The sequence below is a fragment of the Streptomyces sp. NPDC050085 genome (assembly GCF_044460595.1).
Classification (GTDB): Bacteria; Actinomycetota; Actinomycetes; order Streptomycetales; family Streptomycetaceae; genus Streptomyces.
Genome location: NZ_JBITJZ010000006.1, coordinates 227,242 through 282,562, shown reverse-complemented (window position 1 = coordinate 282,562; position 55,321 = coordinate 227,242). Strand labels below are relative to the sequence as shown.

Here is a 55,321-nt window from a genome sequence, read left to right as displayed (position 1 = left end):
CGCGGCGGAGGTCAACGCCCCCGTACCGGCGGCGAGTTCCAGGACGTCACGAGGGTGCAGCAGGGCTGCTCTGGCCGCCAGGTCGGCGGCGAAGGGCCGGAAGAAGACGGGTACCAGGTGGCGCTCGTAGGTCTCGGGCATGGACCCGGTCCACCGCCGATTCGCATCGTGTCCGCTCACCCGGCCGACGGTACTCCCGACTCCCGGGTTCCGCGGCCCGGGTTCCGCCGCTCGTACGCGTACCTCGACCGGGGCCTAGGTCCCGGGTCCTCCGTCCGCCGCGGCTCATGATCATCCGTAGGCCCGATGCTGCTCGGGGGCCGCAGAGGCCACTGTGGGGGAGACCTACCAAGGAGCACACCATGTCGTTCCCGGAAGACCTCGAGTACCCGGAGCCCCGCTACCACGGCGACAAGGGCGAAGTGAACGCCACCTTCCGGTTGGCGAGCACCCCGCCGGACGTCTCCTCGCCCGGCGGTGCCACCCACTTCATCGCCACCCATGAGTCGACCGGCGGTGAATTCGGGCTGTTCAAGGCGGAGTTGGGCGCCCGGTCCGCCGGAGCCAAGCCGCACTTCCACAAGGCGATGTCGGAGTCCTTCTACATCCTCTCCGGTGAACTGGAGCTCTACGACGGCGACAAGTGGGTCACGGGCCGGGAGGGCGACTTCCTGTACGTCCCGGTCGGCGGCCTGCACGGCTTCAGGAACGTCACGGACGAGCCGATGTCCATGCTCATGCTCTTCTCCCCGGGCGGCCCCCGCGAGGAGTACTTCGAGCGCGTCGCGGAGGTGGCGCAGCGCGGCCGCGAGGAACTCAAGGAGTTCCGCATCCGGCACGACAGCTACTTCGTCGAGGACTTCGAGTGAGCGGACCGGGGGCCTCCCAAGTCAGCGCCCTGACCTGCGCGTTCATCATTTGTTGATCTCCCGGGCGCAGCCTTGCGGGGCCAGCTGCGCACAGCCTCTGCGTGAGGAAGTGCGTGACCTCTCGACCGGGAAAGGGGGTGCAGTGATGAAGCTTCTCTTCGCCCTTCGCAACAAGGTGTCCGCGAACAAGAGCCTGAAGGCCAGCGCTTGGTACTTCTGGTACTAGGCCGAGAGGTCGTCCCCGCCGCACGGCGGGGACGACGCCGCCCGTCGCCAGCCCTCTCGGCCCGCTCTGCCTTCCCGGAGACCCTCATGCGCGCCACCGTGTTCCACCCCCGACTCGCGGCCCTGCTGCGGGACCACCTCGGACAGGACCTCTTCCGGCTCGAACCCGACACGATCGGGATCGCCGGCCCCGAGGTCGCCGACCGGATCCTCGCGGCCCGCCGCGCCACCGAGACGGAACGGCCCACGTTCAAGCCGCTGCACGGGCGCTCGATCACGCGCGGCGAGGCCTCCTCGGTGATGCGGACCATCGGCAGTGACGTGCGCGAGGCACTGAACGGGACCCGGCCCCGCCCCGAGGACGTCGACCTGTCCGGCGTGTGGCCGCTCAGGGGTCATCTGTTCCTGCGCGATCTGATCCTCGGTCAGGATCCTTACCGGCTGCGGATCCTGATGAGCCGCAACCTCGAACTGACCCCCAAACTCACCTGGGCCGTGATCGCCGCGGGCGCCGCGCTCCCGGGCCGCATCGGTCGCAACGGCCGCAAGGGCGCCCCGACGACCGCGATCGCGGGCCTGACCGCAGACGCCACCGGCTACCACGAGCGCCGCTACGCCATGGGCATGTACCGCCGTGCCGCGGCCCCGGTGTGCTTCACGGTCTCCACGCTCGTCGCGAACGCGCTGTGGCTCGGAGCGCCCTTCGACCCCGACGTGCCGAACCGGAACATCCTCCACGAGGCCATGAGGCTGCTGCCCCCGTCGTGGAACATCCTGCGCAACGCCTGCCCCGAGTACCCCGGGATCGACGCGCGCATAGGACCGGACGACGACGTCCTGCTGCTGCCGCTCCTCTCGCACCGGGACCCGGCCCTGTGGAAGGACCCCGACGCGTTCCGCCCCGAGCGCTGGGACTCCCTCGACCCCGACACGACCCCCGGCTACCTTCCGTTCGGGCACTCCTCCGAGCGGTGCTGGGGCCGGCACATGGTGATGCCCCTCGCCGAACTCCTCCTGGACCTCGTCCGTGCGTCGGACCTGACGGTCGACCCCGGGCAGACGTCCGCCAAGGTGCCCCTGGTCGGGCTCCTCGGCGTGGAGGACGTACGGGTGAGGAAGGCGCCGCGCCGTGCCGTCGCCGCCTGAGCCGCCCGACGCGGCCGAGACGGTCGACGGGTCCTTCGCCCGCGCCCCGCACGCCACTTATCGGTACTGGCGCGAGAAGGGCGGCGCCCACCCGGTCCGCTTCGAAGGTCCCGTACCGCTGGCCGGCTGGGTCGTCACCGGGCACGCCGCCTGCCGGGCGGCCCTCACCGACCCGCGGCTGAGCAAGGACGGCGCCACCGAGGCGTTCGCCCGTCACGCGGGTCTGCCCACGCACGGGCCCGGCGGCGCGCTCACCACCCACATGCTCAACTCCGATCCGCCGCGCCACACCCGGCTGCGCCGCCTCGTGCAGCAGGCGTTCACGCAGCGCAGGGTGGCGGCGCTGCGCCCCCGGATCGAGGCCCGGGTCACCGCACTGCTCGACGCCCTGGAGGGGACGGACGAGGCCGAGCTGATCGGCAGATTCGCCCTTCCGCTGCCGCTGGCGGTGATCTTCGACCTGCTCGGCGCGGACCCGGACGGGCCGGGGATCCTCCAGGTCCGCGGGCACACGGTGTCCGGGGACGGGGGCGACGGCGAGGTGTCCGTCCCCACGGCCGAGGCGATGCTCGACCGGCTGCGCGCGCTGATCGACCAGAAGCGGGCCCGGCCGGGCGACGACCTCCTGTCCGCTCTCGTCGCAGCGCGCGACGACGGCGACCGCCTCACCGACGAGGAAGTCACCTCGATGGCGTTCCTGCTGGTGGTCGCGGGCCACCAGACCACCGCCAACCTCCTCGCGAACGGCCTGTACGCCCTGCTCGCTCATCCCGGTCAACTCGCCGCCGTACGCGAGGACTTCACGTTGCTCCCCGGGTTGATCGAGGAAGTCCTGCGCCACGAGAGCCCGTTCGCCCTCGCGAGCCTGCGATACACCACGCAGCCGGTCACGATCGGGGACACCACGATCCCGGCCGGGGAGTTCGTCCAGATCGCGCTACTGGCCGCGAACCGCGACCCGGACGTCTTCGAGGACCCCGACCGCTTCGACTTCACCCGCGACACCACGGGGCACCTCGCGTTCGGCCACGGCATTCACCACTGCCTGGGTGCCCCGCTCGCCCGCCTCCAGGCCGAGGTCGCCCTCACGCACGTACTGCGCCGCTTTCCCGCACTGCGCCTGGCGGACCCGGACGGTGCCCCGGCATGGCAGGACAACCCGCGCCACCGAGGTCTGCTCGGCCTGCCGGTCCTGCTGCGCTGACGGGGCGTGCCCGGCGTCAGCCGGTGGCGGAGCTGATCCGGTCCAACCACTCGCGCAGCATGGCCCGTTCGGCCGCGGACAGGCCGTGTGCGTGCGGAAGCGCGGCGCGCAGGGCGATGGCCGCGGCGGCGGGCCCGGGCTGCTGCGTCGCGGGCGCGTCGGTGGTGATGGCCGCGATCACCGCCTCCCGGGCCAGCACGGACAGCTCCGGGTCGCGGCGGTCCTCGGGCTGACCGATCAGGGTGACGGCGGTCCCGTCGCCGGCCGCGTGCACCAACTGCGCCGCGCGTTCCTCGGGCACGCGCAGGCGCCCCGCCTCGGCGACCCGCCGGATGCGCTCGGCCAGCACCTCGAACCCGGCGACGGCGGCCGGGGGAGGCGTCGCACCCGGCCGCAGTCCGCCGGCCATCACCAGATACAGGGCCGGATTGGCGAGAGCGAAGCCGATGTGCAGGTCCCAGCCGGCGCGCAGGTCCGCGAGCGGGTCGCCGGTCGGTTCCAATTCGGCCTTGTCCCGCAGGTACGCCGCGTAGCCCTCGGCCGCCACCGCGTCGAGCAGGCCCTGCTTGTCGCCGAAGAGGCGGTAGATGGTGGGCGCCTGCACCCCCGCGGCCGCACCGACCGCACGGGTCGAGACGGCCTCCTGTCCCCCCTCGGCGAGCAGCTTGGCGGTGGCCGTGAGGATGCGCTCCCGGGAACCGCCCTGAGCAGCGGCGTCAGCACTCATGTGACAACGGTAACAGTAGTCCGTTAGCGTCGATACGTTATCGCTGCTAACGTGAATTCTGTTAGCGCAGCTTTCGTTTCTTGCTGGAGGTCATCATGATCATCGTCACCGGAGCCACCGGGCAGCTCGGCCGCGACGTCGTGGAGCGGCTGCTCGCACGCGTCCCGGCCGACCGGATCGGCGTCAGCGTCCGCAATCCCGAGAAGGCGGACGCCCTGCGGGCGCGTGGAGTGCGGGTCCGCCGCGGCGACTTCACCGACCCCGCGAGCCTCGCCCATGCCTTCGAAGGGGTCGAGCAGCTCCTGCTCGTGTCGACCGACACCACCGGAGCCCCCGCCGTCTCGGCGCACCGTGCCGCGATCGACGCGGCCGTCGCGGCAGGTGCACGACGCGTCGTCTACACCAGCCACATGGGCGTGAACCCCGACTCGCCGTTCGTCCCCATGCCCGACCACGCGGCCACCGAGCAGGCCCTGCAGGAGTCCGGCATCGCCTGCACGTCACTGCGCAACGGCTTCTACGCGGCGTCGGCCGTCATGATGCTCGGCAACGCGCTCGAGACCGGCCGCCTGGTGGCTCCCGAGGACGGCCCCGTGTCCTGGACCGCCCACGCCGACCTGGCCGAGGCCGCCGCGATCGTCCTCGCCGACGCGGGACGCTTCGAGGGGCCGACCCCGGCGCTCACCGGGGAGCGGGCCCTCGACCTCGCCGACGTCGCCGCGCTCGCCTCCCGCTTGACCGGGCGGCGCATCGAGCGCGTCGTCGTCGGGGACGAGGAGTTCCGGGACGCGCTCGTCGCGCAGGGTGCACCCGAGCACCAGGCCGATCTCCTGCTGGGCCTCCACCGGGCAAGCCGCAAGGGCGAGTTCGCGGCCGTCGACCCCACGCTCGGCTCGCTGCTCGGGCATGCGCCGACGCCCTTGGAGGACGTCCTGCGCGCTGCCGTCGGCCAGGAGGCGCCGCCCGTCAGGTGACCCTGGCGGCGGGCAGGGCGGTGAGGATCGCCGAGACCGTCCGGTCCGGTGTTTGGTCCGAGGTGTCCAGCCACAGCCCCATGCGCGGAGTCTCCTCGCGCAGGACGCGGTCGAGGGCCTCGACGGTCCAGGGGCCGTACCCCGTCTTCGGCCGGCCGGCCTCCCTGGCGCGCACCGCAGCGGCCGAGGGTGCGAGCACGACGACGTACAACGGGCGTGTCCGTACGCGGGCGGCGAACTCGGCCAGGTCCTTCCCGAGGACGATGTCCTGGACGATCGCGGTCCACCCGTGGCGCGCGTACTCGTCGGCCACGAGGGCCGACAGGCCCTGGCGCAGCTCGAGTTGAGCCCTGGCCTCGGCGGTCTCCTCGGGCAGCAGGTCCTCCCGGCCGGAGACCAGCATCCGCCGGAAGACGTCACCCCGCACATGTGCGGCCCGCGGCAGCCGTGCGGCCAGGAGCTCGGCCACGGTGGACTTGCCGGACGCCATGACGCCGGTGATCAGGACGACGGCCGAACCCGGTTCGGAGTCCACGGGGGCCCACCTTCCCTCTGCTGAACCGGTGGCTGCACGCGGCTCGCCCATGGTGCCATCCGCCGCTACGGCCGCGGACGTCCGCCCAGTTCGTCGTAGAGCAGCGCGCACTCGCCGGTCTGGCCCGTGCGGTACGCGGCCCGCGCGACCAGATGCGCGGCGACGGCGCTGGTCAGGAGCTGGAAGAACGCGACCAGGGCGAGCGTGCCGAGGTCGACCCCCGAGCGCAGGCGCAGGGCCACCCCGGTCAGGAGCAGCAGCATGCCGAACGTCTGCGGATTGGTCGCGGTGGCGCTGCGGGTCAGCACGTCCGGCAGCCGCAGCATGCCGATGACACCGGCCAGACAGACCGCGGCGCCGAGGAAGAGGAGGACGGAACCGGCCAGGTCGGCCGCCTGCTGCCAGGTGTTCACGGGCGCTCCTTGACCGCGGCGCGGTCGCGTACGGCGATGAACCGGGCGATGCCCACCGAGCTCGTGAAGCCCAGGAAGGCGAGGACCAGCATGATCGACAGGTAGTAGCGGGTCCGGGTGATCGCTGCGTCCACGCCGATCCCGGCGATGATGAGGACGGCCGCCACGTCCACGGCGACGGCCCGGTCCAGCATCGAGGGGCCGCGCCAGATGCGGATGAGCAGCAGCACGCCGGCGAGCAGGATCAGCACCAGCGCGGCGTCGAGCAGGATGTCGTTGGCCAGGGTCACGGGCCGGTCGCCTTTCCGGGAGGGGGAGTCGGGCTCGGTGAGGGGTCGGCCGCGATCCGGGCGATCTCCTCGCGGGTGCCGAACGCCCGGACGACGAGCGCCTCCAGACGCCATGCGTCGTGGCGTGCGCGGTCCGCGGCCGAAGGCACGTCGGCGTCGCTGACGTGCAGGAACAGCGTGGCCGTCGTCGCGTTGACCTCGACGAGCGCACCACCGGGCACGCTGGAGACGGCGACGGCGGTCGCCGCGATCATCAGGTCGGTGCGGCAGCGCAGCGGCACCTGCACCACGGCGGCCGGCCTGTGCCGTCCGGCCAGGGCGTGCCGCGTCACGGTGACGCTGGAGGCCACCATGTCGTAGAGCAGATAACCGGCGAGCCGCAGGATGCCGCGCGGCCGCAGGCGCAGCTCCAGGTCGACGGCCGGGAGCGGGAAGACGAGACACAGGATCACCGCGACGACGACGCCGCTGATCAGGTTGCCCCAGGTCAGACCCGACCACAGCAGCATCCAGATGACGGTCAGCCAGGCGGTCAGCGGCAGGTCGAAGCGGCGCCGGCGCGGGGTGGGAGTGGGGGAGTTCACGGTCCGAGCACCGCCTGGACGTAGGGGGTACGGGCGAGGAGTTCGGCGGCGGAGCGGTCCGCCAGGCCGGCGAGCGGCGTGGCCAGGACGGTGTAGGCGAGGCCGAGGGCGACCGCGGCGGTGGTCGCCGCGGTCATGACCCGGGGGACCCGGGCGGTGGTGCGCACGCACACAGCAGTGGCCGTGGCCACCCCCGCACCCTCGTCCGGCGCCGAGTCGGGATCGTCGCTCTCCTCCAACACGTCGCCGTCCGGCGTGAGTTCACGTACCGGTGCGGCGCGCCAGAAGGCCAGGTTCCACACCTTCACCACCACGTAGAGCGTCAGCAGGCTCGTCACGGCGGCCGCGCCGAGCAGGACGTACGCCCACCCGCCGCCGTCCGCCGCACCCGCCCGCATCAGCCCCAGCTTCCCGATGAACCCCGACAGCGGCGGGATCCCGGCGAGGCTCATGGCGGGCACGAACCACAGGGCCGCGAGCAGCGGAGCCGTCCGGGCGGCGCCCCCGAGCCGCGTCAACTCCGTTGTCCCGTACCGCTTTTCGAGCAGGCCCGCGGCCAGGAACAGCGTCGTCTGTACGGTGATGTGGTGCGCGGTGTAGACGATCGCGCCGCCGATGCCGCCCCGGCTGCCGAGCGCGAGCCCGTACAGCATGAAGCCGATGTGGCTGACGAGCGTGAACGACAGCAGCCGCTTCAGGTCCGTCTGGGCGACCGCCCCGAGGATCCCGATGAGCATTGACGCACAGGCCACCGCCATCAGGACGCCCGAGAGCCGGTTGCCGGGGAACAGCAGGGTCTCGGTGCGGATCATCGAGTACACGCCGACCTTGGTGAGCAGCCCCGCGAAGACCGCGGTCACCGGCGCCGGCGCCGTCGGATAGGAGTCGGGCAGCCACGCGGCCACGGGGAACGCGGCCGCCTTCACCGCGAACACGGTGAGCAGCAGTACCTCCGCCATCGTCCTTACGCCGAGGGGGAGTTCGGGCACGCGCACGGCGAGCTGCGCGAAGTTCACGGTGCCCGCCGCCGCGTACGTGACGGCCACGCCGGACAGGAACACCAGGGAGGAGACGAGCGAGACGACGACGTACGTGGAACCGGCGCGCACGCGCGGCTCGGTGGCGCCGATCGTCAGCAGCACGAAGCTGGCCATCAGCATGATCTCGAAACCGACGTACAGGTTGACGAGGTCACCCGCGAGGAACGTCAGCGACACCCCGGCGACCAGGACCAGGTACGCGGGGTGGAAGACGGCGATCGGCGCGCTGTCCTCGCGGTCGGCCATGTCCTGGCCCAGCGCGTAAATGAGGACGATGAGGGTCACGGCGCCGGACACGGTCAGCATCAGCGCACCGAGCCGGTCGGCGACCAGCGTCACGCCGAGCGGCGGCCCGAAGTCGCCGAGGTGGACGGCGAGCGGCCCGGTGCGGTCGGCCTCGACGAGCAGCACCAGGTCGACGGCGACGACCGCGGCGAGCACGCCGATGGTGATGATCCGGTGCAGCCAGCGCAGCCGCGGCCCGATGAACAGGCTCAGGCCGCACACCGTGAGCGGCAGTACGACGGGCAGCGGAACGAGAGTGTTCACCGGGTGTCCTTGGGGTCCGTGCCGAGTACGTCGTCCCACAGGTCGCCGGAGGAGTCCCGGGCCCGTGCCTGCAGGGCGCGGTCCGTGCGGATCCGGTGGCGCTGCTCCCGGCGCTCGTCGCGCCAGGCCCGCGGACCCTCGCCCTGGTGCTGGGCGCGCAGCTCCGCACGCTCGGCGGCGATCTGGGCACGCAGCACCACCCGGTGGTCCGCGATGTCGTCCGGCACGAAGTCCGAACCGGTCAACTGGCTGCTGCGGTACGCCATCGCGAGCACGAACGCCGTCGTCGCGAGCGTGATCACGACCGCCGTCAGCACGATGGCCTGCGGCAGCGGGTCCGTGACCCGGGAGTGGGCGACCCCGGGATACAGCAGCGGCGGCAGTCCGGCGGGACCGGCCGAGGCGAGGACGAAGAGATTGACGCCGTTGCCGCAGACGATGACGCCGATCAGCACCCGCGTCAGGCTGCGGGTGAGGATGAGCACGCCGCCGACGCCGGTCAGGACGACGGCGCAGGCCAACAGGGTCGCACTGACACTCATCGCTGCTCCCGACTCGCGAGCGCGAGGCCCGCCCGGTACTCGGTCTGCTGGTCGATCTTGGCGCCGAGGGCCCGGACGACGTCGAGGACGACGCCGAGCACGAGGAGGTAGACCCCGAGGTCGAAGAGGACGGCGGTGCCCGCGTGCCAGTCGCCGATCAGCGGCAGGTGCCCGTGCCAGGTCCATGCGTGCAGCACGGTTCCGTCGGCCAGGCCGAGGAGTGCGATGCCCGTCGACAGGGCCAGGCCGAGACCGGTGAAGAACCCCGGGTGGACCGGCGCCGCCGCGGCCAACTCGTGCCGCCCGCCCGCGAGATAACGGATCATCAGGGCGACCCCGGCGACCAGGCCGCCGACGAAACCGCCGCCCGGCAGGTTCTCCGCGCACAGCAGCAGGTACACCGACAGCATCAGGATCGGATGGAACACCAGGCGGGCCACCACTTCGAAGACCACCGAGCGGTGCTCGGGCGCGAGCGTGTCCCCGGCCACCAGCCAGCTGTGCTCGGGCGCGCCCGGCCGGTACGCGGGTGGCACGCGCAGCCGGGACGCGGCGAGCGACCACGCGGTCACGCCGCCGGGCAGCCGGGCCGGGGCGGCGGCCGTCGGGCCCTGCCGGCGGTGCACGTAGAGCAGGCTGGTCACGCCGAGCACGGCGACGGCGAGGACGGCGGACTCGCCCATCGTGTCCCAGGCCCGGTAGTCGACGAGGATCGCCGCGACGACGTCCTTGAGCCCGTGGTGCGCGGTCTCCTCCGTCATGGCGGCCCCGGCCGGAGCGGCCCGGCGCGCCCCCGCGGCCAGCCACACCGCGCACGCCACCACCGCGCTGCTGCCCAGCGCGAGCAGCGTGGCGGTGAGGCGGCGGCGCACCTTGTTCCCGTCCCCGAAGAACACCGGCAGCCGCCGCAGGACGAGCACCAGCGCCACCGTCGACACGGTCTCCACGCCGAACTGGGTGAGCGCGAGATCCGGCGCGCCCTGCACCACGTACAGGGTCGCCGTGCCGTAGCCGGTGAGACCGGCGAGCACGGCCGCCTTCATCCGCCGCTGCACCACGACACACATCAGCGCGCAGGCACAGGTCAGCGCCCCGACGGCGGGCTGCCACACGGAGTCCCACGCGCGGGGCGCGGGGGTGGCGTGCCAGGGCCGGTCGGTGGCGAGGACCGCGACGAGCCCGGCGAGCATCACCGCCAGGACCGTGGCGACGTACGAGGGCAGCGAGCCCTTCTGGACGGCGCCGGTCACCTGGAGAGCGGTCCGCTCGAGGCCGAGCACGACCCGGCCGAACGCCTCGTCGGCCTTCGGCCAGGCCAGGCGCCGCCCCAGCCGCACCACCGGCTCCCGCGCCAGGAACAGGGCGGCGCCGCCCGCCCAGGCGAGCGCCGACAGACCGAGCGCGGCCCCGAAGCCGTGCCACAGCGCGAGGTGGTACGGGTGCTCGGGCACCGGGAAGGCGTGCGCGTACTGCTCGAAGAGACCGGCGAGTTCGCCGATCGCCGGACCGAGCACGAGACTGCCGAAGGCGAGCAGCGCGGGCGCGGCGAGGAACGCCGGACCGACGCGGTGCACGGGAGTGTCGGCGACGCCCGGCTTGCGGGCGAAGGCGCCCCACAGGAAGCGCAGCGTGTACGCGGTCGTGAGCGCGGAACCGACGACGATCAGGGCGAGCGCCCACCGCTCGGCGACGCTCCCGTGCCACAGGGCGTCGAACGCGGCCTCCTTCGCCACGAACCCCAGCAGCGGCGGCAGCGCCGCCATCGAGGCACCCGCCACGACGGCGACCGCGCACACCCACGGCAACGACCGCCCCACGCCCGAAAGACGCCGCAGATCACGCGTCCCCGCCGCATGGTCGACGATGCCCGTCACCAGGAACAGCGGCGCCTTGAACAGCGCGTGCCCCAGGATCATCGCGATGGCCGCGAGCGCGGTGTCGTACGAACCCGCGCCCGCGAGGACGACGAGGAAGCCCAACTGACTCACCGTGCCGTACGCGAGGACGAGCTTGAGGTCGTTCAGACGCAGCGCGCGCCAGCCGCCGAGCAGCATCGTCGCCGTGCCCAGCGTCAGCAGCAGCGGCCGCCACGGGGTGACGTCCGCGAACGCGGGTGCCAGGCGTGCCACGAGGTAGACCCCCGCCTTCACCATCGCCGCCGCGTGCAGATAGGCGCTGACCGGGGTGGGTGCGGCCATGGCGTTGGGCAGCCACAGACTCAGCGGCCACACCGCCGACTTGGCCAGCGCCCCGCACAGGATCAGCACGACGGCGGCGGTGAGGACGCCGCTCGGTGCGGGCGGCGTCTCGACGATCCGCGAGATGCGGTACGTCCCGGCCAGCTGACCGAGCATGAGGAATCCGACGAACATCGCGAGTCCGCCCACCGAAGTGACGGTCAGCGCCTGCAGGGCCGAGCGGCGACTTGCCCGCTGCTCGCTGTCGTAGCCGATGAGCAGGAACGACAGGACCGTCGTCAACTCCCAGAACAGGTACAGGATCATGAGGTCGTCGGCGAGGACGAGCCCGAGCATCGCGCCCGCGAATGCGAGGAGGTTTCCGGCGAACGGGCCCAACTGCCGTGTCCCGGGGGCGAAGTAGCCCGCGCAGTACATCAGGACCAGGGCGCCGATCCCGGCGGCGAGGAGCACCATCACCATCGACAGTGCGTCGAGCCGGAACGCGACCTCGACGTCGTACGCCTTGATCCAGGTCCATTCCTCGGTGGGTGCGTGCCCCGACTCCACTTCGCTCCACTGGGACAGCGCCCAGGCGAGCGCGGCCGCGGGCACCGCGGCGAGCAGGAGGAACGCACGCGGGCCCGCCCGGCGGACGAGCGGGGCGGCACAGAGCGCGAGGGCGAAATGAGCGAGGACCAGCACGGTCATGGACCATGCATATCGGGACCAAACGGTCTTAAGGGGTGGGGCGCGCCGAGTGATCCCTCATGGTTTGCGGCCCGTGCGCGGTGGGCGCCGAACTGCGCGTGCGATCACGTCCGGTAGGGCCGCAGCACCGCCATGCCGTCCTCGAGGCCGATCCGCATGGCGAAGTCGAACCGGTCCACCTCCGCGCACAGCTCCACATCGTCGGGGTGTGCGCCGCTGCGCCGCCCGGCGCGCAGGTCGTCCGCGGCCGGGGAGGTGCGGGCACGGTCCAGATGAGGGCCGGGGTCGGGGCGGTCCCCTGCCAGGAGTTGGGTCAGGTAGTCGGCGCACGCCAGGTCCTCGACGGCGCGGCCGTCCTCGCCGGTGGCGACGAACGTGACCGACTCCGCACCGGCCTGCACCAGAGCACGGGCCGTCGCGCCGGCCACGGCGAAGCTCGCGCACAGGGCCAGTTCCGCCTCGACGACCGCCAGGGCACCCACCGTTCCCGCCGTGGTCTTCTGAATCACCGTACGGCCGGTCAGGTCGGCCTCCCGCAGCAGACCGGGGGAGTTGACCAGGTCGAACCCGTCGGAGAGCGCCCCGTCCTTGAGCGCGAGCCAGCCCGGGTGTGCTGCCTTGAGCGCCAGTGCCTCGCTGACACCGGCGGCGAGGACGATCTTCTCCGCGCCGCGGTGGAAGGCCCACGCGGCAGTGGTGAACGCCCGCATCACATCGATCACCACGGCCACCTTCTCGGTGCCGTCCACGCCGGGTATCCCGACCACACGCACGTCCATGCGGAGATCGTCGCACCCCACGAAAGCGCTCCACAAGGCACGTTGACGATCTTCCGGTACGGGCGTCGGGATCTAGGGCGTGTCTTCAAACTCCCTCCCCCAGCTAACGCTGGGAGGTGCCCCCAGCCTCACGACGCCTGGCACGCACTCTCGCCGCACCGGGCGCAGACCCAAGTACATCCAGTACGAGGGTCGGCACCCGGCACGCCGAGAGCACGCACCAGACGCCGCAAGGCCGCCCTCCGGGCGACGACGGGAGTTTGAAGACACGCCCTAGTGCTGTGACCGGAAACGATCACCGGGTTGGCGCTGACTGGTCTCGCGCCGGTTGGATGTGACGACACGTCCGATCGGCGCGGGGAGGCGGGATGGCGGAGCCGGTCAGGGTTCGCAGGCTGACCGAGCAGGAGGGGCATAAGCTGCAGCGGATCGTGCGGCGAGGCACCACCAGCACGGTGCGGTTCCGCCGGGCGATGATGCTGCTGGCCTCGGCGAGCGGGAACAGCGTCCCGGTTATCGCCCGGCTCGTCCAAGCCGACAAGGACACCGTCCGCGACGTGATCCACAAGTTCAACGAGATCGGGCTGGTCTGCCTGGACCCTCGATGGGCGGGAGGCCGTCCCCGCCTGCTCCGCGATGACGACGAGGACTTCGTCATCCAGACGGCCACCACCCGCCCCGCCAAGCTCGGCAAGCTTTTCACCCGATGGTCGATCCGCAAGCTCGCCGACCACCTGCGGCGCAACGTCAGCCGCCCCATACGGATCGGACGCGAAACCCTGCGCTGCCTGCTGTCCCGCCGCGGGATCACCTTCCAGCGCACCAAGACGTGGAAGGAATCGAGCGACCCGGACTTCGACACCAAGCTGGACCGGATTGAGTACGCGCTCACCCAGCGGCCCGAGCGGACCTTCGCCTTCGACGAGTTCGGCCCCCTGGGCATCCGCCCGACCGCCGGGTCCTGCTGGGCGACGCAGGGCAGGCCGGACCGGCTGCCGGCCACCTATCACCGCACCCATGGCACCACCTACTTCCACGGCTGCTACTCCGTCGGCGACGACACCCTGTGGGGCGTCAACCGGCGCCGCAAGGGCATCGACCCGACCTGGGCCGCGCTGAAGTCGATCCGCGCGGCCCGCCCGGACGGCGCCCCGATCTACGTCATCCTGGACAACCTGTCCGCGCACAAGAGCTGGCGGATCCGCCGCTGGGCAGCGAAGAACAAGGTCGAGCTGTGCTTCACACCGACGAACGCCTCCTGGGCGAACCCGATCGAGGCCCACTTCGGACCACTGCGGCAGTTCACCCTCGCCAACTCCCACCACCCCAACCACACCGTCCAGACCCGCGCGCTGCACCGCTATCTGCGCTGGCGCAACCACAACGCCCGGCACCCCGACGTCCTCGCCGCTCAGCGACGCGAGCGAGCCCGTGTCCGCAGCGAGAAAGGCATCCGCTGGGGCGGACGCCCTCTCGCCGTATAAGCCCCCGGTCACACGCCCGGCTGACCGCCCGGGGCCAGCACTGAGTCAGCGTCGCGGGTGGGCATCGACATCGCCATGAACAGGGCGACAAACCAGAACAAACCAGTGAAAGCGCCGATCGCATTGATCGTGATGACCAACCGCAGGCGCTGAACCCTCCTGCGACAGGCGACGAGCGACGGCACGCTGAGGATGAGCAGCGCCACCAGGGCCATGCCCGTCAGCTCCAAAAGACCTATGTCTGAGAGCACCGGTCCACCCTATCTGCGTCCCCCGGGCCATCGGATGCGAGGCCGGTCGACACCAACCCGGTGATCGTTTCCGGTCACAGCACTAGCGCTTCACGCGATGACGCAGGTAGACGACCCGCGGACTGAGGGCGCGGGTCTCGACGAGCTCGAGATCCACCCGGCGCTCGTGCCGGGGAAAGAACGGGACGCCGCCGCCCACCAGCACCGGGTAGACCCTGGCCCGGTACTCGTCGATCAGATCCAGCTCGGCCGCCTGAGCGGCGAGGGCGGCGCCGCCGATCGCGATGGCGCCCTCGCCCGGCTCGGCCCGCAACCGCCCGATCTCCTCCACCAGGCCGCCGGAGGCAAACCGGGCATGCCCCCGCACCGACGTCAGCGTGCGGGAGAACACCACCTTCGGGAGCGGATTCCACAGCGCGGCCCAGGTGCGCCGGTCAGCGTCCAGGGAGGGATCCTGGGCGGCGGTCTCCCAGTACAGCATCGTCTCGTACAGCCGCCGGCCCATCAGATGGACCCCGACCTCCTGGATCTCCCCGATGGAGAAGCGAAAGACCTCGTCGTCGGGCGCCGTCCAGTTGAAGTCGCCGTCCGGCCCGATGACGTAGCCGTCGAGCGAAACGGCCATCGAGTACATCACGCTGCGCATCGGAAGTCCTCCTCGGTGCCGGGTCGTTCGACCCTACGGCCCTCGGACCTGCACAGTCGTCAGTTGTGCCGTCAGGGAGTCCGCGTCCCGGGTGCGAGCCGCTCCGCCAAGAACGCGATGATCTCGTCGCGGGCCTGGACGGTGGGGTGGCCGTCCCGGTCGACGAGGTGGGCCGTCGTGACGCTGTGGGCGCAGCCGACGACGTCACGGAAGAAGGGCGGCGGGTCGGTGCGCGCCGCGTCGTCGGGCAGCACACGGCCGTCGAAGGCGTCGCCGAGCAGCGCTCGGTAGGCGGCGAAGCGGCGGCCCGTGCACCAGGTGTCGTTCTCGAAGCGGTAGGCGAGCACCTTCAGGCCGTCACGCCTGACGCGTTCGGCCACGGCGGCGGCATCCTCGTCGTCCATCTCCAGGCCCCCGGGATCATCGAGCGGAAGGGACGGATGGTTGACCACCGGGGCGATGACGGCGGGTTCGAGGGTCATGGTCAGGGCGAAGTTCCCGGTGAAGCACAGGCCGACGGCGCCGACTCCGGGGCCGCCGCGCTCGGCGTGCGCCGCGCGGGCCAGGCCTCGCAGCCAGCCGACCACGGGACTGGTGCCGCCACCCGCGAACGCCCGGAACTCGGCGCTGACACAGGCGCGCCGCACGACGGTCTCGGCCGCATCCGCGAGGGGGTAGGCCCCGTCGACACCGAAGAGCGAAGGCACGTACACGGAGAATCCGGCGTCGCGGATCCAGCGGGCGAGGCGGGCCACGTCGGGGCTGATGCCCGGCATCTCCGGCAGGAGGACGACCGCCGGTCCCGAACCGGCGACGTAGACCTTCTTGGTGGCCTTCTCGACAGCGAACTCCCTGCATTCGAAGTCGTCGAGGGAGTCGTCGAGGGAGTCGTCGAGGGAGTGGTCGCGTCGGCCTTGCGTGGTTGTCATGACGGAAGGATGGCCGCATGCTGTCCCTCCGGAGAATCGGCGATATCGCCAAGTGACCGGGAGATACCGCCAGTTGTCGCCCGGGGGAGGGGGAGGGGGAGGGGGGAGTGAGTCCGTTGCGGGTGAGTGTCCTCGCCTATTCCGGCTGTTTCGCGTCGGAGGTGTTCGGCGTGCTCGACCTCCTGACCATGGCCTCGCACATCGCAGCCGCCCAGGGGGCCGTCGCGCCGGCCTACGCGACGTCGGTGGTGTCACCGCGGCGGCGGGTGACCGCGTCCGGCGGCGCACGCCTGGACGTCTCGGCGGTGCGGCCGGCGGACGTCCTGATCGTGCCGGGTTTCGAGTTGCACCCCTCACTCGACCTCGACGCGGCACTCGCGGAACTGGCACCGGAGACCGCCACGATCCGGGAGCAGGCGGCCGCGGGCACCGCCGTGGTGTCCCTGTGCGTCGGCGCGTTCCTGGTGGCGCAGGCCGGACTCCTGGACGGCCGGGAGGCGACGACGTCGTGGCTGTACGCCGACCGCCTCGCCCGCCGCCACCCGCAGGTGCGCGTCCGCCCCGAGCAACTCGTCGTGACCGACCGCGGCGTGACGACCACCGCGGCCTTCAGCGCCATGTACGACTTCGCGCTGCGGCTCGTACGTGAACACGACGGCCCCCGCGTCGCCCGCGGCACGGCGTGCGTCGCACTCCTCGACGACACCCGGTCAGGGCAGGCGCCCTACGTCGACGTGGATCTCCTTCCGACGGTGGGGCGCGGCTTCGCGCGCGACGTCATGCGCTGGCTCGACCAGCGTCTCGCGGCGCGCTACGACCTGACGGCTCTGGCCGGGGAGTTCGGCGTCAGTACGAGAACCATGCTCCGCCGGTTCCGCGACGAGACGGGTCGCACCCCTCTCGCGTACCTGCACGGTGCGCGGGTGAACCGGGCCAGGCACCTGCTGGAGACGACCGACAGGACGGTCGGCAGCATCGCGGGCGACGTCGGCTATCGCGACGCGGGAACCTTCAGCGGGATCTTCGCCCGCCACGTGGGACAGCAGCCCGGCGTCTACCGGGCCACGCGGCGCGACCACGCCCAACGGCCCACCGCGTAACGGGTGTTCAGTCGGGGGTGACGCCCGCGAGAACGGCGAGGACGGCGAGGCGGATCCGGTTGTCCCGGCCCGTCTTCGCCATCAGGTTCGCCACGTGCGTCTTCACCGTGGTGACGCCGAGGTGCAGACGGTCGGCGATCTCCTTGTTGGACAGTCCTGTTCCGAGCAGGCCGAGCACCTCGCGTTCACGGGGCGTGATGTCCGGTACGAGGGCGGGGTCGTGCGAGCCGACCGGGCTGTGCGGATCGTGCGGATCGTGCGGATCGGAGTCGTCATCGGAGCGGGAGTGGAGTGCCCGGGTGACGAGGCGGTCCAGGACGTTCCGGCTGAACGGGGCTTCCCCGGCGGCGGCCCGGCGTACGGCGTCCAGAAGTTCGGCAGGCGGGGTGTCCTTGACGAGGAAGCCGCACGCACCGGCCGTGAGCGCCGGGAACAGGTGATCGTCGTCGTCGAACGTGGTGAGGGCGACGATCCGCGTGGCGGGGCGTGCGGCCAGGATGCGGCGGGTGGCCGTGATGCCGTCCATGCCCGGCATCCTCAGATCCATCAGGACGACATCGGGCGTGATCCGGTCGGCCAGGCGCACGGCTTCCGCACCGCTGTCGGCCTCGCCCGCGATCTCGATGCCCTCGACCTGTTCGAAGAGCATGCGCAGCCCCATACGCACCAGCTGCTGGTCGTCGACGACAAGGATGCGGATCACTGCTGGGTCTCCATCTGCGGTACGGGGAGGGGGAGTTGGGCTGTGACGCGCCAGCCCAGACCGGCGGGGGCGGCGTCCAGCCGGCCGCCGAGCACGTGCACACGCTCCCGCATGCCGATCAGGCCGTGTCCCGATGCGCCGGGGACCGTCGGTCCGGCTCTGCCCGCTCCGTCGTCCTCGACGGTCACGCGGACGCTGTACTCGTCCAGTTGCACGACCAGCTCGGCGTGGGTGCCGGGCCCGCCGTGCCGCGCCGCGTTGGCCAGGCTCTCCTGGACCAGGCGCAGGACCGCCTGGCCCCGTACCGCGTCGAGCCGCGCGAGGCCCGGATCCAGGCAGGCGGTCACACCGAGGCCGGTCTGCACGCTGCGCTCCACCACGGTTTCCAACGAGGCCCGGAGCGCGCCGGGAGTGACCAGGGGGCCGGTGTCGTCGCGGGCGTCGTGCGGGGCGCGCAGCACGGTCACCAGGCCGCGCAGGTCGGCCAGGGCGGCGCTGCCGCTGGAGTGCAGGTCGTCGAGGACCTGGGTGATGCGCGGGTCGGCGGTGCCCGCGGCGTCGACGACGTGCCGGGCCACACCGACGCGCAACACCATGGACGACACGTGGTGGGCCACGAGGTCGTGCAACTCCCGTGCGATCGCGGCACGTTCCGCAGCGCGTGCCGCCGAAAGCTGTTCCTCGGTGCGGAGTTCCTGCTGCCGAGCGTCCTCGTGTGCGCGCCGCGCGGCGTCGCGGGTCACCCGTACGTATGAGCCGAGCAGCAGGGGAAGACCCGCCACGATGCCCATCTTGTAGAGGACGGGCAGGAGTTCAGCGGGGAGGTCCTCCACGCGGTTGGCGGCGACGGCGAGTGCCAGCGCCGCCGCACCGAGGGCGAGCGGGCGCCCCGATCTGCGCAGCGCCAACTCGAAGAGGGTGACGGCGGCCAGCACCTTCAACGAGGAGACGGTGCTCGCACCCAGTGCATCGGCCACGACGAGCAGCCCCGACTGAGCCAGCAGCGCACCGAACACCCACCGTCCCGCCACCAGGCACAGCGCCACTCCGATCCCGGCGACGACCAAGTCCCCTGCCGTGGGTGCAGGTTGGAGCAGCAGGACGTCGCCGATCAGCACGCCGGCGAGCACCAGCGCGCGGATGACGGCGAAGCCGCTGTCGAAGGCGGGCTCGAGCCAAGATCGGTTCACGCGCTCACGATAGGCGGCTGCCCCGAGCCGGGGGTCCTGCTGTGGAAGGAGGGCATCTCCTCCCACAGGCCGCAAGGTTCGGCCCGCTGGGGGAGCCGACGGCCCGGGACGGACTGCCAACGTGATCACCATGACGACGAACGAGAACCCGGACAGGGCGAGCGGCGCGAACGAGAAGCCGGGCACGGCAAGCGGCGCGAACACGAACAGGCATCCGGACAGAGCGAGGGGTGCGCACGCGAACACGGACCCGGATGCAGCAAGTGGTGCGCACGCGGACCCCCGCGCCACGGGACGACGGACCCTCCTCGGCGGGGCCGCCGCCCTCGGCTTGGCGAGCACGGCCCTCGGCGGTGCGACCCCGGCGGTCGGCGACGCCCGGTCCGCCTCCCGCACCAGGGGCGGCCGCTTCCAGGGAAAGTCGGTGATCATCACCGGTGCCACCTCTGGCATCGGCAGAGCGGCCGCGAAGGCCTTTGCTGCGGCCGGCGCGCACGTCGGATTCTGCGGCAGGCGGGCCGAGTTGGGACGTCAGGTGGAGCGGGAGATCCGCGACGCCGGCGGCGAAGCCACCTACCTTCAGGCCGACGTACGCGAAGCCGCCCAGGTGCGCGACTTCGTGGACCGGGTCGCGAGCCGGTACGGCGGTATCGACGTTGCCTTCAACAACGCGGGCATCGGCAGCACCAAGCTTCCCCACGAGCTGAGCGTCGAGGAGTGGGACGACGTCCAGAACACCAACGCCCGGGGCGTGTTCCTCGCCATCAAGTACGAGATTCCGCACCTGCTCAAGGCGCGGCGCGGGGTCATCATCTGCACCTCGTCGTCGGCCGCCGAACAGGCCCGGCCGAACGGGGCCGCCTACACCGCCAGCAAGCGGGCGATCCAGGGCGTGGTGAAGTCCGCGGCACTCGCGTACGGCCCCAAGGGGATCAGGGTCAACGCCCTGCTGCCCGGCACCACCGACACTCCCTTCGTCAGACCGCCGGGAATTCCGGACGCGGACTGGGCGACGTACAAGCAGGCCTGGGGCCCGCTCAACGTGGACGGTCTCGAACGGATGGCGGACGCCGAGGAGATCGCCCATGCGGTGCTCGGCCTCGCCTCTGACGACTTCCCGTACATGACGGGGGCCTCGGTGAGCGTCGACGGTGGAAGCACCGCGGGCCGGAAGATGATCAATCCGAGTGTCAACTGAGGAGGGCCGTCAGCGGGGTTCGGGTCAAGATCCGCAGGGTCACGAGTCTGTCCCAGTGAGCGGTGTTCCGGCCGTGTGTGTAACAGGAATGTATTGGGGGGCAGTTGGTCGGAACGCGCCGCCGGGCCGGGCGGTCTTGGTGCTCGGAATCGACCGCGACCGACACTGAGGAAGAAACGATGCGCGTTCACAAGCTCACCTTCGCCGCCCTGGCCGTTGCCGCGGGTCTCTCGCTCACTGCCTGCCAGAGCGAGGACGACGGCAAGGGACAGAGCACCCCGTCGTCCTCTTCCACCGCGTCCACCGGATCGTCCTCGACCGGTGGTTCGGGTTCGGCCGGTGGCGGTTCGGACCAGGGCGGCGGCGAAGCTTCCGCAGGCACGGGCTCCACCTCGGGCTCCGGGTCCGGCTCCGGCTCTGGCTCTGGCTCTGGCGGCAAGGGCACCACCGCGGGGACCGGATCCGGCGCGCAGGGCAAGTCCGGCAAGTGCCGTACCGACGGGCTGCGGATCACGGCGAGTGACAGCACCATCGGCGGCGACGAGGACCGCTCCGTGGCGGTGACCCTGAAGAACATCAGCGGCCGGGACTGCTCCATCTCCGGGTACGCGGGCGTCGACCTGAAGACCTCCGCGGGCTCGCTGTCCGCGCAGCGCACCGGTCAGGAGTCCACGTCCGGCGTCCTCAAGAACGGGGAGTCGGTGTCCTTCGGCATCACCTACCCGGCCAACACCTCCGGTGGCTCCGGCGTGCGGATCACGGGCCTGCTGGTGACCCCGCCGGACGAGACGAAGACGGTCACCCTCGCCTGGCCGGGCGCCGCCACACTGCCCGTCACCGAGGGCGGCGGCTCCCAGGTGAAGGTCGGCCCGATCGGCAGCGCGGGCCAGGGCGGCTGACGCCGAGAGGCCGCCCATCCACCGAGTCCATCGAACGACGGGGGACCCACATCAGAAGGCGGCAGATCAGAAGGCGAACCCGCCCGGTTTGCCGTTGCGGTCGGCGAGCAGCCCCGCGAGCGTGGCGACGGCGATCTCCGCGGGCGTACGAGACCCGATGTTGAGCCCGATGGGCCGGTGCACCTTGGCGATCTCGACCTCCGGTACACCGAGTGCACGGAGCGCGGGCACGTGCGGCGGAGCGACCGAGGCCTTGCCCATGACGCCGATCCAGCGCGCCCGCGTGGCCAGCGCGTCCCGCAGGACCTCGCCCAGCTCGGGGCGGTGGTGATCGGTCACCACGATGTCGGCGGTGTCGTCGAGGTCGGCGGGCACGGGCCTGCCCTGCGCCGGATCGACGAGCACGGTCCGGAATCCGGCATCGGCGGCGTACCGCAGCAGGAACGCGGCGACCGGGGAGTCGAACACGGCGACCAGCGTGCGCTCGGGCCGGTTCGCGGGCGTGGCGCCGTGCGCCACGGCGTCGGGGGAAGGCTCGGAGGAAGGCTCGGGGGACGGTTCGTGCGTGGTGGTCATGGCCGAAGTCTGGCGCACGAGCGCGACACTTCGTGATCTTTTCCTTCCGGGCCGGGAATGCGAGGCCACCCACTCACCCTTACTTAAGGAGGTGCAACAATGCGCGTGCACATACCAGCCGGACGGCCGCAAGGCTGATCCAGTCACTCACGAGGAGCCTTCACGTGACCGACACGTCCCCCGCCTCCCGCGCGGCCCGGATCCTGTCCCGCCCGATCGCGATCAACGGGCTCACCGTTCCGAACCGGATCGCGATGGCCCCGATGACGCGGATGTTCTCGCCGGACGGCATACCGGGAGAGGACGTGCGCTCCTACTACGGTCGCCGTGCCGCGGCGGGCGTCGGCCTCATCGTCACCGAGGGCACCTACGTCGGCCACGCGTCGGCCGGCCAGAGCGACCGCGTGCCGCGCTTCCACGGCGAGGAGCAGCTCGAGGGCTGGGCCAAGGTCGCCGCGTCCGTGCACGAGGCGGGCGGCACGATCGTTCCGCAGCTGTGGCACATCGGCATGGTGCGCAACCAGGGCGAGCCGCCCTTCGCGGAGGCCCCCGCCGTCGGCCCCTCCGGAATTGTCACCGCGGGTGCCGAGCAGACCGGCAAGGCCATGACGCAGCAGGACCTCGACGATGTCATCGCCGCGTTCGCCGAGGCCGCCGCCGCGGCGGAGCGCATCGGCTTCGACGGTGTCGAGATCCACGGCGCCCACGGCTACCTCGTCGACCAGTTCCTGTGGGCCGGCACGAACCGGCGTACCGACGCCTACGGTGGCGACCCGGTGTCCCGCGCGCGGTTCGCCGAGGAGATCGTCGCCGCGGTCCGCGCCGCCGTGTCCGCCGACTTCCCGATCCTCTTCCGCTACTCGCAGTGGAAGCAGCAGGACTACACCGCCCGGCTCGCCGAGACCCCCGGGGAACTGGAGGCGATCCTGACGCCGCTGGCCGCCGCCGGAGTCGACGCCTTCCACGCCTCCACCCGCCGCTACTGGCTGCCCGAGTTCGACGGCTCCGACCTCAACCTCGCCGGCTGGACCAAGAAGATCACCGGCAGGCCGACCATCACCGTCGGCTCGGTGGGCCTCGACGGCGACTTCACCGGCGCCTTCCAGGGCCAGGGTTCCGAGGTCAAGGGAATCGACAACCTGCTGGACCGGCTCGAGGCCGAGGAGTTCGACCTCGTGGCCGTGGGCCGTGCCCTGCTCCAGGACCCGCAGTGGGCGGCCAAGATCCTCTCCGGCCGCCACGACGACCTGAAGCCGTACGACGCGGCCTCGCTGAAGACGCTCAGCTGAATCCGGCGAAAGACCGCGCAGTAGCCGTACGCGACCGAGCCCCCGAGTCATCCGCTCGGGGGCTCGGTGACGTCAGGTGCGGGGGAGTCGTGAAGAGTCCGCGCACGATTCTGGGGTTTCCGGGGCGGGAGCGGAAAACTCGGAGGGCTCACTCGGCGCTTTCGAACAGGTCGGGCGCCGACCCCTGCGATGGGAGACCGATCGATGATGTTCACTCGGGTACGGAGCAGACTGCGGACGGCCGCGCTCGCGCTCGCGGCCGTCGCGACCCTCACCTTCGCCACGACCGCCACGGCCACGACGACCGGCGCGGCAGCCACCCCCGCCCTGGCGAAACAGGGTCCCACCTCGGTGGCGTACGTCGAGGTGAACAGCAACAGCATGCTGAACGTCGGCAAGTACACCCTCGCGAACGGCGGCGAGAACGTCTTCGACGTCGCCGTGATCTTCGCGGCGAACATCAACTACAACACCGGCACGAAGGCCGCGTACCTGTACTTCAACGAGAACGTGCAGCGCGTCCTCGACAACGCCGCCACGCAGATACGGCCGTTGCAGCAGAAGGGCATCAAGGTCGTCCTCTCGGTGCTCGGCAACCACCAGGGCGCGGGCTTCGCCAACTTCCCGTCCCAGCAGGCGGCTTCGGCGTTCGCGAAGCAACTGTCGGACACCGTGACCAAGTACGGTCTCGACGGCATCGACTTCGACGACGAGTACGCCGAGTACGGCAACAACGGCACCGGCCAGCCCAACAGCAGCTCGTTCGTGTACCTGGTGTCGGCGCTGCGCGCGAACATGCCCGGCAAGATCATCAGCCTCTACAACATCGGCCCGGCCGCGTCGCGCCTTTCGTACGGCGGAGTCGACGTGACGTCGAAGTTCGACTACGCCTGGAACCCGTACTACGGCAGCTGGCAGGTCCCCGGCATCGCCCTGCCCAAGTCCAAGCTGTCACCGGCGGCCGTCGAGATCGGCGGGACCCCGCAGAGCACCGTCGCCGACCTCGCCCGCCGCACCGTCAGTGAGGGCTACGGCGTGTATCTGACGTACAACCTCGACGGCGCGAATCGCAGCGCCGATGTCTCCGCGTTCAGCAGGGAGTTGTACGGGAGGAACGCCGTCTACACGCCGTAGCGCGACCGGCCGGACCCTCGGCCCTCAGCAGGGCATCCCGGTCAAGTCCGCGTCAGATGGGCGGAGATGACGACATTGCCCCGGTAGCGCTGAAGCTTCTTGTCGAAGCCGCCGCCGCAGGTGATCAGGCGCAGTTCGGGGCGGCCGGTGTCGGCGTACACCTTGTCGTCGGGGAAGGCGTCCGCGTCGTAGACGTCGACGCTGTCGATGGTGAAGTGCGCGGTACGCCGATCCGCTCGCTCGACGTCGATCCGCATGCCCGGCTTGAGGGCGCCGAGGTTGTAGAACGCGGCGGGGCCGGTGGGGATGTCGACGTGCCCGGCGATGATGGCGGTGCCCTGGGCGCCCGGGGCGGGGCCACTGGACCACCAACCGGCCAGATCGGCGTCGTTCTCGGGTGGGGCGGCGAGTCGCCCGTCGCCCTGCAGGGCGAGACCCATCAGCGGCGCGTCGACGTGGATGGCCGGCACGGTGACGCGCAACGGCGGGGAAGGGGGCAACGGGGGAGCGGCGGGTTCGTCCCTGGTGGCCTGCTCGACCGCGTTGTCGGCGGGTGCGCGGGCGGGCTGGGGCGGTCCGGAGGGCGAGGTGCCGAGAACCGCCATGAGGGCGACGGCGATGCCGGCGAGCAGCAGACACAGTTCCCAGGGGAAGCGCCACCTGATCCGCGGCCGCGGCCCGGCGCCGCCCCGCCGGGGGTCGCCGCTGCGCTGGATCTCCCGGATCGGGAGACCGTCGTCGGTGCCCCAACGGTGCATGTGCTGACCCCTGTTCGTTCCCGCCGCCCGTCCGCCCAAGATCTTCCTCGCGTACCGCGCGCCGCCCTGCCGGACTGTCCCCGGGCAGGGCGGCGCAGGTCGCTGATGGTCAGTGGCGGCGGCTGCCGAGCGAGCGGCGGCGCAGGGCGAACCCGGCGGCGCCCGCGACGGCGAGGCCGCCCGCGGCGGCGAGGGCCGGCGCGTGGGAGGGGTCGCTGCTGGTGGAGCCGGAACCGGTGTGCATGGCGCCGGACGGCTTCGTCGTGGCAGGTGCGGTCGGGTTCGTCACCGTGTCACCGCACACGCGCTGGGCCTGGGAGGCCGCGGAGTCGGACTTCTGCTTGAGCTGGTCGAGGTTGTCCTGCTCGGCCGTACCCGGGTGTCCGCCCGCGTCGATCTGCTTCTGGTAGTCGGCGAGGGCCGCCTTGTAGGCCGACTCCGCCTCCATCGCCGCCGCGGTGGCCGGGTCGCACTGGGTGTCGGACGCCGAGGCCATCGGCGCGGCGAACAGGATCGCAGTACTGGCCAGGACGGTGCCGGTGGCTATCTTCAGCGAACGCATCAGGGCTTCCTCCAGAACGGGAGCGGCCACGGCACCAACTGCGCCGTCGACAGACCGCCGTGTCCCGATACAAACCGCGCCCGCCCTGGCGCGCAGCGCCGCACCGGCACGGACCGTGCGCCCTTGATCAGCTGTTTGCTCGATGTGTGCAGGTCACACGCATGCTTGTGGTTCCGCCGGGTGAAGCCGGACGGCAGTGCGCTGAACGGGGCCCACCCCACTCCCGCGGGACCACGCCCGGCGTACTTGCCCGTGCAAGTAAATGGTGCCTGCGCCGGGCCTAGCCCTTGGCGGTGCGCAGCGCCTGGATGGCCGGGCCCAGTTCGGGATCGGCGGCCAGGGTGTTGAGCGCGGACGAGAGGGCCTCGGCGTAGGTGGCGCGCGCGTCCCGGTAGCGCCGACTGCCCTCGTCGGTGATGACCGCGTACACGCCCCGCTTGTCGTCCGCGCACAGGTCCTTGTACGCGAACCCGGACTTCTCGAGGCGGCCCACCAGGCGGCTGATGGACGAGGGTTCCAGGCCGACCTTGTCGGCCAGGTCCTGCATGCGCAGTTCGCTGGACTCGGAGAGGTGCAGGTGTTCCAGGGAGCGGAACTCGGAGAGGCCGATGCCGTGGCGGCGCTGTAGGGCCAGCGCCAGCTCGCGCTCCACCTGGGCGTGCACCGCGAGCATGCGGCCCCACGCGGCGTGGTCCGACGTGCTCGAAGGCGCGAGGGGTGACGTGGCCATGGATGCGTCCTCCGGAAGTCGTTTGTTGACAGCAGAGTACATGCTCGTGCAAGCTCCTGACGTTCCCCGAGCTGCTCCATGGGAACTGCTCGGCCTTTTTGTAGTTGCAGGTACAAGCAATAAAAGGCAGCCAAAAGACAGAGCAAGAGACGGAACAAAGACAGAACAAAGACAGAATGGACGAAAGGGCTTCCCATGCACTGGCTCTACCTCGCCGTAGCCGTGGTCTTCGAGATCGGCGTCGCCATCGCGGCCGGCAAGGCCGAAGGCTTCACCCACCGCAAGTGGACGGCCGTCACGCTCGTCAGCGGCGCCCTCGGCACCTACTTCCTCAGCAGGGCCCTGCTCACCTTCGACGTCGGCGTCGGTTACGCGATGTGGACCTCGGTCTCCGGCGTCGGCATCACCGTCCTCGGCGTCGCGGTCTTCGGTCAGCGCCTCGGCTGGCGCAAGGCGCTGGGCATCGTGGCGATCATCGCCGGGGTCGTCGGGCTCCAACTCAGCGGCGCCGCTTGAGCCTTGCCTCCCCAACCTCTGAAACCACTTACGAAAGGGCTCACCCATCATGTCTTCGACCAGTGGCACGAACAGCGGCAAGGGTGCCAACGGCGCCGCCGCCAACTCCTGGCTCATGCTGCTCCTCGCCGGAGTGTTCGAGATCGGCTACGCGCTGTCCGTCGGCGGCAGTCATGGCTTCACCCGCCTGACCTGGTCGCTCGTCGCGGTCGCGTTCTTCCTCCTGACCCTGTGGGCGCTGAGCGTCGCTCTGCGCACCATCGACGTCGGCATCGGCTATGCCGTGTGGGCGGGAATCGGAGCGGCCGGAGCGGCGGCACTCGGCCCCGCGTTCTTCGACGAGGGCCTGACCCTCGCCCAGGCCCTCTGGCTCGGCGTCATCATCGGCGGCGTCGTCTGGCTCAAGCTCGCGGACAGGACCGAGCGTTCCGGTGTCGAGAACGCCGTGTCGGCTCCGGCCCGGTGACGGCAGTGGCCACGGTGGGCCCTGCGTCTTCTCATCCGCTTCTCACCTGGGGCGAATCCTCCAAACACTGCTCAAATGCGGTGATTGTGAGGATGGAGGAGTCAGGGAAACAGCTCACGATCACGGAGTAGCCCATGAAGAAGAAGGTCATAGCCGTTGCCGCGTTCGCGCTGATCACCGTCGGAGCGACCGCCGCCGTCGCCAACGCGTCCGACTCGCCGAGCTCCCCGGGCCAGGGGTGCGCGCGCACCGTCGAGCGCCCGGCCGGAACCGAGTCGATACCCGCCCAGAAGATGGACGGCGGCGTCTCGACGGACAGCAACTCGCAGTACAGCAAGACCGTGGAGATGCCCGCCGGAACCGATCACGTGCCCGCCCACCGCAATTAGGCGCCGACCGGATCCGCCGCCCCGGATCCGCCGTCCGGCCCCGTGACCGCTCCGTGCGGGCCACGGGGCCGGTCGCGTGCCGCGGCCGCTGCGCGCAAGGGTTTCCCCCGATGCCTTGAGGGGCCGCTCACGGAACCGTGTGGGAACGCCGGACTCCACGGCGTCACCTCGCGAAAGGCTGTGAGCTCATGAGACGTGGCCTCCAACGCCCCTGGCCCTCTTCCCCTGTTCGTGTGCGGGCGCTGCTCGCCGGTGCCGCGGCGGTGCTGGTCATCGGCGCCTCCACCGCCACCGCGGCCGACCAGCCGCCGGGCGGCCAACCCTCGGCGTCGCCGCCCGCCGCCCTGCTTCGCGCGATGCAGAATGACATGCACCTGACCTCCGAGCAGGCGCGTCACCGGCTCGCACAGGAGAGCCGGGCAACGAGTGTGGCCGCGACGCTGAACCGCACGCTCGGCGACCGCGTCTCGGGCATGTGGTTCGACCCCGCCGACGGCCGCCTGAACGCCGCTGTTGCTTCGCCGGCCGACGCGCGGGCCGCGGACCTGGCCGGAGCCGTCGTGCATCACGTCCCCTACGACGCGGCCCAACTCCGGGACGTGCGCGACGTGGTGGCCGCCCAGGCCAGGAACGTCCCCGGCGTGGTCGGTTGGGGCGTCGACGTGCGCGGCGACCGCGTGTCCGTGGTGATCGACCGGGCCGAACGCACCGCGCGTACCGAGACGTTCGTGCGCCGCATGGAGCAACTCGGGCGCGTGGTCCACCTCACCTCGACCTCCGATGCCCCGCGGCAGCAGCAGGGCAGTGTCGTCGGGGGCGAGAAGTGGACACCCGGGAGCGAAAGCCCGTGCTCCATAGGGTTCTCCGTCACAGGGGCCGCCGGAGCCAAGGGGTTCCTCACCGCCGGGCACTGCACCAACGACGTGAACCAGGCGGCCTACGGCAAGGACGGCAGCCGCCTCGGTACGTCGAACGTCGGCGGCACCCACAGCATCAACGCCCGCGAAGGCGACTTCGGTCTGGTGGACGTCGACCAGAGCGGATGGAACGTGTCCCCGACGGTCGCGGGCTACGGGAGCGGGGACGTGAGCGTCACCGGGTCCGCCGAGGGACTCGTCGGGCAGACCGTGTGCCACTCGGGACAGACCAGCGGCTGGCACTGCGGTGAGATCACCAAGGTCAACCAGACCGTCGACTACGGCAACGTCGTCATCGACGGCCTGTCCTGGACCAACACCTGCTCGGCGGGCGGGGATTCCGGCGGTTCCTACGTGACGGCCACCGGCGGCAAGGCCGTCGGACTGCACTCGGGCGGCGGCAGCGTCGTCTGCGGACAGAGCGGCGAGACCAACACCATCTTCCAGCCGGTCGGTGAGGCCCTGCAGAAGTGGGGGCTGAGTCTGGCCACCGGCGATCCGCAGCCCGGCGCCGTCACGGTCACCGCCGTCGGCCCGCAGAGCAGCACCGTCGGGCAGCACGTCTCCCTGCCCAACAGCGCTCAGGGAGGCACCGCTCCCTATGCGTGGACGGCGAGCTCCCTGCCCGCGGGGCTGTCGATCGACAAGACGTCAGGGACCATCAGCGGCACCACGACGACCGCCGGGACGAACAACGTCACCGTCACGGCGACGGACGCGGCGGGCAAGTCGGGCAGCACCGGCTTCAGTTGGACCGTCGGGGACAGCGGCGGGGGAACCCTGGCGCTCACCGACCCCGGGACGCAGACCGTGTACATCGGCAAGGCCGTCTCCCTCGCACTGCGCGCCACCGGCGGAACCGGAGCACGTACCTTCTCGGCGACGGGCCTGCCCGCGGGCCTCGCCATCGACGCGTCGAGCGGCGTGATCTCCGGGACGCCCCGCACCTGGGGGCTGGCCAACAGCCGCATCACCGTCACCGACGCGGCGGGCAAGAGCGCCTCGGTACAGGTCACTTGGAGCGTGTTCAGCTGACCGGATGCCGCCGTCGTCCGCACTGATACGGCGGGCGTACTGATACGGCGGGCGAGAGACGCCTCTCCCCAGGCCTCTCTCGCCCGCCTCGCCTGTCACGCGCGCACCCGCTCACGCGGGGCGCAGCAGCGCGGCCAGCTGGCTGCGCGAACGCACGTCGAGCTTGCGGTACAGGCGGCTGAGCGTGGCCTCGACCGTCTTCACCGAGACGAACAGCTCCTGGGCGATCTCCTTGTTGGACGCCCCGCGCAGGACCGCGTCCGCCATCACGGTCTCCGCCTCGGTCAGCGACCCTTCAGCTCCTCGCTCGTCCGGGGCCGGACGCGTGGGGACGCACAGGGCCGCCCAGTGCGCGGCCCCACCCGCGTCGAACAGTCCGGCGGCCCGCTCGGCCGTCCGGCGGGCGGCCGCGTAGTGCCGGCAGGCCCGCTGTGTGCGGGACAGCGCCAGATACGTCCGGGCCCGGTCCAGGGTGAGACCGAGCCCGCCGAACTGCTCCGCGGCCCGCTCCAGGAGTTCGGCCGCCCGCCGATGGTCCTTCGTCTGCGCGTGCAGCACCGCCTCGGCGCGCAGCAGTCCGGCTCCCCAGCCGGTGGCCAGCTCCCGCGGACCCGCCGCGTCGCGGTGGCGGACCAGCGTCTCCTGCGCCTGTGCGCCGTGGCCCGCCAGGGCAAGTGCCTCCACGAGTTCCGGATGCCAGCGCAGCATGCAGACGTCGCGAACGCCCTGCCGCTGTTCCAGGTCCGCCACCCGGTGCAGTTGATCGACGGCTCGTGCGGGACGTCCCGTGACCAGGTCCACCAGGCCCTGCACGAAGACGTTGCGGGAGGTGAACACCTGGTCGTCCACCTCGCGCGACGCGGCCTCGCCCAGGCGGGCGAAGCGCGCGGCCTCCGTGAACGACGTGCCGCACAGCGCGGCGAGGGCCCGGCTGTACCAGGCGGGGCCGAGCGACAGGCCCACGTCACGGCTCACCTCGAGCGCCCGCTCACCGAAGTGCACGGCGCGCGGGCCGACGCCGCGCCGCGCATTCAACTCGGCCAGGCTGCGCAGGACTTCCTGCAGGTCCTCGGCCGATCCTGACGCCTCCGCGGCCACGAGCAGTTCGTGCAGCGTGGTCTCCGCCACGTCGAGACGGTCGTCGTAGAACGCATGCCGGCAGGCCAGGTACTGAGGCGTCTCGCGCACAGCCAGATGTGCCTGACCCGTGGCGAGGGCGAGGGCCTCGTGCAGCGTGCCGGACGCCGAGGGGTGGGCGGTGATGCGCTCGATGCGGGCCTGCATGGTCAGGGCCGCGGCCGCGAGATCCGGCCGGTGTGCCTGCCGGGCCGCGCGGACCGCGCGCTGTGCGTCCTGCCGGGCCTGTCGCGGCCGGCCCGCGAGATTGTGGCGGATGGCGCTGCGCATGTCGATCGCGGCGAGCAGGGCAGGTCTTGAGCGGGCCAAGTGGCGTGCACGCACCAGGAGTTGATCCATCGCGGCGAGGTCCTGGCCGCTGGCGTCGACGGCGGCGAGCAGCGCGACGACCTCTTCGGTGCCGGCCCGGGCCTCCGCCAGCGCACGGGCGGCGCCGAGCGCCAGGTCGGCCCGGCCGGCGGCGCCCGCGTCCAGGGCCGCCGAGGTCAACCTGCCCAGGTGGCGGCCCCGTTGGGCGGACGGCGTGCGCCGCGCCGCGGCCAGCAGGATGTCGGCGGCCAGCGCCGGATCGCCACCCTCGCGCGCGGTGCGGGCCGCGTCGTCGGCCCGGTTCAGCTGCTGTGGCGTGGGCCGGTCGGCGGACAGCAGTTCGTGCCGTGCCGCGAGTACGGGGTCCGTGGCCGTGGCGGCCAGAGCGCGGTGCGCGGCGGCGCGTTCATCCCCGGAGATCGCCGCCGCGGCATGGCGGCGCACCAGGTCGGCGGCGAAGCCGACGCGGTCGCCCGGCAGCGGGCGCAGCAGTCCGGCCGCGAGGGCGTCGGCGATGTGCCGTTCGTCGAGAGCCGGCCAGGTGCGGCGGATGTGGAGGCGGGTCGGCTGCTCTGCCAGGGCGAGCGGCGTCAGCGCCGTACGGACGGGCCGCGGCACCGAGGCCAGCCAGGACTCGCACAACTCACCCACGTCCGGAGGGAGTTCACCGGTCAGCCCGGTGAGCGGCGCCGTTCCCGCCCGGCCGTCGACGAGTGCGCGTACGAGCAACGGATGACCGCCGCAGGCCCGATGGATCGCCGGGCCCCGGCCGACGCGAACGCCGCGGTCCTGCACGAAGGCGATCGTCTCCTCCAGCGTGAGCAGGCCCAGACGCACCCTCGGGACGTGGTCGAACGCGCCGCCGTCCCGGCTCGCCCCCGCCCACGCCGTCTGCCGCGCGACCGCCGTCTGCACCCGTCCGGCGTCGACGGCCCGCACCGCGCCGAACAGCACCGCCGCGCTCACCTCGTCGAGCCACTGCGCGTCGTCCACCGTGACCAGCCACGTCCCCGGCCCCGCCCCGAACAACTCGGCGAGCGCCGTACGCAGCGCCGGCCGGTCGGCGGGCGCGGTGCCGGGACGGTCCACCACCTCGCGCAACCGCGCGGCATGCGCGGTCGGCAGGGAGTCCACCGCGCGCGCCAGCGGCGCGAGCAACTGGGCCAGCGCGCCCAGCGGATACCGCTCGTCACCAGGGCCGGGCGTCAGCCGCAGCACGCGTACCGACGGCGGGGCCGACCGCGCGACCGCGGCGAGCAGGGTGCTGCGCCCGCTGCCCCACGTGCCGGAGATCGCGACGTGGCCGCACCCCGCCAGAGCGTCGTTCACCTCCCGCAGACGCGTGGTGAACGACGGCCACAACAACGCGTCCCCGGTGCCGTCCGAGCGTGCTCTGTCTGCCGACATCCAGCGAATGTACGAATCCGGGGGAGCGGCATCAACCCCGCGCAGCCGGGACGCCTCAGCCGGTGGTGCGCAGTGGCCCCCCGTCCGGGACGCTGTCCAGCAGCAGCCGGGTGTAGGCGTGCCGCGGGGCGGTGAACAAGGCGTCCCGTGCGGCGACTTCGACCAGCGTGCCGTGCTGGAGCACCGCCACGTCGTCACAGACGTACCGGACCACGGCCAGGTCGTGGGAGATGAAGAGCATCGTCAGGTCGAGTTCGCGGCGCAATTCCCGCAGCACGCCCAGCACTTCGGCCTGTACGGAGGTGTCCAGGGCCGAGGTCACCTCGTCGGCGATGATCAGCGCGGGCCGGACCGCGAGAGCACGCGCCACGGCGATCCGCTGGCGCTGCCCGCCGGAGAATGCCTGCGGGTAGCGGGAGGCGGCCTCGCCGTCGAGTGCCACGCGGTTGAGCAGGGCCTCGATCTCCGGCCGGTGCGCCCTGACGTCCGCGCGCCGCGGGTCGAGCGCCTCGGCCAGGGTCTCGCCGATGGTCATGCGCGGGTTCAGCGACGCGTACGGGTCCTGGGGGATCAGCTGCACCCGGCGGCGCTGCGCCACGGACCGCTTGGCGTGGGCGAGGTCCACCCCGTCCAGCAGGATCTGCCCGCCCACCGGCCTGACCAGGCCGACGACGGCCTTGGCGAGCGTCGACTTGCCCGAGCCCGACTCGCCCACCAGACCGAGGGTGCGCCCACGGGGCACCCGCAGGCTGACCTGCTTCAGCACGTGGTGCTTGCCGAACGCGACGTCCAGGTCCCGTACTTCCAGTACCGGGGCGGTCATGCGACACCCTCCTCGTCCCAGTCGAGCGCGTGGCAGGCGGCGGCGCTCGCGCCCGTGGTGGTCGTCAGGTCCGGCCGCGTGTCGTGGCACTGCTGCCGGGCCAGCGGGCAGCGCGGTGCGAAGGCGCAGCCCGCCGGGCGGTTCGCCGGGGCGGGCGGCCGCCCGGGTATCGAGGCCAGGGGTTCGTCGACGGGGGAGTGGAGCGTGGTCGTCGCGGCGAGCAGGGCCCGGGTGTAGGGGTGGTCGGCGTCACCGGCGCGCAGCCGCTCGATGGGCAGCGTCTCGACGATCCGGCCCGCGTACATGACGACGACCCGGTCGCAGACGGCGGAGATGACGCCGACGTCGTGCGAGATGAGCAGGAGGGAGGTGCCGTCCCGCTCGTTGGCCTCGCGGAGCAGACCGAGGACCTCCGCCTGGACCGTGACGTCCAGCGCGGTGGTGGGCTCGTCCGCGATGAGCAGCTTGGGCGAGGTCAGCAGCGCGGAGGCGGTCATGGCGCGCTGGCGCATGCCGCCGGACAGCTCGTGCGGGTATTGCTTGAGGCGTTGCTCGGGCAACGTGACCCGGGCCGCGGCGAGTTGGGCCGCGGCCTGCTGCGCGGCAGCTCTGCCGGACGTACGCCCATGGGTGCGCAGCACCTCGGTGAGCTGGCCGCCGAGCTTGAGCGTCGGATTGAACGACACCGACGGGTCCTGGTAGACGATGCCGATCTCGGTGGCCAGACGTCCTGCCGGTGGTGTGCCGGTGAGGTCGAGGTCGCCGACCCGGAGCGCGGCGGCCTGCGCGGTGAGCTCCTCGGGCAGCAACTGGGCCAGGGCCATCGCGGTGAGGCTCTTGCCCGAGCCCGACTCGCCCACCAGGCCGAGGACTTCGCCCGGTGCGATGGTGAAGGACACGTCGTCGACCAGACGGGTGCCGTCCGGCAGCAGCACGCTCAGCCGGTCCGCGACGGCGAGCGCGTCGCCACTTCGGGGAGCCGCGGTGAGCGCCTCGACCTTCGCCCGGTAGCCGCGTCGGCCACGGGCCTCGGGCGTGACCGTGGCGGCGAGCCCGTCGCCGACGAGCCCGCCCGCGAGCCCGGCGAGAAGGATCACGAGGGAGGGGCCGAGCGCCGGCCACGGGTTGAGGTAGATGCCCTCCAGGCCCTTGTTGAGGACCGATCCCCAGTCGTAGTCCGGGGGTTGGACACCGACGCCGAGGAACGACAGGCCGGACAGTGCCTTGAGGGAGATGGTGAAGGCAACGGAGAGGAGGACGAGCAGCGGCTCCGCGATGTTGGGCAGGACGTGGCGGCGCAGCAGCCGGCCGGGGGAGACCCCGAGCAGTCGGGCGGTCGAGACGAAGTCCCGCCCCGCGACGGACGCCGCGAGGTTCGTGGTGAGCCGGGCGAACGCCGGGCACGTCGCCAGTCCGATCGCGACGATCGACGTACGCACTCCAGGGCCGAGGACGGCGACGAGGGCCAGGGCGAAGATGACGCTCGGGTAGGAGATCAGGACGTCGATGAGCCGCTGTCCGAGCGCGCGGACCCGCGGCCCGGCCACCCAGATCGCGGCACCGAACCCGATGCCGCCGACCGCGGCGACGGCCGTCGTGGCCACGCACATCAGCAGCGTCAGCCGGGTCGCGACCATCGTCCGCGCGAAGATGTCCCGGCCGAGCGCGTCGGTGCCGAACCAGTGCGCGCCCGAGGCCGTCAAGTGGGTCTGGCCGGTGAGGGTTTCGGCGCGGTCGCCCCAGACGAACGGGGCGACGACACCGATCACCACGAAGAGCGCGAGGCCTGCGAGGCCGAGCATCAGCGCCGGGGACCGGCGCACCTGCTGCATCATGCGTCGCCCGCCTTTCCGCGGAGGCTGCGGGGGTCTAGGAGGCCGAGCACGACGTCCACGAGGAGGTTGAGGAGGGTGGCGAGGATGCCGAGGACCAGCACGACGCCCTGGATCACCGGGTAGTCGCGCTTGCCGATGGCGTCGAGGACACCCGTGCCGAGGCCCGGCCAGGCGAAGACGAACTCCACGATGACGGCGCCGCCGAGCAGACCGGTGAGCACCAGGCCGCCCAGCGTCAGCGTGCTCGTCATCAGATTGGGCAGGGCGTGCCGTGCGTACAGGCGCAGCGCGGTGAGGCGGTGGCCGCGGGCGGTGCGCATGTAGTCCATGGCGAGGACGGTCGCGGTCTCGCGCCGGACCACGCGGGCCAGGGTGCAGATCGGGGCGATCGTCAGCGCGAGGACCGGCAGGACCATCGAGTCGAGGGTGGCGGCGCCCGACGGCGGGAACATCCGGAGCTTGATCGCGAAGAGCATGATGAGCAGGGTCGCGAGGACGAACTCGGGGATCGAGCCCAGGACCGAGGTCACCGTGGTGAACGCGGTGTCCAGCGCCCTGCGGCGCTCGCCCCGGCAGGCCACCGCGACCGCCATCCCCAGCGGGATGCTCACGAGCAGCGCGATCAGCACCGCCAGGAACGCGATCTGCGCGGTGAACGGAAGCCGGTCGGCGATGACCTCCGAGACGGGCTGCCCGCTGCTGAACGAGGTGCCGAGATCACCGTGCAGCAGCCCGCCCGCGTAGTCCGCGAACTGGGTCAACAATGGCTTGTCCAGGCCCAGTTGGTGCCGGGTCAGGGCGATCTGGGACGGGGCGGCGTCGGGTCCGGCCATCACCTGGGCCGGGTCGCCCGGGATCAGCTGGACGATCAGGAACGTGCCGACGACCAGCAGGACGAGAACAGCCGCGAGACCGGCAAGGCGGCCGAGCAGGAACCGTGGCCAGGGGGAGGCGGCTGTTTGGGGCGCAGCCGCCCGGGGCGTTGCGATCAGAGTCTCCACGACTCTCCTCACCTGGGAGAAGAAGCCGGCCGGGGCGTCGTCGCCCCGGCCGGCCGGGGGTGCTACTTGACGATGCGGACGGTCTCCGGAGCGAGCAGACCGTCGGGCGAGGCGATGGCGATCCGGGCGGAGGTGGTGTAGTTGATGTTCACCGTCGCCAGCGGGACCACGTCGACCTTGCCGAGCAGCGCCTTCTGGGCGTCGCCCCAGGCGGCGCACTTCGCGGTGGGGTCGGTGGTGGCCATCGCGGCGGCGAAGCCCTTGGCGAAGCCCGCGTTGTCGACACCGGGGAAGTTGCGTCCGCCCTTCGCCGGGTCCGCGCCCAGGAAGAGGCTGGCCGGGGTCGTCAGCAGGTTCGTCAGGTTGAGGTTCGGCAGGACGGTGATGTCCCAGTCGCCCTGGTTGCTGATGACGTCCTTGCCCCAGGTCGCGGCGTCGGCGTTGCGCAGGGACACCTGGGCGCCCGCGGACTTGAGCGCCGCCTGCACGTACTCGTTGCCCGCGCCGCTCGCGACGTTGTTGGTGCCGACCAGCTTGATCTTCACGTTCTTGAGCACGCCCTTGGCGGCGGCCGGGTCGGCCTTGACCAGCAGCGACTCGTCCTGGTTGGCGCACGGCACCTTGCCGTCGGTGATGCTGGTCATGAGCGTGCCGCTGCCGCCGGTGACGGCCTTGTTGAACGCCGTGCGGTCCAGGCTCTGGGCGATCGCCCGGCGGATCTTCTCGTCGGCGCCGGGGTGACCCTTGCGCTCGTTGAAGACGACCATCATGCGGACGATGGGCGCCGGGGTGATGTGGAACTTGTTGTTCCCGACGAACCTGGCGGTCTCCGGACCGGTGAAGCCCGTGTAGTCGAGCGTGCCCGCGACGAGGTTGTTGGCCATCGTGGACTCGGACTGGATGACCGGCATCTCCACGACGTCGGGCACGGTGCCCTGCGGCATCTTCTTGTACGCGGCCCAGCCCTTGTAGCCCTTGACCGCGGTCAGCGTGTACCCGGTGCCGGGCTTGGCGGACGTGACGTAGTACGCGCCGGTGCCCGCGCCCTTCTTGCCGCTCTTGAGCAGTGCCGGGTTGTCGAGCGCCGACGGGCAGACGATGCCGGCCTGCGGCAGCGCCAGACCGTAGAGCAGGTCGGACCAGGGCTTGTCGAGCGTGACCTTCACCTTGCGGGAGGCGTCGTCGCCGGTGGCGGTGACCTTGTTGTTCGCGCCGAAGACCTGGCTCGCCGCGGTCGCCCTGGTCGCCGGGTCGGCGAACCGGGTCAGCACCTTGGCCACCCCGGAAGCGGTGACCTTCGTGCCGTCGGTGCAGGTGGCGTCCGGGCGGAGGGTGAACTCGGCGGACTTCGGGCCCGACGTCCACTCCGAGGCGATACCGGCGATGATCCTGCCGTTGTCGTCGCGGCGCACCAGTTGGTCGTTGAGCATGCGGGCGAAGACGAAGTCGGCCGCCACCGTGCCCAGGTTGGGGTCAAGGGTGGTCGGGTCGGAGGACGTCGCGATGGTGGCCTTGAGGGTCTTGTCGCCGCTCTTGCCGCCGCCGGAGTCGGTCGACGTCGTACAGCCCGTGACGGCGAGGCCGAGCACCACGCCGGTGACGCCGAGAACGAGAGGAACACGTGCCATGTTGGAGCCTCCTGGACTGCGCGAACGCGCGACCACTGGATCGGGGATGACAGGGCGGTGCGGTACGTGATGTGCGGTGGGTGACCTGCGTGAGGTGACCTGCGTGATGTGACCTGCGTGATGTGACCTGCGGTACGTGACGGTGGGGTCGGACGCGGGTGCGTCAGAGGTCGGGCCGGCGTCCTGCCCACGGGCGGGCCGCCTCCAGTTGTGCGCACAGCGAGAGCAACTGCGCGTCCTCGCCGAGCCGGCCGGTCAGCATGACGCCGATCGGCAGGCCGTCCTTCGACCAGTGCAACGGCACGTTCGCCGAGGGCTGGCCGGTGACGTTCTGGACCGCCGGATAGGGGAAGGCCAGGAACTGGCGTTTCAGGTCGGTCTCCGCGCCGAGCTCCTTGAACCACTCGGGCCGCTGCGGGGGCAGGGCTCCGGTGGGGGACAGGACGGCGTCGAACCGGTGGGTGGTGACCATCGCCTGTGCGCCGCGGAGTTGGATGTCCTGCAGTGCGTTGAGGAACCGCTCCGAGTCGACGGCCCGTCCGCGCGCCCGCCAGTGCCGGGTCAGCGGCAGCAGGAGTTCCTCGTCCGCCACGGGGATGCGCAGCGCGCGTACGGACCACACGTCCGTGAACTCCTCGACCATGGCCGGGCCGAAGGGCGCGGCGATGTCCTCGACGTCGTGGCCGAGGGCGACCAGGAGCCCGGTCGCCTGCTCGTACGCCTCCCGGACCTCCGGGTGTACGTCGACCTCGGAGCTTCCCGGGTCGATGAACCGCCCGATGCGCAGCTTCCCCGGCTCGCGCCCCGCCCGGTCGAGGAAGGTCTCGCCGGCCGGGAGCGGCGGCGCCCAGAACAGGTCGCCCGGCACCGGACCCGCCATCGCGTCGAGCAGCGCCGCGGCGTCGGCGACGGTCCGCGACAGCGGGCCCTGGCAGAGCTGGATGACCGGGTCGTGGGCGAGGGGCCCGTTGCTGACGCGGCCCCGGGAGGGCTTGAACCCGAAGACCCCGCAGACGCTCGCCGGGATCCGGATGGACCCGCCGGCGTCGTTGCCGTGGGCGAAGGGGACCAGACCGGCGGCGACCGCCGCACCCGAGCCGCCGCTGGATCCGCCCGCACTGCGGGTGAGGTCCCAGGGCGTACGGGACGATCCGGCGTACGTGTCCGAGTACGCGGAGAGCCCGAACTCGGCGGAGTTGAGCTTGCCGAGGCTGATCGTGCCCGCCTCGCGCAGCAGCCGGACCAGATGGGCCTCGACCGGCGGCGTGAAGTCCTTGAAGGCGGCCGAGCCGAAGCTCGTCGGCATGTCGCTCGTGCCGGTGATGTCCTTGATCGCGGTGGGCACGCCGAACAGGGGCGGCAGATCGGGCTCGCCGATCCGCTTCTGTGCGGCGGCGGCAGCGGCCCGGGCCCGGTCGGCGGCGACGTGGGAGAACGCCCCGACCCGGCCGTTGAGCCGCTCGATGCGGTCGAGGTAGTGCTCGACCAGTTCCACCGGGCCCAGTTCACCGGCGCGGATCGCGGCGGCCTGTTGCAGCGCGCTCAGCCCGTGCATCACAAGGCCCCGTCCGGCAGGTCCATCAGGTGGTTGTCGGTCTGCTCGAGGACGGCACGGCGGGCGGCCAGTTCGGGCAGGACCGTCGTGGTGAAGAAGCGGGCGGCGGCGACCTTGCCGGTGTAGAAGCCGGTTTCCGCCGAGCCGCCGTCGAGGGCGGCCAGGGCCACCGACGCCTGGCGCAGCAGCAGATGGCCGATGAGCAGGTCGCCGACGCTCAGCAGGAGCCGCGTGGTGTTCTGGCCGATCTTGTAGACCTCGTCGGGGCGCTCGCCCGCGTCGAGCTGCCAGGCCAGCATCACGTCGACCATGGAGCGGACCTCGGCGAGGGCGGCGCGGACCTGGGACCGTTCGGTCTTGAGGCGGCCCTCCGACGCGATCGAGTCGAGGAACTCCTCGATCTCCCGGGTCAGGAGGGCGAGCGTCGCTCCGCCGTCCCTGGATATCTTCCGGAAGAAGAAGTCCAGGCCCTGGATGCCGGTCGTGCCCTCGTACAGCGAGTCGATCTTGACGTCCCGCACGTACTGCTCCAGCGGGTGGTCCTGCAGATAGCCGGAGCCGCCGAACGTCTGCAGGGACAGGGCGAGTTGCTCGTAGGACCGCTCGGAGCCGACGCCCTTGACGATCGGCAGCAGCAGGTCGTTCATGCCCGCCGCGGCCTTCGGGTCCCGGCCCCGGTCGAGCTGGTCGGCGGTGTAGAGGTAGACCGCGCGCAGACCCTCCGCGTACGCCTTCTGTAGCATCAGCATGCGGCGCACGTCCGGGTGTTGGTCGATGGTGACCCGGGGTGCGGTCTTGTCGCCGGACCGGGTGAGATCAGGGCCCTGGACCCGGGTGCGGGCGTGGTCGAGCGCGTGCAGATAGCCGGTGGAGAGCGTGGCGATGGCCTTGACGCCGACCTGCATGCGGGCCGATTCGATCACGTGGAACATCTGGGCGATGCCGTCGTGCGCGCCGCCCAGCAGCACGCCGACGGCCGGTGCGTCCGCGCCGAACGTCAGCTCGCACGTGGTGGAGACCTTCAGGCCCATCTTCTTCTCGACGTTGGTCGCGAACACCCCGTTGCGCGCGCCGAGTTCACCGCTGTCGGGGTCGAAGTGGAACTTGGGCACCAGGAACAGCGACAGGCCCTTCGTGCCGGCTGCCGCACCCTGGGGCCTGGCCAGCACGAAGTGCACGATGTTCTCGGCCATGTCGTGCTCGCCCGAGGTGATGAAGCGCTTGACGCCCTCGATGTGCCAGCTGCCGTCGGGCTGTTGCACCGCCCTCGTGCGGCCCGCGCCGACGTCGGACCCGGCGTCCGGCTCGGTCAGCACCATCGAGGCGCCCCAGCGGCGTTCGATCATGAGGTCGCCGATCCGTGTCTGCTCGGGCGTCCCGAGCCGGTGCAGCAGACCGGCGAACCCGGGGCCGCTGCCGTACATGTACACCGGGGCGTGCGCGCCCTGGATCAGCTCGATGACGGCCCACCACAGCGAGCGCGGCGCCCGGGTGCCGCCGGCCTCGACGGGCAGGTCGAGGCGCCACCACTCGGCGTCCATGTAGGCCTCGTAGCTGCGGCGGAACGCCTCCGGCATGGTGACCGAGCAGGTCTTCGGGTCGTAGACCGGCGGATTGCGGTCCCCGTCGGTGAACGACGCGGCCACCGGCCCGACGGCCAGCTGCTCGACCTGGGCGAGGATCGCACGGGCCGTGTCGCCGTCGATGTCCTCGAACGGCTCGGCGCCGAGGCGGCCGTCCAGGCCGAGCACCTCGAACAGGTTGAACTGAAGATCGCGCAGGTTGCTGCGGTAGTGGCTCAAGGGGATCCCCGTCGATGTGGGTCGGTGGCAGGCGCGTGGGCGGGAGGCGTGGGCGGACGTGCAGACGGAGGTACAGGCGTGGGCGGGAGGCGTGGCGGCTCAGGCCGGATAGTGCGGGTACGACTCCTTGAAGACGCCCTGGTGGAGCAGGACTTCGGCGACCGGCGACCCGGTCGCCCCGCCGGTGACGGTGGTGCGCACCCACGCGGTCTCGGTGCGGCGGGTCTCGCCGAGGGCGACCACCTCGCGCTCCAGGACGTACGGCTCGTCCACGAACACCGGGCCGCCGAGCAACTTGATCTGCAGGTCGAGGAAGAGCCCGACGGACGGCTCCGCCTTGGTGAGCCCCGACTCGGCCCACGTCGCCATCGACAGCACGCTGATCATCTCGATCGGCACGATCGGCCTGCCCCACGGATTGTCCGAGCCGGTGTACCAGGGGCTGGTCTCGGTGATCGTCTCCAGCTTGTCGCGGAGCGTGAACGGATAGAGGTCGCCCATGTGCGTGTCGAAGCCCATGCGGACGTGCTCGGGCGCGGCGCCCCTGCGGCCGGGTGTCCACCCCTCGAAGATCACGGGCTCGTCCAACGGGCGTAGACGCGCGAGCCGTTCGTCCAGCGCCGTGGGTGCGTCCCCGAGGGTCGCGGTGCCCGACAGGACCTGCGTCCCGTCCTCCTTCACGGTCCTGATCCGCGCGCTGTTCCCGATGGTGTTCCCCGGGGAGTTCCCGGTGAAGACGGCACTCGCCCGGGTCTGCTCGCCCTCCAGGCAGATCGCCTCGAAGTGCGCGCTCAGACAGCCGGACGTGAACCAGTCCTCGCCCCACGCCCGCGCCGCCAGCGGATCGAACTGGCTGAAGTGCGTCGGGCCCTCCACGGCCGCGCCCGACACACCCAACTGCCGTGCCGTGGCCGGGTCGTGGATGCTCGCGTGATCCCCGTAGGTCTGGTCGAGCAGCAGGTTGCGCGGGGAGCGGAGCGGGCCCGAGAGTTCGAGCGGCGTGGTGAACATGGCCCGTTTTCTAGCACGTGTTCATTCCAATACCAACCGGTCGGCATTGACAAATCTTCGGGGAACGGGCTGTGATGTGCGTCGCGGAATCTGCCCCAAGAGCGCACCCGGAGGACAGCGATGGCCAGGCCCAAAGCCCCCAACCCTGAGGTGCGCAGGCGCATCCTCGACGTGGCCCTCGACCTGTTCGCCACGAAGGGCTTCGCCGCCACCGGCGTGCAGGAGATCGTGACGAAGGCGGGCGTGACCAAGGGCGCCCTGTACCACTACTTCTCGTCCAAGGACGAGATCCTCTTCGAGATCTACGGGAAGGTCTTCGGCCACGAACTGGAGTCCCTGGAACGGATCGTGGCCGAGGGGCACGACCCGGAGCGGACGCTGCGCGAGATCATCGTCGACCTCGTCGGGCACACCGCGGTCAGCGCCAGGGAGTCGGCCGTCTTCGCCAAGGGCAGCCGCTCCGACTCCCCGCACTGGCAGGCGATGGAGGAGCAGTGGCGGCGCTACCAGGAGGGCTTCCGCGACGTCATCCGCGACGGGCAGAAGGCCGGCGTCTTCTCCACCCGGGCCTCGCCGGAAGTCGTGTCCTGGTCGGTCTTCGGGTTCACCAACTCGCTGCACACCTGGTACCGGCCGGGGGGAAGCAAGAGCCCGGCGGAGATCGGCGGCGAACTCGCCGATGTGATCGTGACCGGGCTCAAGCCCTGACGGGTTCGAGCGAGTGGCGCAGCGAGCGACGTGAGGTGAGTCAGGTGAGCGAGGCGAGCCAGGTGGGTGAGGTGAGCGAGGTGAGCGTGATGCAGTCCGTCCTGAACTCGGCGCTGGAGTGCGTGGTCGGCGCCGTCGAGACCACCGCCGACGCGGCGGGCGTGGTCTTCCACCGGGTGCCGGCCGCGGCCCGCGCGCGCCTGGGGGACCCCGCCCTGGACTTCATGAGCTCGGTGCCCTCGGGCGTACGCATCGAGGCGTTCACCGACGCGGCCGTCCTGGAACTCGACGTCGAGTTGACCCACTTGGTGCTGGAGGGCATGGAGTCGCCGGGTACGGCCCTGGACCTGGTGGTCGACGGCACGTTGCGCGAACCGGTCCGCACGACGCGGGAGTCGGTCGTCGTCGTCGACCTGCGCACCCGCGACATGCAGTGGCACCCGGCCGGTCCTGCGACCCTGCGCCTCGAACTCGGCACGGCCGCGGCGGAGCGGCGGATCGAGGTGTGGTTCCCGGTCGCCTCGGCGATGAAGCTGCTCGACGTACGCATCCCCGAGGGCACCGACCTGCGACCGGCGCTGGACAGCGGACCGCTCTGGGTCCACCACGGCAGCTCGATCAGCCAGTGCTCCGAAGCCGACCGCCCCACGGGAGCCTGGCCGACGATCGTGGCGCGCGCGGCCGGCCGCTCACTTCTCAACCTCGGCATCGGCGGTCAGTGCCAGCTCGACCAGTTCATGGCGCGGACCATCCGGGACCTGCCCGCGACGGCGATCAGCCTGGAGCTGGGCATCAACGTCGTCAACCACGACAGCATGCGCGAACGCGCCTTCGTCTCGGCCTTCCACGGCTTCCTCGACACGGTCCGCGACGGGCATCCCGACACCCCGATCCTGATCCTCACGCCGATCACCTGCCCGACCGCCGAGGACCGGCCGGGCCCCACGCCCTACGGCACCGACGGCCGCTTCCACGCCGCCGACCGCCCCGCACACCTCTCCACGGGCTCGCTGTCCCTCACCCGCGTCCGCGAACTCCTGCGCCAACAGGTCGACGCCCGACGCCAGGAAGGCGACAAGTCCCTCCACCTCCTGGACGGCACCACCCTGTTCGGCCCACAGGACACCCCCGACCTGCCCGACGGCCTGCACCCCAACCCGGCGGGCTACCGCCGCATGGCGGACCGCTTCCTGCCGGTCGCGTTCGGGGAGGAGGGAGCACTGCTGGGTGGGTGAGGGGGGCGGCCGCGTTCCACGGAATGGCCAATCGGCGTTCCTCACTCCAACGGAACCGGACGCCCGCCAGGGTGCACGTGCCCGAGGTCGAGACCGGTCGGCGGGGGCAGCGGCGGGCGCACCGCATCGGCCCGGCACGCGTCGAGGAGCAGGGCGACGAGCCTCCGGGAGGCGGCCGCGGGGTCGGGCGTGGTGGTCAGCGCACTGTTCGCGAGCAGCAGCACCGTCAGGTCCGACGGATGGAAGTCGGCCCGAAGCGACCCTGCTTCCTGCGCCCGCCGGACGAGAGCCGCGAAGCCGCGCTCCCCGCGCAATCTGTGCCGGGAATGGTCGGCGGCCGCATCCGGGAAGGTGTCCAGGAAGGCGGCGGTGAAGCCCCGCTCGGCCGCCTGCAGGGCACAGACCTGCTCGATCACGTGGCAGAAGCCGCGCCACGGGTCGGGATCGTCGAGCGCCTCGCCGAGCACGGCGCTGCAGGTCTCGATGCGCTCGGCGAACACCTCCCTGACCAGGTCGCGGCGGGTCGGGAAGCGCCGGTAGAGCGTGGCCACCCCCACGCCGGCCTGGCGGGCGACGGCCGACATGGGCACGTCCACGCCGCTGTGCGTGAAGACCTCGCGGGCCGCGTCGAGGATGCGCTGCCGATTGCGCTGGGCGTCGCCGCGCAACCGAGATGACTTCCCGTCGATCCTTCTCACCTCCGGCTCAAGTGGACGAGACCGTCCACTTACCACCGTACGTTCGACGGCAGAAGGCCACGACGGACGACGAGGTGCGGGACATGACAGAGACGATGCGAGCCGCGATGTACGACCGCTTCGGCGGCCCCGAGGTGCTGTACGTCGGCGAGCTGCCCAGGCCCACTCCCGGATCCGGCGAAGTCCTGGTGCGCGTACGGGCGTTGAGCATCAACGGCGGTGAACTCCTGGCCCGCGCTGGACGCGTACGCCTGGTGACGGGCCGGAAGTTCCCCCAGCGCACGGGCATCGACTTCACGGGAGAGATCGCCGCGCTCGGCTCACCCGCCGCAGGTCTCGCCGTGGGCGACCACGTCTGGGGCGTCCTGCCGCGCAGCTCCGGCTCCGGCAGCGCGGCCGAGTACGTGGTCGTCCGCCCGCAGCAGTTCGCGCGGATCCCGAAGGGCCTCGACCCCGTCGAAGCGGCCGCGCTGCCCGTGGGCACCACGGCGATCACCGCCCTGCGCGACAAGGCACGCCTGCGCCCCGGCGAACGCCTCCTCGTACGGGGAGCGGCGGGCGGCGTGGGCAACGTCGCCGTCCAATTGGGCAGGGCGATGGGCGCCCACGTCACCGCCCTCGCCCGCGCGGACAACCTCGACCTCGTCCGCGACCTCGGCGCCGACGAGGCCCTCGACCACCGGGCCACAGCCCCGGCCGACCTCGGCCGTTACGACGTGGTCCTCGACACCGTGGGCAAAGACCTCCCCGCCCACCGCCGACTCCTCACCCCAGCGGGCCGCATGGTGACCATCGCCTTCGACAGCGACCGCATCGCCGCATCCCTCGGCCACATCCTGGCCGGCACCGTGCACGGCCGCCGCCGCATCCGGTTCTTCAGCGGCAACCCGAAGAGCGACCTGTTCACCGACCTCGCGACCTACGTGGAGGAGGGCGCCGTCCGTCCCGTCGTGGACAGGGTCTTCCCGCTGGCCGAGATCGCCGAGGCGCATCGCGCACTGGAGGCGGGGGGAGTGCGGGGCAAGTACGTCGTGCGGATCGACCAGTCGATCGCCCGGGACGGGTCCGGCGAACATCGACGGGGTTGCTGTGCCGAAGGCTCTGCACCCTGACCCTCGGACCCCCAGTGCCAACACCCCGATCGTTAGGGCCAGTTGACACCGGCTTGCATGGCAGACTGCCCTCGACGCCAGCCACTCGCCGACCTCTCCCGCCGCCCCCGCCCACCACGCGCCCGCCTCCCCGCGACGATGGAGTCCGCCCATGACGGCACCCTCTCCCCGCACCGCCATCGACACCAGCCAGGCACACCCCGCACGGGTCTACGACTGGCTGCTCGGCGGCAAGGACAACTACCCCGTCGACGAGGCGACGGGCGAGAAGCTGCCGCCCGAGGTGCGCATCGGCGCCCTGCAGAACCGCGCGTTCATGAACCGGGCCGTGGCCCATCTCGCGGGCCTCGGCGTCGACCAGTTCCTCGACATCGGCACCGGCATCCCCACCGCGCCCAACCTGCACCAGATCGTGCAGCGCATCGTGCCGTCCGCGAGAGTCGTCTACACCGACAACGACCCCATCGTGCTGCGCCACGCGGAGGCCCTGCTGATCAGCAGCCCCGAAGGCGCGACGGACTACATCCAGGCCGATGTGCGGACGCCGCAGGCGATCCTCGAACACGCCCGCACCGTCCTGGACTTCGACCGTCCCGTCGCCCTTTCGCTGATCGCGCTCATGCACTTCGTCGCGGACGAGCAGGACCCGTACGGCATCGTCGCCACCCTGGTCGCGGCGCTGCCCTCCGGCAGCCACCTGGTGCTCTCGCACGCCTCGAACGACATCTTCCCGGAGGTGGCGGAGGAGGCGACCGCGCAGTACGCGAGGAGCGGCATGACCCTCGCACTCCGCTCCCGCACGGAGGTGGCTCGCTTCATCGAGGGCCTGGAGCCCGTCGCACCCGGCCTGGTGACGGCCCCCGAGTGGCACGGCGAGCAGCCCGAGCCGAGCGGGATGTACGCGGTGGTGGCACGGGTGCCCTGAACTGCCCGCGCCGATCGGACGCACATCGCCGGCCGGATAGCGTGACCGCATGAACCAGGACCTCCCCGCCGACGTGGCGGACGCACTGGCGACCCTGTTGAGCGCGGACACCCCGGTCAATGTCGCGCTGCGCAGACAGGTCCCGCACCTCGGCGTACTGGAGCGCTGCACCTGCGGATGCGGCACCGCCTACTTCGATCTCGACACCGGAAAGGTGGAGCCCGCGCCCACCGGCCCCGGCACACTCGTGGCGGCCGAAGCGCAGCTCCTCACCGAGGCAGGCGAGTGTCCCGGGGAGGTCCTGGTATTCACGCAGGGCGGCTACCTGTCGTGGCTGGAAGTCTGCTCATGGAGTGACGACATCGACGTGACACTGTCCGTCGCGCGTGACTGGATGCAGCCGCGCTCCACTCCCGAACGGCCCGCGTCCGGCTGACTCTCCGTACGGCGGGCGGGGGCGCGAAGGCCGCCTGCGATCCGGTCCGGCCCTGCGTCCGCCACCATGAACGTCACGTCACGTCGCCGCGTCGGCCCTGTCCTGTGTCGCGTCGTCCTCGGAACGCGGTTCGACGACACCCCGTCCCCGCCCCCGGTCCATCTCGCGCCATTCCGGCCGCAGCCCCGCCAGAGTCGTGGCGAGGAAGTACGTGATGCCGCAGGCGACCAGCACCGGTACGAGTCCGGCCGTGGTGACCGCTGCCCCGGCGAGCAGTCCGCCGAGAGGGATGCCGGCCCAGGCCAGTGCGTCGCCGAGCGCGTTGACGCGGCCCAGCATCCGGCGTGGGATGCGTTCGACCTGCACGGCCCCCAGGACGGGGTTGACGAAGCCGACGCCGAAACCGCTGACCGCGAACACGGCGAGTACGACCCCCAACGGGACGTCGAAGGCGAGGATCAGGAACCTCGGCGCACCGGCCAGCAGGAACCCGCCGAGGACCACCACCCGCCGCCGCAGCCGGTGCGCGACCACCGCGGCGATCAGGCTCCCGCAGACGGCCGCCGCCCCCAGCACGCTGCCCATCAGCCCGATCGCGGCCGGCCCGTGGCCCGACTCGCTGGCCCAGACAGGGCGGAGCACCGAGGCGAACGCCGTGTCCAGCAGGTTGGTGATGGTGATCAGCACGATGACGGTGAGCAGCAGCTGCTGGCCGCGCAGGAAGGCGAAGCCCTCGCCGAAGCGCCGCCAGTAGCCCGGTCCCGCCTCTGGTCCCGGCTCAGTCTTCCCGGCCTGTGAAGGGGCTGCGTCGACCGTGTGCCCCATGCCGCGAGGCAGCGCGAGTTTGGTGATCACCGATCCGAGGGCGAAGCAGCCCGCGTTGACCGCGAGCCCGGTCAAGGGGCCGAGCAGCGCCACCAGGGATCCGCCGACCGCAAGGCCGACGGTGGTGGAGAGTCGTTCGATCACGCCGGACAGGCCGGTGGCCCGCTCCAGCGGCACCCGGCCGCGCTCGGCCGCTTCCGGGACCATCACCTCCTTGGCCAGGTCGCCAGGGCTGCGGGCCGCGCCGATCAGCGCGACCAGAACCAGCAGCAGGGGAAAGGAGAGCAGGCCCAGGGCGTGCAGCAGGGGAATCGCGGCGGCGGCGGTCGCACTGGCGAGATCGGTGGTCCAGGAGACGGTCCGCGGGCCGATCCCGTCCACCAGCGGTCCGGTGAGGGCCTTGATCACCACGTAAGGAGTCATCTCGCAGAAGGCGACCAGCCCGGTCTGCGTGGCGTTGCCGGTCGTGACGAGGACGAACCAGGGCAGTGCCACGGCGGAGATCCGCGTGCCGGTCAGCGAGACGGCCATGGCCGCCAGCACACCGCCGAGCGGCCGCAAGGATCTCTTGCCGGGTATGCCGTCGGCCTCCGTGGTCTCTGCGCTCATCAGGCCGGATCTCCTTCCTCCGCCTGAGCCTCTTCCTGAGCGTCGGCGGGGAACGGCGACGCGGCACGGATGTCCGGCTCGGGCAGGATCTGCGTGATCACGCCGACCCGTTCGGCGCCCTCGGGCGCGCTTGCCGCCGCCTCCGGCCCGTCGCGCCGGTAGCGTGCGACGACGGCCGCCAACTCCCCGTACAGGGCGGTGGTTTCCTCGGGCGTGAGCCGCAGGGCCCAGTCGCTCATGTCGAACGCGTTCCGCCAGGCGCGGGGCATCGTCCGCAGCCCGTTCAGGGCCTGCTGCGTGCGCAGCGTGTAATGGGCGGCGACGGACTGCTGGTACGCCAGCGCGGCCTCGGGCTCCCGCTCGGCCAGCTCCGGATCGTTGAACCAGGTCGTCCGGTGCACCGAACGCCACCAGCGCTCCCGCGCATTGCCGCGCTCGGTGTCCTCCTCGACGAAACCGGCTGCGCCGAGCTGTCGGAGGTGGTAGCTCGCCGTACCGGAGTTCACCCCCAGCCGCTCCGCGAGGCGGGTGGCCGTCGACGGTCCGTACTTCCGCAGCAGCCCGACCAGTTGTATGCGTACCGGATGGGCCAGGGCGCGCAGGCCCTTGGCGTCCAGGACGATGGAATCCTCTTCACCAGCCATGCGGCACACGGTAGTTCGCAAAGATTTCTTTGCGAAGAGATTTTTGCGAAGAACTCTTTGCGGTTCAAGTCGCCTACGAGGTGGGCCGGTTCATCTCGAGGTGGTGCGCAACCTGCCCAAGAGGGCCCTTTCAGAACACCACCGCGGCAGCGTCAAGGCGCGGGAACAGGCGCTGAGTTGAGTCCCGCGGCGATGCTCATGGCGGCCCGCCACCCGCGACCAGTGCCCCGAGCGCCGTGCGCCGGTGCGTGACCGAGCGGCCCGTGCGGGTCGTGGTCGCCATGCCTGCCGATCTGAGTGCCGTCGCATGCGCGGAGGCCGTCGCGTTGCTGACGTGGAGGGCGCGGGCCAGGGAGGTCGTGGTGTGCGGTTCCGCGAGGAGGCGCAGCGCGTCGAGGCGGGTGCGGCCCAGGACCGAGGCCAGGGCTTCGGCCGGGACGTACGGGCCCTCCGCGGCGGGCGGGAGCCCGGGGCCCGCCGGGTAGGTCAGGACAAGGGGACGGCCCGGGGCGTCCTGGAGGAGGGGGCCCGACGGGTGGTGGAACGTCGGCAGCAGGACCAGGCCGCGACCGTTGAGGCGCACGTCCCGCGTCGGCGTCGCGCCGGGCCATTCCCACCCGCTGTCGCGGAGTCGGCTGCCGGGTGCCAGGCCGGTCAGTGCCGCGGCGACCCCGTGCTCGGCAACAGCCAGGGCGTAGCGGATGAACTCCTCGCGGTGCAGGTCCTGTACGACGGGCCAGACCGGGGCGAGGACCGTTTCGTACGCGGCCTGTTGGGCGCGCCGCACGGTGCGCCAGGCCGTCTCGTCACCCGCGTGCAGGCTGCGGATCCAAGCAGGCGCGGGCACCGGCCCGTAGGCCCGTTCCAGCTCGGAGCGGATGACGGCGGGGTTCGCCGCGCGGATCCGGGCGAAGCCGTCGTCCAGGGTGTCGCCGAGGACGTCGAGGAAGGAGGGCGGGCGTGCCGGCGCGGGAACCAGGTCGGCGAGCGGGGCCGCGGCGGCCGGCAGGGAGCGCAGGACGCGACCTCGCCACTGTGCGAGCAGCGGTCCGCACCGCGGGGCCACCGCTGTCGTCAGGGCGGCGTGCAACTCCTGGAGCGGCGCCGGGTATTGAGCGAAGCGGATCCGGGTGAAGTCCCGCGCGGTGAAGTGGATTCGCAGCACCCGCACAGCTCCTCGTCCTGGGCCAGGCTTTCGGTCAGGGCCTGAACCTTCGCGTCAAGTCGGCCCCGCCTCAAGAGTGTTGGCATGACCTCTCGACGCACTCTCCTGAAAGGCACCCTATGCGGGAGCGCCGCCGCCCTGCTGCCCACGGTCGCGTCCGCCACCCCAGGCGGCCCGGCCCTCGAGCTGCCCGCACCCGCCGGCCCGTACCCCGTGGGAATGCGGACCGTCCATCTGACCGACCCCGCCCGCAGTGACCCATGGGTGGGCGGCGTACGGGAGTTGATGCTGACCGTCCTGTACCCGGCCCGATCGGTACGCGGCTTCTCCCGGGCCCCGCAGCTCACGCCCGGGGAGGCCGTGGTGTTCGCCGCGTACGCGCCGCACGTCCACCCGGGGCTGCCCGGACCGGGGGCCGTGGACTGGGGCGCGATCCGCACGCACGGGTACGTGGGCGCACCGCCCCTGCCCGGGCGGCGCCCGGTGCTCGTGTACTCGCCGGGCGGCGGCGACTCCCGCACGCTCGGCACCGGACTCGCCGAGGACCTGGCGAGCCACGGCCGGGTGGTCGTCCTCGTCGACCACCCCGGTGACGCCTCCCAGGTGGAACTGCCCACCGGGATGCGGACGACCGTCCTCACCGGACCGCCGGACCCCGCGACCTTCCGCACGATGATCGACACGCGCATCGCGGACCTCCGCCTGGTCCTCGACCGGCTCGGCGACCTGCCCCTCGCCCCCGTCATCGACTCGCGCCGGGTCGGCCTGTACGGACACTCCGCAGGCGGCACGGCCGCGGTGTACGCGGCCTGCGGCGACCGCCGGGTCGGCGCGGTGGCCAACCTCGAGGGCTATCTCGACCTGTACGCGATGCCGTCCGGCGCCGACCGGCCGCTGCTGCTGTTCCGCACCGACGGGTTCGACGGCGCCGCCCGCATCGACTCCTCCTGGGCCGGTCTGCCCGGCCGCCGGTCGCTGCTCGCCGACGCGAACCACTGGGCGTTCACCGACTACGGCTCGCTCGTCCCGCAGCTGAGGACGGCCGGCCTCGTGACGGCCGACGCGCGCGCCGCGCTCGTCGGCACCGGCAACCCCGAGGCGACACTCGCTCGCGTACGGCGAGGCGTGGGGACCTTCTTCGCCCGCCAGGGCACGTACCGCCGCCGGGGTGCCTCGCCCCGGTACTTCGACGTGAACCTGGCCCCGGGCGCGGCCACGCTGGTCCGCCTCGGCGCGCGCTGAGGCGGACAGGGAAGCGGACCGGGCACGTCACGCCCGGTCCGCGATGCGGTGCGCCAACCAGGCGAGAGCGGGTGGCATCCGGTACTCGACGGCGTGATGACCCCCGTCGAACAACTCGAAGTGCACGCGGTCGTCGGCCACTTCGGCCTTTTCGAGCGCATCGCGGAACGCCAGCGCCCCCAGGTCGAGGAACCACTCGTCGCGGGTGCCCGCGTCGATCCAGATGCCGTGCTGGGAGCGCAGGGCGTCGGCGTGCCCGGCGGCCATCCGTACCGGGTCCCAGGCCAGCCAGCGCTGCCACTCGTCCTCGCGCACGGCACCGGTGCGGGGGTCGAAGGGCAGGGTGGGGGTGCCGTCGGGGCCGGGGGAGAAGCAGGCGGAGACGCCGAGGATCTCCAGGAGGTTCAGGTCCTCCTCCTTGGTGAAGGCGGTACGCGAGCGGAAGTCGTCCCACCAGCGGAAGATGTCGCCGCCGTAGGCCCGCAGTTGACGGGCCGCGGTGAAGAAGTGCGGCTGGTACTGGGCCTCGGACAGGGAGTCGCCGGAGTGGGTGGCGAAGGCGCCGAACAGATCGGGGCGGAGCATCGAGGTGACCGCGGCGCCGAGTCCGCCGCTCGACTTGCCCGCGATGGCCCGGTGTTCGCGCGCGGGCAGCGTGCGGTAGTGGGCGTCGACGTACGGCACGACCTCCTCGCACAGGTAGGAGTGGTAGCGGCCGGTGCCGGGCGAGTCGATGAACTGGCTGCCGCCGTAGGCGGTCCAGGCGTCCACGAACACCAGCAGCATCGCCGGCGCCTCACCGCGGGCGAAGAGCGCGTCGGCGAGCTCGGGCACCGGCCGGCGGAAGGCGGTGCGGTTGCCCCAGACCGGGAGCGTGCCCGTGTAGCCGAGCAGCAGATACGTGACGGGGTAGCGGCGCCCGGGTGCGTCGTCGTAGCCGGGCGGGGTGTAGACCCACAGCGGTCGTCGCGCCGGGTCGTCGAGGGGATTGCCGCGGAGCAGCGCGCTGTCGACGACGTGTTCGTCGATGCGGCCGGCAAGCGTGAAGGTCGACATGCGCCGGGACAGTACTACGAATTCAAAATATCTGGATACGTAATTTCTGGATGCGTAGTTTCTGGACGGTAGGGTGAGGCCGTGACGTCACAGCAGCCGCAGGACTCGATCGACCGGCACATCGCCCACTGGGGGCGCGAAGTCCCGGGGCTGGTACCGGAGTTGGAGGGTGCCGTCACGCGTATGCAGATGCTGGTGCGGCACCTGCAGCACAAGAAGGAGGCCGCCCTGGCGCGGCACGGCCTGAAGCTGTGGGAGTACGAGATCCTGTGGCGCCTGCGCTCGGTCGGCGAGCCCTACCGCATGTCGCCCACGCGCCTCGCGCAGGGCCTCGGCGTCCACCCCGCCACCTTGACGAACCGCCTTGACCGACTGCAGTCGGCGGGCCTGATCGCGCGCGAGCACGCACCCGAGGACCGGCGCAGCCTCCTCGTCGGGCTGACTCCGCAGGGCTCCGCGACGTGGGCGTCGGTGATCGACGACCAGCGGGAGGCCGAGGCCGCGCTGCTCGCGCCCCTGGCGGACGGGGAGTTGGGTCATCTGGCCGCTCTGCTGCGGACCGTGGCCCTCGCCGTCGAGAAGGATGCGCCGCCCCTCATGCCGCACGTCGACTGAACCCCAAGTCGCCCTCGTTTCACGGCTGATGCCGCCAGGTAAACCCTCCAGAATTTCATGCTGCCCTCTTGCCAGGCAGAGATAGTACGTGTTCGGATTAATTTCATCGGCCGGGCGCCGCGTCATCGACGCCGACGCGGCTGCCGCCTTCCCCTGTCCCCTCGTCTGGAGCAGAGACATGCCCGCTCTCGCATCCGTAGACCTGCTCGACGCCTTCACCCGTGAACTCAGGCTGTGCAAACTCCGCCCCGGCGAGCACGTGGTGGTCCTGTCCGAGCCGACCAGCCGCGACGACTACATCGCGGCGGCCTTCGGCGCCGCCAAGGCCTGCGACGCCCACGTCATCGCCGCCACCGTGCCCGGCGGCAGCCCCGCCCCCGCGGACAGCACGCGCACCGGCGCCGGACCCGGGCTGACCTCGGTGCTGCGCGACACCACCGCCCAGGAACTGCTCAAGGCCGCCGACCTGGTCGTCGACCTGACGCGCGAGGGCTTCATCCACGCACCGCTGCAACAGGAGATCCTCCGCGCCGGCACGCGCATCATCTTCGTCTGCGACGCCCCGGACGTGCTCATCCGCAACCTGCCCAAGGAGGAGGACAAGGCCCGGGTCCTCACCGGTGTCGAGCTGCTCAAGAACGCCGCCACGATGCGCGTGACCTCCGCGGCCGGCACCGACCTCACCGTCCAACTCGCCGGCTCCGCACCGGAGTTCCAGGTCGGCTTCGCCGACGACCCGGGCCGCTGGGACCACTGGCCGAGCACCATGGTGCTGTGCTGGCCCCGGCTGTCCGACGGCCGCATCGTCCTGGCGGAGGGCGACATCCTCCTGCCGTTCAAGGAGTACGTACGCCATCCGGTGACCCTGGAGATCGCGGGCGGCACCATCGAGAAGGTGTCGGGCGGCGCCGAGGCGCACCTGCTGAACACGTACTTCGAGGACGCCGGTGACCAGTGGGCCCGCAGCCTGTCCCACATGGGCTGGGGTCTGATGCGGACCGCCGACTGGTTCGCCACGGCCCTGTACGGCAAGGACGAGCTGATGGGCATGGACGCGCGCGCCTTCGCGGGCAACTTCCTGTGGTCCACGGGACCGCACCCCGTGCTCGGCCGCGAGTCGTACGCCCACATCGACGTCGCCATGCGGGACTGCACCGTCGCCGTGGACGGGACGGACGTCGTCACGTCGGGCCGGCTCGTCGGGGACTGACGGTCCGCCGCGACCTGCCGCCCCGTCACCACCCGCGCGCACCCCTCCTGGAGAACCCATGGCACCTTCCCAATCGTTCGAAGTCGTCATCGCCGGCGGTGGGCTCGGCGGGGTCACCGCCGCGCTGGCCCTGCGGCACCGCGGCATCCGGGTCACCGTGCTGGAACAGGCGCCGCGGTTCGGCGAGATCGGCGCGGGCATCCAGACGGCGCCCAACGCCAGCCGCGTCCTGCTCGGCCTCGGCCTGCGAAGGCAGCTCGAAGCCATCCACACCGAGCCGCTCGACCAGGTGCGGCGCCGGTGGAAGGACGGCAGCGTCGTCGGGCTCACGCAGCTCGGCGAGCGCTGCACACGGGAGTTCAACGCCCCGTACTGGCACTACCACCGCGCCGACCTGCACCGCGTGATCCTGGACGCCTGCGTGGACCCGGCCGGTCCCGGGCCCGTCGTCGAACTGCACACCGACAGCCGTGTCGACGGCCTGGACCGGACCGACCCCCGCAGGCCGGCCGCGCTCACCGCGGACGGGCGGCGCTTCGAGGGCGACGCGGTGGTCGGCGCCGACGGCATCCGGTCACGGGTGCGCGACCTCATGGGCCTGGCCGACACCCTGGAGTTCTCGGGCGAGATGGCCTTCCGGGCGCTCATCCCCGGGGACCTGATCGCGGCCGACCCCGCCACCCGCTTCCTCGTCGACCGGTTCCAGAGCACCATCTGGTACGGACCCGACCGGCACCTCGTGCACTACATGATCCGCGGCGGCGAGTACCTCAACGTCGTCGCCTGCGTCCCGTGC

The 55,321-nt window shown here is 71.7% G+C and carries 56 protein-coding genes (2 of these 56 running past the window's edge); 24 read left to right on the top strand and 32 right to left on the bottom strand.

What is annotated here, in order from left to right:
- Positions 1–141, bottom strand: partial view of a class I SAM-dependent methyltransferase gene (locus ACIBUY_RS24375; protein WP_365575891.1) — the start only. Its footprint begins 627 nt before the window's first position; the window shows 141 of its 768 coding nt (coding positions 1–141); its start codon is at positions 139–141; its stop codon lies off the left edge, out of view.
- A 221-nt stretch (positions 142–362) separates the two neighbouring features.
- Here ACIBUY_RS24375 and ACIBUY_RS24370 point away from each other — a divergent pair, with 221 nt between their 5' ends.
- From ACIBUY_RS24370 to ACIBUY_RS24355, 4 genes are all read left to right on the top strand, one after another.
- On the top strand, positions 363–869 hold the full coding sequence (locus tag ACIBUY_RS24370; protein ID WP_399153687.1) for a cupin domain-containing protein: 507 nt from the start codon (positions 363–365) through the stop codon (positions 867–869).
- A gap of 145 nt (positions 870–1,014) precedes the next feature.
- Positions 1,015–1,095 carry a tryptorubin family RiPP precursor gene (locus ACIBUY_RS24365; RefSeq protein WP_365575922.1) on the top strand — a complete coding sequence of 27 codons (81 nt, stop codon included), beginning with the start codon at positions 1,015–1,017 and terminating at the stop codon, positions 1,093–1,095.
- Between the two features lie 86 nt (positions 1,096–1,181).
- Entirely contained in the window at positions 1,182–2,240 is a 1,059-nt protein-coding gene (locus ACIBUY_RS24360) for a cytochrome P450 (RefSeq protein ID WP_365575894.1), read from the top strand.
- Positions 2,224–3,444: a cytochrome P450 gene (locus ACIBUY_RS24355; protein WP_399153686.1), complete on the top strand. Its 1,221-nt coding sequence runs from the start codon at positions 2,224–2,226 to the stop codon at positions 3,442–3,444. Before ACIBUY_RS24360 ends, ACIBUY_RS24355 begins: the two co-directional genes overlap by 17 nt.
- Before the next feature lie 16 nt (positions 3,445–3,460).
- On the opposite strand, the gene ACIBUY_RS24350 is transcribed toward ACIBUY_RS24355, so the two are convergent.
- Complete coding sequence (locus ACIBUY_RS24350) at positions 3,461–4,171, bottom strand: TetR/AcrR family transcriptional regulator (RefSeq protein WP_399153685.1); 711 nt, start codon at positions 4,169–4,171, stop codon at positions 3,461–3,463.
- Positions 4,172–4,266: 95 nt separating this feature from the next.
- On the opposite strand from ACIBUY_RS24350, the gene ACIBUY_RS24345 reads away from it, so the two are divergent.
- The gene (locus tag ACIBUY_RS24345; protein ID WP_399153684.1) at positions 4,267–5,145 is read left to right on the top strand and encodes an NAD(P)H-binding protein; all 879 of its coding nucleotides are present in this window, start codon (positions 4,267–4,269) and stop codon (positions 5,143–5,145) included.
- Here ACIBUY_RS24345 and ACIBUY_RS24340 read toward each other — a convergent pair.
- The 8 genes from ACIBUY_RS24340 to ACIBUY_RS24305 form a co-directional block, all read right to left on the bottom strand.
- The gene (locus ACIBUY_RS24340) at positions 5,138–5,680 is read right to left on the bottom strand and encodes an AAA family ATPase (protein ID WP_399153683.1); all 543 of its coding nucleotides are present in this window, start codon (positions 5,678–5,680) and stop codon (positions 5,138–5,140) included. The two genes, ACIBUY_RS24345 and ACIBUY_RS24340, sit on opposite strands and share 8 nt — an antisense overlap.
- Positions 5,681–5,745: 65 nt before the next feature.
- Positions 5,746–6,093 (bottom strand): monovalent cation/H(+) antiporter subunit G, encoded by a 348-nt coding sequence (gene mnhG / locus ACIBUY_RS24335; RefSeq protein ID WP_365575902.1) that lies wholly within the window; start codon positions 6,091–6,093, stop codon positions 5,746–5,748.
- The gene (locus tag ACIBUY_RS24330) at positions 6,090–6,383 is read right to left on the bottom strand and encodes a monovalent cation/H+ antiporter complex subunit F (protein WP_399153682.1); all 294 of its coding nucleotides are present in this window, start codon (positions 6,381–6,383) and stop codon (positions 6,090–6,092) included. The genes mnhG and ACIBUY_RS24330 overlap by 4 nt, the downstream gene beginning before the upstream one ends.
- Positions 6,380–6,967 (bottom strand): Na+/H+ antiporter subunit E, encoded by a 588-nt coding sequence (locus ACIBUY_RS24325; RefSeq protein ID WP_399153681.1) that lies wholly within the window; start codon positions 6,965–6,967, stop codon positions 6,380–6,382. The genes ACIBUY_RS24330 and ACIBUY_RS24325 overlap by 4 nt, the downstream gene beginning before the upstream one ends.
- Positions 6,964–8,556 (bottom strand): Na+/H+ antiporter subunit D, encoded by a 1,593-nt coding sequence (locus ACIBUY_RS24320; protein ID WP_399153680.1) that lies wholly within the window; start codon positions 8,554–8,556, stop codon positions 6,964–6,966. The genes ACIBUY_RS24325 and ACIBUY_RS24320 overlap by 4 nt, the downstream gene beginning before the upstream one ends.
- Complete coding sequence (locus ACIBUY_RS24315; protein ID WP_365575910.1) at positions 8,553–9,098, bottom strand: Na(+)/H(+) antiporter subunit C; 546 nt, start codon at positions 9,096–9,098, stop codon at positions 8,553–8,555. The genes ACIBUY_RS24320 and ACIBUY_RS24315 overlap by 4 nt, the downstream gene beginning before the upstream one ends.
- Entirely contained in the window at positions 9,095–11,986 is a 2,892-nt protein-coding gene (locus ACIBUY_RS24310; protein WP_399153679.1) for a Na+/H+ antiporter subunit A, read from the bottom strand. Before ACIBUY_RS24310 ends, ACIBUY_RS24315 begins: the two co-directional genes overlap by 4 nt.
- Positions 11,987–12,090: 104 nt before the next feature.
- Positions 12,091–12,765 (bottom strand): 2-phosphosulfolactate phosphatase, encoded by a 675-nt coding sequence (locus ACIBUY_RS24305; RefSeq protein ID WP_399153678.1) that lies wholly within the window; start codon positions 12,763–12,765, stop codon positions 12,091–12,093.
- A 368-nt stretch (positions 12,766–13,133) separates the two neighbouring features.
- Here ACIBUY_RS24305 and ACIBUY_RS24300 point away from each other — a divergent pair, with 368 nt between their 5' ends.
- Complete coding sequence (locus ACIBUY_RS24300) at positions 13,134–14,249, top strand: IS630 family transposase (protein ID WP_399153677.1); 1,116 nt, start codon at positions 13,134–13,136, stop codon at positions 14,247–14,249.
- Between the two features lie 8 nt (positions 14,250–14,257).
- Here the strand turns inward: ACIBUY_RS24300 and ACIBUY_RS24295 are convergent, their stop codons facing one another.
- The 3 genes from ACIBUY_RS24295 to ACIBUY_RS24285 form a co-directional block, all read right to left on the bottom strand.
- Entirely contained in the window at positions 14,258–14,500 is a 243-nt protein-coding gene (locus ACIBUY_RS24295; RefSeq protein WP_399153676.1) for a superinfection immunity protein, read from the bottom strand.
- A gap of 82 nt (positions 14,501–14,582) precedes the next feature.
- A complete protein-coding gene (locus tag ACIBUY_RS24290) occupies positions 14,583–15,146 on the bottom strand; it encodes a dihydrofolate reductase family protein (RefSeq protein WP_399153675.1) in 564 nt (187 codons plus the stop codon).
- Between the two features lie 71 nt (positions 15,147–15,217).
- On the bottom strand, positions 15,218–16,075 hold the full coding sequence (locus ACIBUY_RS24285; protein ID WP_399153674.1) for a dienelactone hydrolase family protein: 858 nt from the start codon (positions 16,073–16,075) through the stop codon (positions 15,218–15,220).
- Between the two features lie 107 nt (positions 16,076–16,182).
- On the opposite strand from ACIBUY_RS24285, the gene ACIBUY_RS24280 reads away from it, so the two are divergent.
- On the top strand, positions 16,183–17,175 hold the full coding sequence (locus ACIBUY_RS24280) for a GlxA family transcriptional regulator (RefSeq protein ID WP_399153673.1): 993 nt from the start codon (positions 16,183–16,185) through the stop codon (positions 17,173–17,175).
- Positions 17,176–17,182: 7 nt separating this feature from the next.
- On the opposite strand, the gene ACIBUY_RS24275 is transcribed toward ACIBUY_RS24280, so the two are convergent.
- A complete protein-coding gene (locus ACIBUY_RS24275; RefSeq protein WP_365565742.1) occupies positions 17,183–17,878 on the bottom strand; it encodes a response regulator transcription factor in 696 nt (231 codons plus the stop codon).
- The gene (locus ACIBUY_RS24270) at positions 17,875–19,068 is read right to left on the bottom strand and encodes a sensor histidine kinase (RefSeq protein ID WP_399153672.1); all 1,194 of its coding nucleotides are present in this window, start codon (positions 19,066–19,068) and stop codon (positions 17,875–17,877) included. Before ACIBUY_RS24270 ends, ACIBUY_RS24275 begins: the two co-directional genes overlap by 4 nt.
- Positions 19,069–19,198: 130 nt before the next feature.
- On the opposite strand from ACIBUY_RS24270, the gene ACIBUY_RS24265 reads away from it, so the two are divergent.
- Positions 19,199–20,266 (top strand): SDR family NAD(P)-dependent oxidoreductase, encoded by a 1,068-nt coding sequence (locus ACIBUY_RS24265; protein ID WP_399153671.1) that lies wholly within the window; start codon positions 19,199–19,201, stop codon positions 20,264–20,266.
- Between the two features lie 179 nt (positions 20,267–20,445).
- Positions 20,446–21,165 (top strand): DUF4232 domain-containing protein, encoded by a 720-nt coding sequence (locus ACIBUY_RS24260; RefSeq protein WP_399153670.1) that lies wholly within the window; start codon positions 20,446–20,448, stop codon positions 21,163–21,165.
- A gap of 66 nt (positions 21,166–21,231) precedes the next feature.
- On the opposite strand, the gene ACIBUY_RS24255 is transcribed toward ACIBUY_RS24260, so the two are convergent.
- Positions 21,232–21,741 (bottom strand): XdhC family protein, encoded by a 510-nt coding sequence (locus ACIBUY_RS24255; RefSeq protein ID WP_399153669.1) that lies wholly within the window; start codon positions 21,739–21,741, stop codon positions 21,232–21,234.
- A gap of 164 nt (positions 21,742–21,905) precedes the next feature.
- Between ACIBUY_RS24255 and ACIBUY_RS24250 the strand changes: the two genes are divergently transcribed.
- Both ACIBUY_RS24250 and ACIBUY_RS24245 read left to right on the top strand, forming a co-directional pair.
- Positions 21,906–23,030 carry an NADH:flavin oxidoreductase gene (locus ACIBUY_RS24250; RefSeq protein WP_399153668.1) on the top strand — a complete coding sequence of 375 codons (1,125 nt, stop codon included), beginning with the start codon at positions 21,906–21,908 and terminating at the stop codon, positions 23,028–23,030.
- 207 nt (positions 23,031–23,237) lie between these two features.
- Positions 23,238–24,164 carry an endo-beta-N-acetylglucosaminidase H gene (locus ACIBUY_RS24245; protein ID WP_365565773.1) on the top strand — a complete coding sequence of 309 codons (927 nt, stop codon included), beginning with the start codon at positions 23,238–23,240 and terminating at the stop codon, positions 24,162–24,164.
- Positions 24,165–24,205: 41 nt separating this feature from the next.
- On the opposite strand, the gene ACIBUY_RS24240 is transcribed toward ACIBUY_RS24245, so the two are convergent.
- The 3 genes from ACIBUY_RS24240 to ACIBUY_RS24230 form a co-directional block, all read right to left on the bottom strand.
- Positions 24,206–24,922, bottom strand: a complete 717-nt coding sequence (locus ACIBUY_RS24240) for a class F sortase (RefSeq protein ID WP_399153667.1) — start codon at positions 24,920–24,922, stop codon at positions 24,206–24,208.
- Between the two features lie 109 nt (positions 24,923–25,031).
- On the bottom strand, positions 25,032–25,484 hold the full coding sequence (locus ACIBUY_RS24235) for a hypothetical protein (protein WP_365565724.1): 453 nt from the start codon (positions 25,482–25,484) through the stop codon (positions 25,032–25,034).
- Positions 25,485–25,764: 280 nt separating this feature from the next.
- Positions 25,765–26,214: a MarR family winged helix-turn-helix transcriptional regulator gene (locus ACIBUY_RS24230; RefSeq protein WP_399153666.1), complete on the bottom strand. Its 450-nt coding sequence runs from the start codon at positions 26,212–26,214 to the stop codon at positions 25,765–25,767.
- A gap of 195 nt (positions 26,215–26,409) precedes the next feature.
- On the opposite strand from ACIBUY_RS24230, the gene ACIBUY_RS24225 reads away from it, so the two are divergent.
- The 4 genes from ACIBUY_RS24225 to ACIBUY_RS24210 all read left to right on the top strand — a co-directional run bounded on the left by ACIBUY_RS24225 (position 26,410) and on the right by ACIBUY_RS24210 (position 29,537).
- Entirely contained in the window at positions 26,410–26,730 is a 321-nt protein-coding gene (locus ACIBUY_RS24225) for a DMT family transporter (protein WP_399153665.1), read from the top strand.
- A 49-nt stretch (positions 26,731–26,779) separates the two neighbouring features.
- Complete coding sequence (locus ACIBUY_RS24220; RefSeq protein ID WP_365565717.1) at positions 26,780–27,196, top strand: SMR family transporter; 417 nt, start codon at positions 26,780–26,782, stop codon at positions 27,194–27,196.
- 134 nt (positions 27,197–27,330) lie between these two features.
- Positions 27,331–27,585 (top strand): hypothetical protein, encoded by a 255-nt coding sequence (locus ACIBUY_RS24215; protein WP_399153664.1) that lies wholly within the window; start codon positions 27,331–27,333, stop codon positions 27,583–27,585.
- Between the two features lie 233 nt (positions 27,586–27,818).
- Positions 27,819–29,537, top strand: a complete 1,719-nt coding sequence (locus ACIBUY_RS24210; protein WP_399153663.1) for a putative Ig domain-containing protein — start codon at positions 27,819–27,821, stop codon at positions 29,535–29,537.
- 111 nt (positions 29,538–29,648) lie between these two features.
- On the opposite strand, the gene ACIBUY_RS24205 is transcribed toward ACIBUY_RS24210, so the two are convergent.
- The 8 genes from ACIBUY_RS24205 to ACIBUY_RS24170 form a co-directional block, all read right to left on the bottom strand.
- Entirely contained in the window at positions 29,649–32,390 is a 2,742-nt protein-coding gene (locus ACIBUY_RS24205; RefSeq protein ID WP_399153662.1) for a LuxR C-terminal-related transcriptional regulator, read from the bottom strand.
- A gap of 55 nt (positions 32,391–32,445) precedes the next feature.
- Positions 32,446–33,213, bottom strand: coding sequence for an ATP-binding cassette domain-containing protein (locus tag ACIBUY_RS24200; RefSeq protein WP_399153661.1), 768 nt, complete (start codon positions 33,211–33,213; stop codon positions 32,446–32,448).
- Complete coding sequence (locus ACIBUY_RS24195) at positions 33,210–35,048, bottom strand: dipeptide/oligopeptide/nickel ABC transporter permease/ATP-binding protein (protein WP_399153660.1); 1,839 nt, start codon at positions 35,046–35,048, stop codon at positions 33,210–33,212. The genes ACIBUY_RS24200 and ACIBUY_RS24195 overlap by 4 nt, the downstream gene beginning before the upstream one ends.
- A complete protein-coding gene (locus ACIBUY_RS24190; RefSeq protein ID WP_399153659.1) occupies positions 35,045–36,049 on the bottom strand; it encodes an ABC transporter permease in 1,005 nt (334 codons plus the stop codon). Before ACIBUY_RS24190 ends, ACIBUY_RS24195 begins: the two co-directional genes overlap by 4 nt.
- A 62-nt stretch (positions 36,050–36,111) precedes the next feature.
- Positions 36,112–37,677 carry an ABC transporter substrate-binding protein gene (locus ACIBUY_RS24185; protein WP_399153658.1) on the bottom strand — a complete coding sequence of 522 codons (1,566 nt, stop codon included), beginning with the start codon at positions 37,675–37,677 and terminating at the stop codon, positions 36,112–36,114.
- Between the two features lie 163 nt (positions 37,678–37,840).
- Positions 37,841–39,232 carry an amidase gene (locus tag ACIBUY_RS24180; RefSeq protein WP_399153657.1) on the bottom strand — a complete coding sequence of 464 codons (1,392 nt, stop codon included), beginning with the start codon at positions 39,230–39,232 and terminating at the stop codon, positions 37,841–37,843.
- Positions 39,232–41,034, bottom strand: coding sequence for an acyl-CoA dehydrogenase (locus tag ACIBUY_RS24175; RefSeq protein ID WP_399153656.1), 1,803 nt, complete (start codon positions 41,032–41,034; stop codon positions 39,232–39,234). Before ACIBUY_RS24175 ends, ACIBUY_RS24180 begins: the two co-directional genes overlap by 1 nt.
- A 99-nt stretch (positions 41,035–41,133) precedes the next feature.
- Positions 41,134–42,045, bottom strand: a complete 912-nt coding sequence (locus tag ACIBUY_RS24170; protein ID WP_399153655.1) for a hypothetical protein — start codon at positions 42,043–42,045, stop codon at positions 41,134–41,136.
- 120 nt (positions 42,046–42,165) lie between these two features.
- Between ACIBUY_RS24170 and ACIBUY_RS24165 the strand changes: the two genes are divergently transcribed.
- Together ACIBUY_RS24165 and ACIBUY_RS24160 are read left to right on the top strand one after the other, a co-directional pair.
- Positions 42,166–42,753 (top strand): TetR/AcrR family transcriptional regulator, encoded by a 588-nt coding sequence (locus ACIBUY_RS24165; protein ID WP_399153654.1) that lies wholly within the window; start codon positions 42,166–42,168, stop codon positions 42,751–42,753.
- Between the two features lie 44 nt (positions 42,754–42,797).
- Positions 42,798–43,988: an SGNH/GDSL hydrolase family protein gene (locus tag ACIBUY_RS24160; RefSeq protein ID WP_399153653.1), complete on the top strand. Its 1,191-nt coding sequence runs from the start codon at positions 42,798–42,800 to the stop codon at positions 43,986–43,988.
- Positions 43,989–44,029: 41 nt separating this feature from the next.
- Here the strand turns inward: ACIBUY_RS24160 and ACIBUY_RS24155 are convergent, their stop codons facing one another.
- Complete coding sequence (locus tag ACIBUY_RS24155; protein ID WP_399153652.1) at positions 44,030–44,686, bottom strand: TetR/AcrR family transcriptional regulator; 657 nt, start codon at positions 44,684–44,686, stop codon at positions 44,030–44,032.
- An 83-nt stretch (positions 44,687–44,769) separates the two neighbouring features.
- On the opposite strand from ACIBUY_RS24155, the gene ACIBUY_RS24150 reads away from it, so the two are divergent.
- The 3 genes from ACIBUY_RS24150 to ACIBUY_RS24140 all read left to right on the top strand — a co-directional run bounded on the left by ACIBUY_RS24150 (position 44,770) and on the right by ACIBUY_RS24140 (position 47,159).
- Positions 44,770–45,798: an NAD(P)-dependent alcohol dehydrogenase gene (locus tag ACIBUY_RS24150; RefSeq protein WP_399153651.1), complete on the top strand. Its 1,029-nt coding sequence runs from the start codon at positions 44,770–44,772 to the stop codon at positions 45,796–45,798.
- 151 nt (positions 45,799–45,949) lie between these two features.
- Positions 45,950–46,723: an SAM-dependent methyltransferase gene (locus tag ACIBUY_RS24145; protein ID WP_399153650.1), complete on the top strand. Its 774-nt coding sequence runs from the start codon at positions 45,950–45,952 to the stop codon at positions 46,721–46,723.
- Positions 46,724–46,772: 49 nt separating this feature from the next.
- On the top strand, positions 46,773–47,159 hold the full coding sequence (locus tag ACIBUY_RS24140; RefSeq protein ID WP_399153649.1) for a hypothetical protein: 387 nt from the start codon (positions 46,773–46,775) through the stop codon (positions 47,157–47,159).
- Positions 47,160–47,237: 78 nt separating this feature from the next.
- Here ACIBUY_RS24140 and ACIBUY_RS24135 read toward each other — a convergent pair whose 3' ends face one another.
- The 3 genes from ACIBUY_RS24135 to ACIBUY_RS24125 form a co-directional block, all read right to left on the bottom strand.
- Entirely contained in the window at positions 47,238–48,593 is a 1,356-nt protein-coding gene (locus ACIBUY_RS24135; protein WP_399153648.1) for an MFS transporter, read from the bottom strand.
- Entirely contained in the window at positions 48,593–49,237 is a 645-nt protein-coding gene (locus ACIBUY_RS24130; protein ID WP_399153647.1) for an ArsR/SmtB family transcription factor, read from the bottom strand. The genes ACIBUY_RS24135 and ACIBUY_RS24130 overlap by 1 nt, the downstream gene beginning before the upstream one ends.
- A 196-nt stretch (positions 49,238–49,433) precedes the next feature.
- Positions 49,434–50,402: an ArsR/SmtB family transcription factor gene (locus ACIBUY_RS24125; protein ID WP_399153646.1), complete on the bottom strand. Its 969-nt coding sequence runs from the start codon at positions 50,400–50,402 to the stop codon at positions 49,434–49,436.
- A gap of 84 nt (positions 50,403–50,486) precedes the next feature.
- On the opposite strand from ACIBUY_RS24125, the gene ACIBUY_RS24120 reads away from it, so the two are divergent.
- Positions 50,487–51,644 carry an alpha/beta hydrolase family protein gene (locus ACIBUY_RS24120; RefSeq protein ID WP_399153645.1) on the top strand — a complete coding sequence of 386 codons (1,158 nt, stop codon included), beginning with the start codon at positions 50,487–50,489 and terminating at the stop codon, positions 51,642–51,644.
- A 27-nt stretch (positions 51,645–51,671) separates the two neighbouring features.
- On the opposite strand, the gene ACIBUY_RS24115 is transcribed toward ACIBUY_RS24120, so the two are convergent.
- Positions 51,672–52,700 carry an alpha/beta hydrolase-fold protein gene (locus tag ACIBUY_RS24115; RefSeq protein ID WP_365565682.1) on the bottom strand — a complete coding sequence of 343 codons (1,029 nt, stop codon included), beginning with the start codon at positions 52,698–52,700 and terminating at the stop codon, positions 51,672–51,674.
- An 81-nt stretch (positions 52,701–52,781) separates the two neighbouring features.
- On the opposite strand from ACIBUY_RS24115, the gene ACIBUY_RS24110 reads away from it, so the two are divergent.
- The 3 genes from ACIBUY_RS24110 to ACIBUY_RS24100 all read left to right on the top strand — a co-directional run.
- Positions 52,782–53,315: a MarR family transcriptional regulator gene (locus tag ACIBUY_RS24110; protein WP_365565679.1), complete on the top strand. Its 534-nt coding sequence runs from the start codon at positions 52,782–52,784 to the stop codon at positions 53,313–53,315.
- 178 nt (positions 53,316–53,493) lie between these two features.
- Positions 53,494–54,525, top strand: a complete 1,032-nt coding sequence (locus ACIBUY_RS24105; protein ID WP_399153644.1) for a hypothetical protein — start codon at positions 53,494–53,496, stop codon at positions 54,523–54,525.
- 58 nt (positions 54,526–54,583) lie between these two features.
- Positions 54,584–55,321: the 5' portion of an FAD-dependent monooxygenase gene (locus tag ACIBUY_RS24100; protein WP_365565673.1), read on the top strand. It continues 534 nt past the right edge of the window; 738 of the gene's 1,272 nt are visible here — the first part of the coding sequence; the start codon lies at positions 54,584–54,586; its stop codon lies off the right edge, out of view.

What these genes read in the sequence shown, in the direction of transcription:
- ACIBUY_RS24235 (WP_365565724.1), bottom strand. Translation starts at nt 25,484, where the DNA reads ATGCGTTCGCTGAAGATAGCCACCGGCACCGTCCTGGCCAGTACTGCG.
- ACIBUY_RS24260 (WP_399153670.1), top strand. Translation starts at nt 20,446, where the DNA reads ATGCGCGTTCACAAGCTCACCTTCGCCGCCCTGGCCGTTGCCGCGGGT.
- ACIBUY_RS24315 (WP_365575910.1), bottom strand. Translation starts at nt 9,098, where the DNA reads ATGAGTGTCAGTGCGACCCTGTTGGCCTGCGCCGTCGTCCTGACCGGC.
- ACIBUY_RS24135 (WP_399153648.1), bottom strand. Translation starts at nt 48,593, where the DNA reads ATGAGCGCAGAGACCACGGAGGCCGACGGCATACCCGGCAAGAGATCC.
- ACIBUY_RS24205 (WP_399153662.1), bottom strand. Translation starts at nt 32,390, where the DNA reads ATGTCGGCAGACAGAGCACGCTCGGACGGCACCGGGGACGCGTTGTTG.
- ACIBUY_RS24180 (WP_399153657.1), bottom strand. Translation starts at nt 39,232, where the DNA reads ATGCACGGGCTGAGCGCGCTGCAACAGGCCGCCGCGATCCGCGCCGGT.
- ACIBUY_RS24245 (WP_365565773.1), top strand. Translation starts at nt 23,238, where the DNA reads ATGTTCACTCGGGTACGGAGCAGACTGCGGACGGCCGCGCTCGCGCTC.
- ACIBUY_RS24185 (WP_399153658.1), bottom strand. Translation starts at nt 37,677, where the DNA reads ATGGCACGTGTTCCTCTCGTTCTCGGCGTCACCGGCGTGGTGCTCGGC.
- ACIBUY_RS24130 (WP_399153647.1), bottom strand. Translation starts at nt 49,237, where the DNA reads ATGGCTGGTGAAGAGGATTCCATCGTCCTGGACGCCAAGGGCCTGCGC.
- ACIBUY_RS24360 (WP_365575894.1), top strand. Translation starts at nt 1,182, where the DNA reads ATGCGCGCCACCGTGTTCCACCCCCGACTCGCGGCCCTGCTGCGGGAC.
- ACIBUY_RS24105 (WP_399153644.1), top strand. Translation starts at nt 53,494, where the DNA reads ATGCCCGCTCTCGCATCCGTAGACCTGCTCGACGCCTTCACCCGTGAA.
- ACIBUY_RS24220 (WP_365565717.1), top strand. Translation starts at nt 26,780, where the DNA reads ATGTCTTCGACCAGTGGCACGAACAGCGGCAAGGGTGCCAACGGCGCC.
- ACIBUY_RS24145 (WP_399153650.1), top strand. Translation starts at nt 45,950, where the DNA reads ATGACGGCACCCTCTCCCCGCACCGCCATCGACACCAGCCAGGCACAC.
- ACIBUY_RS24255 (WP_399153669.1), bottom strand. Translation starts at nt 21,741, where the DNA reads ATGACCACCACGCACGAACCGTCCCCCGAGCCTTCCTCCGAGCCTTCC.
- ACIBUY_RS24240 (WP_399153667.1), bottom strand. Translation starts at nt 24,922, where the DNA reads ATGCACCGTTGGGGCACCGACGACGGTCTCCCGATCCGGGAGATCCAG.
- ACIBUY_RS24345 (WP_399153684.1), top strand. Translation starts at nt 4,267, where the DNA reads ATGATCATCGTCACCGGAGCCACCGGGCAGCTCGGCCGCGACGTCGTG.
- ACIBUY_RS24300 (WP_399153677.1), top strand. Translation starts at nt 13,134, where the DNA reads ATGGCGGAGCCGGTCAGGGTTCGCAGGCTGACCGAGCAGGAGGGGCAT.
- ACIBUY_RS24115 (WP_365565682.1), bottom strand. Translation starts at nt 52,700, where the DNA reads ATGTCGACCTTCACGCTTGCCGGCCGCATCGACGAACACGTCGTCGAC.
- ACIBUY_RS24150 (WP_399153651.1), top strand. Translation starts at nt 44,770, where the DNA reads ATGACAGAGACGATGCGAGCCGCGATGTACGACCGCTTCGGCGGCCCC.
- ACIBUY_RS24225 (WP_399153665.1), top strand. Translation starts at nt 26,410, where the DNA reads ATGCACTGGCTCTACCTCGCCGTAGCCGTGGTCTTCGAGATCGGCGTC.
- ACIBUY_RS24215 (WP_399153664.1), top strand. Translation starts at nt 27,331, where the DNA reads ATGAAGAAGAAGGTCATAGCCGTTGCCGCGTTCGCGCTGATCACCGTC.
- ACIBUY_RS24305 (WP_399153678.1), bottom strand. Translation starts at nt 12,765, where the DNA reads ATGGACGTGCGTGTGGTCGGGATACCCGGCGTGGACGGCACCGAGAAG.
- ACIBUY_RS24200 (WP_399153661.1), bottom strand. Translation starts at nt 33,213, where the DNA reads ATGACCGCCCCGGTACTGGAAGTACGGGACCTGGACGTCGCGTTCGGC.
- ACIBUY_RS24170 (WP_399153655.1), bottom strand. Translation starts at nt 42,045, where the DNA reads ATGTTCACCACGCCGCTCGAACTCTCGGGCCCGCTCCGCTCCCCGCGC.
- ACIBUY_RS24120 (WP_399153645.1), top strand. Translation starts at nt 50,487, where the DNA reads ATGACCTCTCGACGCACTCTCCTGAAAGGCACCCTATGCGGGAGCGCC.
- ACIBUY_RS24230 (WP_399153666.1), bottom strand. Translation starts at nt 26,214, where the DNA reads ATGGCCACGTCACCCCTCGCGCCTTCGAGCACGTCGGACCACGCCGCG.
- ACIBUY_RS24195 (WP_399153660.1), bottom strand. Translation starts at nt 35,048, where the DNA reads ATGATGCAGCAGGTGCGCCGGTCCCCGGCGCTGATGCTCGGCCTCGCA.
- ACIBUY_RS24290 (WP_399153675.1), bottom strand. Translation starts at nt 15,146, where the DNA reads ATGCGCAGCGTGATGTACTCGATGGCCGTTTCGCTCGACGGCTACGTC.
- ACIBUY_RS24265 (WP_399153671.1), top strand. Translation starts at nt 19,199, where the DNA reads ATGACGACGAACGAGAACCCGGACAGGGCGAGCGGCGCGAACGAGAAG.
- ACIBUY_RS24370 (WP_399153687.1), top strand. Translation starts at nt 363, where the DNA reads ATGTCGTTCCCGGAAGACCTCGAGTACCCGGAGCCCCGCTACCACGGC.
- ACIBUY_RS24140 (WP_399153649.1), top strand. Translation starts at nt 46,773, where the DNA reads ATGAACCAGGACCTCCCCGCCGACGTGGCGGACGCACTGGCGACCCTG.
- ACIBUY_RS24350 (WP_399153685.1), bottom strand. Translation starts at nt 4,171, where the DNA reads ATGAGTGCTGACGCCGCTGCTCAGGGCGGTTCCCGGGAGCGCATCCTC.
- ACIBUY_RS24285 (WP_399153674.1), bottom strand. Translation starts at nt 16,075, where the DNA reads ATGACAACCACGCAAGGCCGACGCGACCACTCCCTCGACGACTCCCTC.
- ACIBUY_RS24365 (WP_365575922.1), top strand. Translation starts at nt 1,015, where the DNA reads ATGAAGCTTCTCTTCGCCCTTCGCAACAAGGTGTCCGCGAACAAGAGC.
- ACIBUY_RS24310 (WP_399153679.1), bottom strand. Translation starts at nt 11,986, where the DNA reads ATGACCGTGCTGGTCCTCGCTCATTTCGCCCTCGCGCTCTGTGCCGCC.
- ACIBUY_RS24165 (WP_399153654.1), top strand. Translation starts at nt 42,166, where the DNA reads ATGGCCAGGCCCAAAGCCCCCAACCCTGAGGTGCGCAGGCGCATCCTC.